The following is a 42,361-nucleotide window of genomic DNA, read 5'->3' as shown; positions in this document are numbered from 1 at the left end:
GAGATTCGTGCTAGTCAGTGAGATTCGTGCTAGGTAATCACGACTCTACTGAAACCGCCACCGCACCGCGACAGCCACATGCCTCCCCAACCGACTGCGCTTCTCGGTCGTTTCACTCCCTGCGATGCTCATCCCTCGCGCGGTTTTGTCTCGACTTCTCGGAGGTGAACTCCTCAAAGTCTCGCCAGCGCGCGCCGTGTCGTTTGACTGACCTGCCGCATGGTTGCGCCAGCGCGTTCGCACGAGGGGTGAGCGAAGCGAACACCGAGTGCATTTCCGCGCTGGCGGGGAAGAGTGGGGAGACTGCGGTGGCGATCCCTGCTGGATGAAGGGCGAACGACCGGAGTGAGTGAGGGCTTCGTTTGGAGTCGGGAGTAGTTAGCGACAATGGTGATTCAAAACCATCAGTTACAGGCGAAACAGCAATACCAAAAACACCAATTCCACAGCAAAGAACTCTCTACCGGAGTAGTCCACGTCGTAGAAGGTTTTGCGAGAGCCTGTTTATTGGCCCGTTTGAGGTTTTTGCGAGGGAAGAGCGCTCCGATGCGGTCTTCCTGCACTCTGTTATGAGTGCGAGGGAAGGGATTTGAACCCTTGGACCTCTACAGGAGCGGATCTTGAGTCCGCCGCCGTTGGCCGAGCTTGGCTACCCTCGCACGCAGTTTTTACTCCACGCTGGGTGACTTAAAACGTTCCGAATCTGAACCCGGCGCACCGAACCCTGCGATGAATCCGTCACACCGAAAACGACACTCCTTTTCCATCTCACCACACCTCTCACAGCATGACCGATGCGAACGCGCGACTCGAACTCGCAGAACGCGCTGCCACCGCGGGAAGCGAAATCGCAGCAGAGGGCTTTCGGAACAACATCGCGGTAGAAACGAAATCGAACAAAACCGACGTGGTGACGGAGGCAGACCGCCAGAGCCAACGCCGCGTTATCGAAGTCATTCACGACGAATACCCCGACGACGCAATCGTCGGCGAGGAAGACGACGAACTGAAAGAAGTCCCGGAAGCGGGCGACGTTTGGATAATCGACCCAATCGACGGGACGAACAACTTCGTCCGCGGGATTCCGATTTGGACGACCAGCGTGGCCGCGGTGCGCGACGGTGAGACGGTTGCCGCCGCCAACGTCTGTCCTGCACTGGGCGACGTGTACACCGTAGACTCCGAGGGAACGTATCTGAACGGCGAGCGGGTGTCGGTCAGCGACCGCACCGACCCGGAGACGTTCACAGTCTGTCCGACGATTTGGTGGGATTTCGACCGGCGGGACGAGTACGCCGCGACGACGCGCGGCATCGTGGAGCGATTCGGCGACATGCGGCGGTTCGGCTGTGCGCAAATCGTCCTCGGGATGGTCGCCAGCGGCGCACTGGATGGAACGATTACGAACATCGCGCCGAACCCGTGGGACTCCGTCGCGGGCGTCCACATGGTTCGGCAGGCGGGCGGACAGGTGACCGACATTCACGGCGAACCGTGGACGACCGAGAGCAGAGGGCTGGTGGCGTCAAACGGCGAGGCGCACGCCGAGGTGCTGGCCGCGGCCCGTGAGGCCGAAGCGCATTGTGGAAAGTAGGACGGGAGTCAGTTCCAGTTCGGAATACTGCAATCACACTACGGCGAGTGGTACAAATATTTATTAGTGGGGCATTTCGGTAGCGATATGAAGCTGGATGATACGGACCGCGCTATTCTCAAAGCACTCCAAAACGACGCACGAACGCCGTTCAGCGAAATCGCCCGCCAAATCGACATGTCCAGTGCGACAGTTCACGACCGAGTCAACCGGATGGAAGAAGCAGGCGTAATCACCGGCTATCACGCCAACGTAAACCCGAAGGAAATCTCGCTCGGCATCTCTGCCTTCATCGGCCTTCGCGTCGAACAGGGTCGAGAAAAAGACACCCTGAAAAAGCTCGAAAACATCGACGGGATTCAGGAAGTGCATCTCACGACAGGGTCGTGGGACGTGATGGCGCGCGTGTACGCCGAAAACGCGGATAGTCTTCGCGAACTGATGTTCGACAGAATCGCCCAGATGGACGGCTTTTCGCGTTCCCAGACGATGGTCGTCCTCGGGTCGCCGTTCGAAAGCGAAGAACTGCCGCTTTCAATCGACAACGAAGAGTAACGATATCGGAACTGTAAAACCCACTCGCTCCGGTTCGTGCGATATGGATACCGCAAGCGAAGGAATCGACAACGAACGGACGTGGGCGGGTGCCATCGCCGCCGCCATCGTCGCACTGGTCGGTGGTGCGCTCGCGTTCCCGAAACAGGTGTACGACGGCTTTATTTGGCACTACTTTTGGGGGCCGGTGGTCGCCGACGCGAAAAACGCACCGTGTGCAGTCCGCGAAGATGGAACGACGAGACTCGTCTCCGACGCCGGAACCTGCGCGACACTTCCGGAACCAGTTGCGGAACCGGGCTACACCCTCGTCTCCGAAATCGGCTATGCCGTGACGCTCATCGTCGCACTGGTCGGACTCGTGTTCCTCCTCCGCCGACTCGGCATCGGACGGGACAAGAGTCTCTTCTATGCCCTCTTTCCTTTCATGCTGTTCGGCGGGGCACTCCGAGTCGTCGAGGACGCCGACAACGCACTCCAGCAGGTCGGCGGCGGTGCGATTCCGTTCCCGTGGAACACGCTCATCATCAGCCCGATAATCTACTTCACCGTCTTCGCTATCACGCTCCTTGCCGTCGTCGTGAGCGTCACAGCGGCCCGCAAGGGAATTCTCGACGGGTACGAATATTCCCTCGCTGGAATCGGGACGGTGGTGCTCGCGGCCACGATTGGCTATCTGTTCTATCTCACCGTCACGACCGAGGTGGTCGGCTTCTATCCACAAATTCTCACCGTCGTCCTCGTCGGTGCGACGGTGGTCACCGCGCTTACGTGGTTGGCAATCGAGCGATTCGAACCCGGTATCAACGCCGGAACCGGGGCTATCGGCGCGGTCATCATCTGGGGTCACGCCGTTGACGGCGTGGCCAACGTCGCCGTCCTCGACTGGGCGCTTGAACTCGGACTCGCGGGCGAGTACACCGCGAAACACCCGGTTAATCAGGGAATCGTGGACATCACGTCGTCAGTTCTCCCGAGTTCGATAACGTCGGTTATCGGCACCGCGTGGCCGTTCTTGCTCGTGAAAATCGTCGCCGCGGTCGCCGTTGTCTGGGTGTTCGACGAGCAAATCTTCGAAGAAAGTCCACGCTATGCGATTCTCTTGCTCATTGCAATTCTGGCAGTCGGTCTGGGTCCCGGCACGCGCGACATGCTCCGGGCGGCGTTCGGAATCTAGCGTCGTCTTCGGAGTCTAACGAAGTCGTTCGAGCGTCGATTCCGGGAAGTACTGGTCGCCGCAGTTTGCACACGCCGCGACATCGACCGACCCGACGTTGCGAAAGCCCAGTCGGTCAACTGAAACGCTCTTTTTCGACAGGGATGAACCACACGTCGCGCAGGTTAGGTCGAACTCCGTCGTCATACTATCACCAAATCCGACGTGTAACATATATTATGCATGATTAATAGTCCACCACTACGATAGCTACGACCACATCTAATATAAATCCTGTGTGTTTCGCTAGCATAGCGCAACTCATTCGAATCAACGAGAAACGAAGAACTACGGATACGGATGCGGTTTCCTGTCAAGTTTCGAATCGAAACCGAGTTCACCCGGCACGGTTCGAGCGCGTTCGCCGAAAAAAGAATCCCCGGTAAACAGCGGTTGTGCCTCGGGAGCGAGGACGCGAACCGCCTCGAAACCGAGCGATTCCACGTCTCGCGTCGTGAGACGAGCACCGTACACCGAGAATGCTTCGCTCGCCCGCGAAACGACCGCCTGTAGTTCGTCGGTTCCTGCGGGAACCGACTTCCCGACGCTTTCGCTCGGAATCGTCGTTTCCGGCGCGACGAACTCCCGAACCGGTTTCGGGAAGTCCGCGTAGTGGGCAATCGAACCCTCGGCGTTTTCAGCCTCGTCCGGCCCCATCAGGTGCAGTTCCGTCCAATTCTGGAGTGCCTCCGCGAGCGCAGACCGCGCCGCGGAATCCGGGTCGAGGTTCGCGCCCGACCCGAGTGCGAATTTCGGCCACTCGTCGTCACGATGTACGGCGACAGCGACGACTGGTACGTCCACGTCTTGAGTGACGAGCAGCGCAGTGACATCCAAATTCTCCGCACGCGTACGCTTCGTCAGTTCCTCGAAGCCCTTGTCCTCGACGTGCAGACCGAGCGGTTCGAACGAGGAGTACCATGCGAGCATGGTCGCATCGCGCTCGATTACCTCGTACAACCCGGACAGTAGGGCCTCCGTGGTCGAGTTACCCAACCCCAATCCAGTCGTTATGGCAGGCTTGAATCGCGCATTGGCCGGCGGAAAATGGACGAACTCCGCCGGGAGATGAACCGGATTGCCAGTTTCCAGATTTCGCCCTGGAACCCACGCGAGTTCGACATTTCCCGATTCCTCCCATCCAGCAGGGCGGACGAACTCCGCGGGCGAAATCGCGTCGTCGAGAACCGACGGACGAGCCACGCCGAACTCCGATTCGCGGTAGATGCCCGCGCAGTAACGTTCCATCCCCTCGCCCAGCGCCTTCATCAGCGCCTCGTCCCAGTCGCCCGCGACGCCCGCCGACTGCTCGGCGCACTGCGTGTCGCTGAATCCCGTCGTCTCACAGATGTTCGCCAGATAGTACGGCACCGGAAACGAGGACACCTCCCCGAGTGATTGGACGATGCCAACGCGCTCGTCCAGCGCAATTTCGGCGTGCGAAACCGCCTCGTCCAGCGTCCGCTCGGTGTGGTCGATACCGAGGGTTCGATTACGGTTCTCGCCACACGCGGGGCAGTTCGGCACCGGGAGCAATCGGCGTTGCGCGTGCGGGATTTCAACGACACCACCGAGAACCGGCGACTGCCCGCCGGAGCGAAGCGTTACCGCTTCGCGTCCGGCGAGCGCCCCGGCGAATCGAACCGTCGCAGTATCGATTTTTTCGTCCGTCTCGTCAGTTTCCTCCGCATTTGCTGCGGCGCGCGCACGAAGACAGTCGAAACACGCAGTGTCGGGCGCGAAGCTCGACACTGCGGCATCGACATCCGAGGCTGCGTGGCCACCGACTCCGCCAAGTTCCACGGCGAGCCACGGGGTTCCGGAACGATTTGCGCGTGCAAATCGTTTCGACCCGACTTCGCCGACGACCACAGCGAAATCGACGTCTGCTACTTCGTCTGCCTCGATTTCGGTAACGGTTCCATCCGTCTCGGAAAGCGCAGCGGTTACGGCGTCGGTCGCGGGGCCGGTTCCGACGACGCCCAGCAAGTTGCTCATGCGCGGGACGAGACGGGGAGATGGCAAAAACACGACGGATAGCTATCGCTGGCGACCGTGAAAAAACGGAAAAGTTTGGCAGCGGGAGTTAGTGCAGGATGCCCTGTGCGACGCTCGCGAGCTGGTCGGTGTCCGCCGTCTGAAGCTCGTCGTTGGCGAGTTTCAGTCGGAGGCGTGGGCGACCGACGTCGATTGGCACTTTCTCCGTGCCGATGAGGCCCATGTCTTCGAGCTTCGTCTTCGTGCGGGAGAACGTCGCTTTGCTTGCGATGCCGACGTCCTCGCCCCATTTGCTGATGTCGTAGAGCAGGGCTTCGTTTTTCGCCGCGACGAGGAGGCTGATGGTCACTTCGTCCAGACCGTCGCCATCTCCGCGGGCGGTTTCGAGCGAGGAGAGGACGCTGTTGAAGTCGTCTTCCGCCTCGGGGCTGATTTCGTCGCCGAGCGTCTCGCGGACGCGCGTGATTGGCGGCGTGCGGAGCGAGAAGTCGCTCGCGTCTTCCCAGTGCGACGTGTAGGTGCTGTAGGCCGCGTCGACGAACTCGTCGTCGTCGGAGGTCAGTCCGCCCACGCGGTCGCCCGCGGTGACGAGTGCGATGACGACATTGTCGGTGACGAGGAGCGAGTTCCCGGAGGAATCGTCCGTCGTGCGGAGGGTGAGCGCACCCTCGTCGATGAGGTCTGCGGCGTTGCTGGCGATGATGAAGTCTTCCATCACGTCTTTGAGCGTGCCCTCGTCCGCGAGCATGCGCATCTCGGGGAGGTCGCCGTCGTACTCGGTTGCGGCGTCGATGAGTTCTTCGATGGCGCTACCGGATGGGTTGACGACAACCATGACTTCTGGCCCTTCGTCGATGACGGCACGAAGGATTTCGTGGACGCTTTGGTTCAAGAGGTTCGATTTTGTTTCCATATTCGGAGGGACGAGATTCATCTATTTAATTTTAACGCTCAAAATCGACGGAAATCATAGGTTATATAGCATGAACAATTAGTCAATGCTGTAATTATAATCGTGTGATTCCAATAATACCACCCTGAAAACCAGAAACTCTTCGGAATTTTATAACTTCGGTAATCCGTTTGGAGAGGAGTGGAGACGGCGAAAAATTGAATTTTTCGTCACACACAGGCGTTGCTGAACGGCGCTCTTAAGATAAATACGGAGAGTAATCGCTAATTACCAATTACAGTCCCCATGAACAGTCCGAAAGAATGAAGTATGGATGTGAAGTATCAACATATGTCATGCGGGATAAAATTCGAGAGTGGTTTGTTCGACATCCAAAGACGATGAACGCGGCTTTCGGGTTGATGTTCAGTTATACCTACCTCCAAGGTACCGTCGTAGACCCGCTTGCAGGGGTTGGAAGCGGTCACGGGCCCTAACACAACCTAATTTGTTCAAGTAGTTCATCCTCTTCCGACCAGTACAGTTCTGCATTGTACAGAATCGGCATTTCACCTCGTTTGAGGAAAGACTGTAGTTCGTCTACAGTCAGAACAAACGAGGTATCGTTGCCGTATAAATACAACATCTCGTTTACATCTATGTACGGTTCATAGAAACCACCCGCCATTGAGATAGAGAGGGACTTGAACGTTAGACGGAACTGTTCCCCAACTCGTTCTACACTCCCTAGATATGGATGGGAATTTTCGGATTGAGCCAATGTGTGCGTCCCATCACCGACGACGGCGTAATCTTTGTTCATCATGATGCGCCGTCGCGCGAGCTGAAGCGCGTGTTGGATGCTGAACCCGTTAATCAGCAGTCGTGCGAACGAAACCCCGACTTTTGCCGCCTGCTTATTCAGCACTTTGTTGAACGTAACCGCCCCCGCAACACTTCCTTTTCTAATTAGTTCCATTCCCTCGTAGTACGACCCGCAGGCGTTGAGGAAGAACGTCTGCACCTTGCTTTCCTCGATGTTCTCGACCGAGAGATTGCCATCCGTGCATCGAAGTCCGTCTTCTTCGCAGTGACCGATGTAGTGGACGTAGTCGGACGGCGTCTCCAACAACTCGGCGAGTTCGTCGCGCGTCAAATCCTCGTGGATGGTGACTTCCATAGAAAGGTCTTCCGCGCGGTCGAGATAGATGTCTGTGGCGTCTTCGTGTTCGTCGCCCATGTCCTCGTCGTTCAGTACAAGTATCACTTCGATGTCGTCGCTCGCGCGGTCGAAATATTCGAACCGATTTTCGTAGGCGGCCGGGTTGGCTTTGAATACGTCAATCGGAACGCCCTCGGCGAGCCATCCGTGAACTCGACCGCGATGCAGCGTCGGATTGATTCGCTCAACGGAGTTGACGTCTTCCGCCCGCGGTGCTCGGTACGAACCCCCGCCAGCAGTCGCGCGCTGGGAGGCATTGGATTTGTTCGGCGCGTTGCGATAGAAGTCGCCGAGCGAGGCATCCAACAGTTCGTTTCGATTGAGATTCGATGAGTTTGGAAGGTAGATGAGACTGAGGTTTGCAAGCAGGTAGGGGAGCGACGAGACGTTCTCTACCGACGGTTCGACGTACATCGAGAGGTGCCAATCCGGCAGTTCGTCGTCGATTCGCTCGAACTCACAGAGGTCGTAGGCGACGAGCTGTTGGGCAGGTGCCGAGTCGTAAATCGTGTCCGGGTCGATTTCAAGGCCATCCAGAAGCGAGATTTCCGAGAGATTCCAATGATATGGTCCTGCGTTGCGGACGAGACAGTCGAGGAAAAACACCTGCCGGAGCATCTCCGCGACTTCGTGCTGATAGTCCGGGAGTGGACTGAACGTGTACGTGAAATTGACGGACGGTGCCTTGAGAACCGGTGCGGTTCGGTTTTCGACGATGACCTCCGCTTGTAGGTAGTACGCTAGCGGCGCAGTGACGAACAGGGTTCGAAAGTCATCGGGAACCCGGAGTTCGATACCCGCATCTTTTTTGTTTTCACGAACCGGTTCCGGAATTTGCAGTTCATTACCTAGTTCGAACCGCGGTGGATGTCCTCGAAGCGTCGGGAATGAACGGTTTGGCCCAGTTACTTTGTGTGACGAGGAAGCGTACGAAATTGCCGTCGCCAACCCCTCCGTCGTCGGGGGAATCGTTATCGTATCGACTGGGATTTCATGATGGCTCCGAAACCCGAGCGTTACTGGAATCCTGTCGTGGAAAGAGACAATTAACGCATCGAAATCACACGTTTTCTGAATCGTGGTTGGCCCGGAAAATCGGAGATACGTCTTTACGTTTCCGTGGATGTTCGCTAAATATTCTCCGTCGGGAAGATTGAGAATCTCGGTATCGCTTCCGTGATGATGTCGCTCGCCCGATTCAACATCGGTAATCGTCGCTATATTCGGCGGAAACCGGAGTTCTGAGGCGTATCCGGAGACGGTTTCGTCGATTGGTCTATCGATGTCCCATCCCTCCCCGCCACTCTGCCAGTCGGGCGCACCTACCGAAATCTCCGTTTTCGTCCGATCGAACGCCCGAAGGCCGGTATCCGTTTCCTCCCACTCAATCATACCGGTAATAGAAGCGTTATCTCACTGTTAGTTTATATTTCTGTCGGGGATTCGTCCCCTACTCAGCGAAAGGTAAATTTATACGCCGTGGTGTCGCGGGATTGCACATGGAGTACGACCACGTTCGGGCGGTCGACCCGGCAGTCGCGGACGCTCTCGAAGCGGAAGTCGAACGCGAGCGCGACACGCTGGAAATGATTGCCAGCGAGAATTTCGTTAGCAAAGCAGTGCTGGAAGCACAGGGAAGCACCTTGACGAACAAGTACGCGGAAGGGTATCCCGGCGAACGATATTACGGCGGTTGTGAACACATCGACACCGTCGAATCGCTCGCAATCGAACGCGCGAAAGAACTCTGGGGTGCAGAACACGTCAACGTCCAACCGCACAGCGGGTCGCAGGCGAACATGGGCGTCTATCTCGCCGTTCTCGACCCCGGCGACAAAATCCTCTCGCTCGACCTGACCCACGGTGGTCATCTGAGCCACGGCCACCACGTCAACTTCGCCGGAAAACTGTACGAGGTCGAACAGTACAAAGTCGATGCCGAGACGGGGTATCTCGACTACGACGCGCTGTACGACCACGCCGTCGAGTTCGAACCCGACATCATCGTTTCGGGCTACTCGGCTTACCCCCGCGAAGTCGAATGGGGACGGATTCAGGAGGCCGCGGACGAAGTCGGCGCGTACCACCTCGCGGACATCGCCCACATCACCGGCCTCGTCGCGGCGGGCGAACATCCCTCGCCGGTCGGCGTCGCGGACTTCGTAACGGGTTCGACGCACAAGACGATTCGTTCGGGACGCGGCGGCATCATCATGTGCAACGAGGAGTACGCCGACGCCGTCGATTCGGCGGTCATCCCCGGTATGCAGGGCGGCCCACTCATGCACAACGTCGCTGGCAAAGCGGTCGGATTCAAAGAAGCCCTCGAACCCGAGTTCGCAGAGTACGCCGCACGAACCGTCGAGAACGCGGAAGTCCTCGGCGAAACGCTCCAAGATCACGGCTTCGGCCTCGTCTCGGGCGGCACCGACACACACCTCGTGCTCGTTGACTTGCGCGAATCCCACGAGGACGTAACCGGAAAAGACGCCGAAGAGGCGCTCGAAGAAGTCGGAATCGTCCTGAACGCGAACACCGTTCCGGGTGAGACGCGTTCCCCCTTCGTTGCAAGCGGCATCCGCGCGGGAACGCCCGCGCTCACAACTCGCGGATTCGACGCTGAGGATATCGAACGCGTCGGTGACCTCATCGCGCGCGTAGTAAACAATATAGATGACAAGGACGTCAAGGCAGAAGTCGCGGAAGAAGTGCAGGCGCTCTGCGACGCGAACCCGCTGTACGAGTAATCCGAAATCCGCAGATTCGCCTATTTTCTATGCATTCGACTTAACTACGCACACGGTGAGTCTCATGCATGTCAGAACAGTTAGCCGGGTTCAAAAGCGCGGACATCGTTTTCACGGACGGAAAATCGCTTGCGGACGTGACTGTTGCCATCTATCCGGGATGGATACGAATCCAGACCGAATCCACGAATCAGTTCCATCCCCGCGAGCAGGTGGACAGGATTCAGTCGCATCGGTGAGAAGTCAGTAGTTACGACAGTGACAAACGTTTTTCGTCCACATCAATAAACAGGATTGTGTATATATTGTGGTCTTTGAGACCAAAAATACGCACGAACCCGAATGTTGAAGGAGCTTCGTACCGGATGATTTGCCAATGACGGACATCATCGACGGGAATTTAGTTGCCGAACAGATTCGAGGCGACCTCGGCGCGAGTATCGACGCGCTGAAAGACGAAGGAGTTACACCCGGACTTGCGACGGTTCTCATGAGCGACGACCCCGCAAGCGAAACCTACGTTTCGATGAAACAGCGCGACTGCGAGGAGGTCGGCATCAACGGCATTCACGTCGAAATCGACCCCGACGCGCCGGCCGAAGAACTGTACGACACCATCGAAGAGTTGAACGACGACCCCGAAGTTCACGGGATGCTTGTCCAGATGCCCGTCCCCGACCACGTCGATTCCCGGCAGGTCATTCGGTCAATCGACCCGGCCAAGGACGTGGACGGCTTCCACCCCGAAAACGTCGGCATGCTGGTCGCGGGACATCCGCGATTCAAACCCTGTACGCCCCACGGCGTCCAGAAACTCCTCGAATCGGCGGGGATTGACACCGAGGGTGAGGACGTCGTCATCGTCGGTCGGTCGAACATCGTCGGCAAACCGCTCGCCAATCTACTCATTCAGAAGGCCGACGGCGGCAACGCGACGGTGACGGTCTGTCACTCCCGCACCGACGATTTGGCCGTAAAAACGCGGAATGCGGACGTAGTCGTCGCGGCCTGTGGCGTCCCGGAACTCATCGACGGGTCGATGCTTTCTGACGGCGTGACCGTCATCGACGTGGGCGTGAACAGGGTCGATGCAGAGACAGAGAAGGGGTACGAACTCGTCGGCGACGTGGATTTCGACAGCGCGAAAGAGAAGGTGGGCGCGATTACGCCGGTTCCGGGCGGCGTCGGCCCGATGACCCGTGCGATGTTGCTCTACAACACGGTCAAAGCCGCCGGTCAGCAGGCGGGCATCGACGTCGAACTGCCCTAAATCCCGTCCGAAAAAGAATTTTACCCGGACGACCGCCAGTTTTGCTTAGTTGCCGGTGTCCACGAGCGCCTGCCACGTGTTCGGCCCGACGATGCCGTCAACGGCGATTCCCGCGCTGGATTGGAAGCTCTCGATGGCCCCCTCGGTTTCCGACCCGTAGACGCCGTCCACGGCGATGTTGTAGCCTTCGTCGTTGTTCAGGTGATGCTGCACGGCGTAGGTCGGCCAGTAGGCGCTTCCGCTCTGAACCGTGGCGATGAGCGCGCTCCACGTGTTCGGCCCGACGACACCGTCAACCGCGAGTCCCTGCGACGACTGGAAGCTTTCGATGGTGCTCGTGACTTCCGAGCCATAAATTCCGTCGTGGTACTGGAGGTTGTAGCCGTGGTGTTCGAGGAGGTATTGGATGGAGTACACCGCCTCGCCTTGGTCGCCGTTCGAGTAAATCGGCCAACTGTAGTTGCCGCCGCCGGGGTCGTCGCCGCCACCGAAGTCGATGTGGTCTGCGAGCGAGTTCATCACGTCGCGGATGCCCTCCGCCCAACTGATGTCGGTCGCGTAATCCTGATTCATGCCCCGCAGGGTCGGGCCGTAGGACGAGTAATAATGGTCACCGCCGGGCGTCAGATACTCGTCTCGAATGACGGGCATGACCGCTTGGATGCATTCCGATTTGGTGGAGAACGATTCCGCACAGGAGTACGGACAATTATCGTAGGCTTTCCAGCCGTAGATGTTGTTTTTGTCCTGCGCGATGTTGCTGGTTCCCCAATCGGACTCCCATGCGGCGTGGGCGACCATGTAGACGGGGTTGATGCCTTCCTGATTGCCGACATCGACCCACGTACTTCCCAGTCCGATGAGTGGACTGTCGGAGCGAACCTGTTGAATGGCGTAGTCGAGGTCACTGCCGGTAATGTCCTCGGTGTTCGTCAGGTCGCTATCGACGGAGTACCGCGCCGCGGCACCCGTTCCCGAGAGAGCGCCGATACCGCCGACCGTTGCGATGCTTGCCGTCGCGCCTTTGAGGAACGTCCGTCGTGATTGTTTCATGCTTCGAAGAATCATCTGATTTTTCGAGTTTTAATCTTTATAATTCAGATGAGTAAAATATGTTATCAGATACTGTAGCATTGGATTCGAAGATCAAATCGGCAGTTCATATCTGATGAGGGAAAACAACCCAAATACTCGTTTACTCGATTCGCCCGAGGGTATCGCGTGTCCTGACCAGTGCGTCTTCGTCACCCTCGCGGAGGTAGCTCGCAAGTTCACACGTCGATGACACTAGTGCGTCCGCCGTGTCGATGTCCAGACCACCTTCAAGCGCACGAGCGCGACGAACGTGTTCGCCGAGGGTTTCGAGCGTATTTCTTCCCTCCCGTCCCACATCGTGTTCTCTCGCCCAATCGCTCATCTCGTCGTGATAATCCTGCAGCGCTTCTGCATCCGCGAGGCCGCGGACTTCGTGCAGTGAGTCCGGCACGTCCATCGTCGAGGGACGTTCCCCGTCGTCCGCCCCGCGAAGCAGGGAGAAAAAGTACAGTTCCTCGTCGTCACTGATTTCCAGCGCGCGGGAGAACACGTCCGCGATGTGCCTGAGTTCCTGCGCCACGAGATAGGTGTCGTCCAACGGTTGCAGTTCGCCACCGTTGATGAACCCGCGCTTTCTGGCGTACTCGCGCGTGGTGTCCGCGACGAGAGCAGAAACCTCGCGGAGCGGACGCTCATCGACCGCTTCGCGTGCCTCCGTCAAATTGAGGGTTACGGCGCTGTCAGTGTGCTGAACGCGGTCGTCTTCCAGTCCGACGCTCTGCATGCTCTCGCAGGTCGGACAGGCCACGCTTCCGGTGTCGTAATACGACCACTGCGTGCCGCAGTTTTGGCATTCGCGGGTGCCTCGAATCTTCATGCCTTCCCGTTCTCCTGCCGGGGTGAAAACTCTCACGCGGCCGCCCCGAACTGACAGAAGTTTAATTATATATGAAATGGAAACTAATTCATGAGCAAACACGAACGGCGAGAACCGCTGCTGAAACTTCGCGCGCCGATTTCCACAGACGTCTGGTCGGACTACGCGGCACCGCTTGCGCTCATGACCGTCGTTTTGCTCGCGTTGATGGTTGCGGGCGTGGAGGCGGTGTCGGTCGTCGCCGTCTTCGTCGGACTGTGTATGGGCGTGCTCGCCGCCGGATTGGTCGCCTACAACCTGCTGATGGCCGGCGTGGTTTGGTTCGACCGTCGGTGATTCGACTCGCCCCAGCAGCCTCCTCCTCGCAAATCTCCCCGTAGCTTTATCAGTCGTCTTCGACTATCTATTAGCACGATGTCGAGTGATACCCACTCGGAGGATAGAGTAAGTCGCCTCCCGGCGACTGGTCGAGAAATTCTCGGCCACGGATAGCACGCGCACAGCAGATTCTACCGATGTCTGCAATTCCGGTGAGACACCGGTTTCCGCTACAGACACCGAAAACGGTGTTTCTGTCACAAGCACCGAAAACGGCGTTTCGGTGCTGGTTCGCGGCGAACGCCATGAACTCTCCAGGTGCGAGGCAGACCGCCTACGCGAAGCACTCGGACGGGCGCTGACCCGACGAACCGAGTTTTTCAACACTGTCGGCGAACACCGCGACGACGGAAGCTACGTCGTTTCGCGTAGAGGCGCGGATTCGTCCGGCCATCGAAAGGTGTTTCAGAACTTCGACGCGCTGGCAGAACTGTACGACCGACTGCCGCCGGAGTTCACTGCTGAAGATACCGGGAACGCCGGAAGCGCCGGAGAACGCGGATTGACCGGCGGGCGGAGACACATGCTCGTTCACCACTTCGCGGAACATCCCGAGTTCGACTGCGAACTCGTTTCGCGCCAACCGCTCACCGCGAGAAAGGAGAACGGTTTGAAATAGATATCCTCGCGGTCGTTTCCGCAGGGTCAACGCTTTTCGGGATTGCCTGCATCCTCCCGCGTATGCCACGACCATCGACGTTTTCCATCGTCGCGCGCGACCCCGAACGGGACGCGGTCGGTGTCGCAGTCCAATCGAAGTTCGTCGGCGTCGGGGCCGTCGTCCCCTTCGTCAACGCCGACGCAGGCGCGGTCGCCACACAGAGCTACGCCAACGTCGCCTACGGGCCGGACGGACTCGACCTGCTTCGGGACGGACGCCCCGCCGACGAAGTCGTGATGGAACTCACCGGGGCCGACCCCGACTTCGAATCCCGGCAGGTCGGCATCGTCGGACAGGACGGCTCGGTTTCCGCCTTCACGGGCGACGACTGTTTCGACTACGCGGGGGACATTCAGGGCGAGGACTACACGGTGCAGGGGAACATTTTGGAGAACCGCGAGACGCTCGAAGCCATGGCCGAGACGTTCGAGGAAACCGAGGGCGGCCTCCCGGAGCGACTCATCGCCGCGCTCCACGCGGGCAACGACGCGGGTGGCGACAAGCGCGGCGAGCAGAGCGCGGCGCTTTACGTCGCCAAACCGGAAGGCGGGTACGACGGGCGAAACGACCGCTGGGTTGACGTGCGCGTGGACGACCACGAGGCCCCAATCGACGAACTGGAGCGCGTGTTCAAAATCTACGACGTGACCTTGCTGGAACGCGCGGAACCCGACGAAACGCGTGAGCTGTCGGAGAACACCGCGAGCGAAGTCGCCGAAACGCTCGGCGAACTCGGTTTTTTCGAAGGGACGCCCACGGAGGAGTTCGGGGATAAAGAGCGGGACGCCCTCGAAGAGTTTCGCGGGATGAACAACTTCGAGAATCATTCGCTTGCCGTGTTGGAGGACGCACTCGCCCGCGGATGGGACGATTCTTCGGGGGAGGGAGAAGAGAAAATGGTTGACGCGATTTGGCACGGACTCTCGCGTTTAGAGCGGAAGTGACTCGGTTGTTAGTTGGTGAAAAATCATTTCCGATGAGTCGTTTGTTGGTTGGTGGGTATTTCGAACTAGGCGGTTACAAATCACGACTACAATCGAACCGCCACCGCCCACATCCTCCCCACTCGACTCCTTCACTCGCTTCGCTCGTTTAGTCGCCTTCGCGCGCCATGTTGTATTGTCAATTGCCAAAAATCTGTATGACCACTATGGCGCGTGCCTCGGCAGTCCTTTGGATGTAAAGTCCTCAGGACTGCCCGAGTTCGCGCGAGGTCTTCGTGAGCGAAGCGAGCGAACGGCTCATCAGAGCGTGCCTTTGATGGTGGATGACCGAAACGAGCGCAAGCGAATGAGGGAGTCGGGTGGGGAGGTGTGTGGCTGTCGCGGTGCGGGGCGGTTGCGGTTTGATTGCAGTCGTGACTTGTAATCGACTCGTTTGAAACAGTTCTTCATCGACGGTCGATTTTCTTGTGATGGTGGTTTCATTGCCGAGGTGCTACCTGTCGGCACGAAGGAATAAATAGAAAAACACAGGAGTGGCATTCCACGAAATGTCGTTTACCACGCAAAAAACAGTAACCAACACCGACGACAACGTAACCAGCAACTCGTTGGCGATGCCGATACTGCTAACCGGCTGAAACACGAAATCCCGCCCACGCATGAGGGACGAAGACGAAATCCGAGAGCAGTACGAATACCTCGCAGAACAACTCGACAGCGAGGAGATGAACCACGAAGGCGTTCGACAGATGTTCACCTACTACAAGCGCGCTATCGGCTGGGTTCTCGAAGAAGAGCATATCTGACTTTTTTTCTACATCGGTGCAGGAGTTATCTAAATCGTTACCTTTAAGTCATTACACCGTCTTGTTGCAGTTGACGCTTCGCTTTGGAGGGCCGAAGCGTCAGCGGGGACCAATTCAGGGCGGCAAGCGGTACGCGGGGTGTTTTCATCCCCGCGTGTTCCGCTTTCCTTTCGAAGCTACCTACCAAGCGACAGCACTGTTCTGCCACGAATATCGATGAATACCGATACTGTACTACGCGAACCGATAGCGTTCGGTATTGTCGCCGTTTTGATGGTCAAAAAGCGGATTTTGCGGATTTTTATCGAGAGGTCACTTACTCGATTTCCAGCGACCCACCACTGCCGTTGCCACCGCTGTCGCCCTCTTTCCATTCGAGTTCGAACTCGACGCTGAGCTCGCTCGAACCGGACGACGAGGTTTCGCGCTCGGCTTTCACTTCGAAGACGGGGTTGGTCGGCGGGTCGAGCGTGACGGACTGATTACCCGCGTTCAGCGTAATCGAACCGCCGCCGTCGAGTTTGTCGGCGACAGTGCGAAGGTACTGGGCGATTTCGGTTCGGCTCTGTGTGTTCTCAGTTTCGAACAGGACTTCTTCTGGCATATCTCCCCAAAGGTGGCACACGAAGATAAAGACACTCCCGTTTGAGAAGTGCGGGAACCGTTATATTTATGCTATGCAGACATAAATAGGCAATATTGACGATGCACGAACTAACGGGGTTTCAGCGCGATATCCTGTACGTAATCGCCGGAAACGGCGAACCGCACGGGTTGGCCATCCAAGAGGATTTAGAGCAGTACTACGATACGGAAGTCCACCACGGACGGTTGTATCCGAACCTCGACACGCTCGTCGAAAAAGACCTCGTGGAGAAAGGAAAACGCGACGAACGGACGAACTACTACGCGCTCACCGCCCACGGAAAGAGCCACATCGACGAACGAAAGGAGTGGGAACGGCAGTTCGTTGACCGCTAAGGCGGGTCGCAGTTACTCCGCCGATACGTCTGCGGTGGGCGGTACTACTGTTCTGGAGACGGCTTTTCGTCGTTTTCCCTTTGGGTTTCGATGCCGTGGTCGCCCGCTTCGTCGCCGGTACCCGCACTGCCGTCACCGACCATATCGGCGCTGACCGCCTCTTCGGGGTCGCGCGGCGGTTGCGGAAGCGGTTCGTCGCCGCGGATGTACGTCGGGTCAACTGCCCACGGCTGAATCGGTCTGCCAGCGATGAGTTCCGGCAGGACGACCTCCACGAAGTGGACGACGAGGACGAGAATCATCGGCCCGAGGAAGATACCGTACCAACCGAACAGCAGCGGGCCGAAGATGTACGCGAACATCACCATGCCGACGTGGAGGTTCCGCCCCGACACGTAGGGTCGCAAAACGAGGTCGGGGATGGTGTCCACGATGACGAAAGAGACGAGGGCGAACACGGCAGGGAACCACAGCACGTCCGGCCCACCGTCCATTAGCGCATTCGCGCCGATGACCACGGTCACGGGGAAGTAGACGAGTTTCATGCCGACGACGGGAATCAGACTGGCGACCCCGGTCAGCAGTCCCACCACGGTCGGATACGGGATTGCCAATCCGGCGGGCGCGGCCATGTTCAGCACGTTGTACGAAATCGCGCCAATCGTCCCGGTCATGAAGGCGTTCAGGATGTTGCCGAAGAAGATGCTGTTGAAGTCGGTGTCAACCCGCTCGATGTACGTTTCGAGGACGCCTTCGCTGTCGGAGAACGCCCGGCGGAACCACCGCGAAAGCTTGTGGTCGTCGCGGAGTAGGTAGAACGCGATGGCTATCATCACGAACAGATGTAAGGCACCGTTTCCGATGAACGTGAGGTACCTGAGCGTCGAACCGAACGCCTGCTCTATGAGTCGTGAGTTGTTTCCGTTGGTGATGAACTGCTCCGGATGCTGGGCGATTTCGGAGACGTTCGCGTACTGACGAACCGGTTCCGGAAGCGACGCGATGTTCGTCGTCTGCGCGACGGCGGTGAGTTCCTGCACCGCGATGGCGAGCGTGTAGACGATGAGCAAAATCGCCGGGAGCGCGAGCGCCAACAGCGCGACGCCAGCGGCAAGGCTCGGCGGCCGGATACGGCGTTTCAGCCGCCGATACACCGGACGCGTCGCGTAGTAGAGAAACAGACCGAAGACGAAAGTCCCGATAAACGAGTAGACGGCGAACAGCGTCGCCAGTCCGAGTACCGCGCCTATCAACCACCACGCGGCACGAGATTTGTCAATATTCCATCCGCTGACCATACGAGGGAAGTTTGTTGCCAGAACATAAAGATTTCGCGCAAAAAACGAAGATGGCAGTAATTCTTTTATATGTACGTCTATATAGTCTATAGAGTGACCGGATTAGAAGCCGTTTTCGCGTCGGCTACGTTGGAAAGCGATGTCGTTCGCATCGCCATCGCTGGAGCGTTGGGTCTGTTCCTCGGCCTCGAACGCGAATGGTCGCAAAAATCTGCGGGAATCCGAACGTTCACGCTCATCAGTCTCCTCGGTGCGGCGTTCACCATCGTCGATAAAGATATTCTCCTCGCGCTTGGGGGCCTCCTCGTCATCGTGCAGGGGATTCTCCTCGCGGTACAGGGATTGATGGACGACGAGGAGGATACGGGATTGTCCCTAACGACCTCCGTCTCGATGCTCGTCACCTTCGGCGTCGGCGTCCTCGTCGCGGAGGGATTCATCCTCGTCGGCGTCACCGTCGCCGTCGTGTCCTCGCTCCTCCTCGTGCTGAAGCGGGAACTCCACAGTTTCGCGTGGGGAATGTCGCGCCAAGAACTCAGGTCTGCAGGGGAGTTCGCTATCCTCGCGTTCGTCATCTACCCACTGCTCCCGCCGGGAGAAATCGAGATGGGGAGCGTCATGGTCAGCCCTCGCCTCGTCTGGTTGATGGTCGTCACCGTGGCCGGTATCGGCATCGCCAACTACGCCATCGTCGAAACCTACGGCGGGCGGGGCATCGCCGTCACGGGCTTTTTCGGCGGCCTCGCATCCTCGACTGCCGTGGTCGGGACGATGTTAGACCACGTTCGACAACGACCGGAAGCGGCCTCCTACGGCGTGGCCGCGATTTTGCTCGCCGACGCCGCGATGGCCCTTCGCAACCTCGTCATCGCGCTGGCGTTCACTATCGGCACCCCCGGTAAAACGCTGTACGGCGCGATTATCCCGCTTGGAACGATTATCATCGGTAGCGTCGCCATCGCCGCCTACTCGGCGGACTGGTCGCAGAAGATGGACATCGACCTCGAAAGTCCGTTCTCGCTCCGCAACGTCCTCGGATTCGGCCTTATCTTTCTGTTCGTCGTGGTCGGCGGCGCGCTGGCGAAAAGTCAGTTCGGGGAAGCCGGATTTTACATCACGGCCCTGCTATCCGGCCTCGTTTCGAGCGCGGGCGTCACCGCCTCCGCGGTGACGCTTTACAGCGGTGGCAATCTCGACCAGCAGACCGCCGTGTTCGGCATTCTGTTGGCTACTGCATCGAGCATCGTCGTCAAAGCGGCGCTGACGATTTCCGCACCGAATCGTCAGTTCGCCTACAAAGTTGCGGTGTGGAGCAGCGTCCTCCTCATCGGAACGGCGGCGACTGCAATCGTCGCCGTGGTTTGAACACACATAGCTAACTTTCGAACTTTTTAAACGGGGGCCTTTCGTAGCGGGTACATGGACCGGGAAACAGCCGAGCCACAGGTCCGGGAGATGCCCGGAAAGAAAGCGAAACAGTGGTCTGACTACCATCACCAGTTTGCCGCCCCGACGACATACGTCTACGACTTCGTCTGGGACATTACGGAAGACGCAGCTGGCCCCTTCTGTACCGACGTTGACGGCAACGTTCTTCTCGATTTTACCAGCCACGTCGCCGCCGCCCCACTCGGGTACAACAGCCCGAAGATTATGGATAAAATCGACGAGTTCGACCTGCCCGACCCGACGAAAATCGCGGGTCAGGACTTCTACGCCGCGGGTGGCTGGCCGCCGGAAGACCCCGAGTTCCCCGGCCCGACGCAGTTGATGGAGCGACTGGTCGATGCGACGAGCCACTACGACATGGACACCGTGTTCCTTTCTAACTCCGGCGCGGAAGCCGTCGAGAACGCTATCAAAATCAGCTACAACCGCGGCGGTCACCGCGCGTTCACCTTCGACGGTGCGTTCCACGGACGGACGCTCGGCGCGCTCTCGCTCAACCGCTCGAAAGTCGCCCACCGAAAGGACTACCCCGAAGTTCCGGGCGTCGTGAGCGTTCCGTACTGTTCCTGTACGGGTGCGTGTGACTGCGGCTGGAAGACGAACGGCCCGGGCGGCAACGTCATCGCCGATAAACTCGACCCCGCACAGGGCGTCATCGACCCCGAGGAAGTTTCCTACGTCATCCTCGAACCCGTGCAGGGAGAAGGCGGCTACCGCGTTCCGAACGACGAGTTCATCGCGGACATCGCCGAGATTCAGAAAACCTACGACGTCAACATCATCGCCGACGAAATCCAGTCCGGTCTGGGCCGAACCGGCGAGATGTGGGCGGTTGACCACCTCGAACTCGAACCGGACGTAATCACGAGCGCGAAGGGACTCCGCGTCGGCGCGACCGTCTCGCGTTCGGACGTATTCCCCGAAGAAAAAGGCCGACTCTCCTCGACGTGGGGTGCAGGGGACGTGCTTTCGTCGCTTCAGGGCGTTCTCACCATGGACGCAATTTACGAATACGACCTGCTCTCGAACGTCGAAGCACGCGGCCAGCAGACCCGCGAACTCATCGAGGACGCGAATCCCGCGAACGTCATCGACGTCCGCGGTCGCGGTCTGATGCTGGCCATCGAGTTCGACACGAAAGACCGCAGAGAGGCAGTCGTAGACGGCGCGCTCTCCCGCGGCCTGCTCACCCTTGGCTGTGGCTACAAAACGCTCCGTCTCCTTCCGCCGCTCGACGTGAGCGAACGCGAAATCGAAATCGGCGTCGATCTCCTTCTCGACGCCATCGAAGACGCGGCGTAACCTCCTTCCCGACGCCCGCGAAGACGCGGCGCGTCTTTGCGGGCGTCAAGGCGGAATCCTCGCGCGCTTACACGCGAGGATGCGTAACCCCACACAAGGCTATGTTCTCTCGCGGCGTCTCTTTCGTATGAGCGTCACGGCCGACCTCTCGATTCTTGGCGAACAGTTCCTCCTCGGAACTGCCCTCCTCACCGACACGGACGTTCACGTCGAACTGGAACGAGTGGTTCCGGCATCGCGGCAGGTGCTTCCGTTTTTCTGGGCCATCGGCACGGATTTCGACGCCTTCGAACGAGACGTGCAGTCGAACCCGAACGTCGAACATCTCGTCTCGCTGGATAGAGTGGGAAACCGCGTGCTCTACCGAGTCGAGTGGAGCAAGGCAGTCGAAAGTCTCATCTACGGCATCGCGGAAGTCGGCGCGACCATCCTTGAAGCGCACGGCGACGACCTCTGGCGATTTCGACTTCGGTTCAACGACCACGAATCGCTTTCGGAATTTCAAACGTACTGCGACGAACACGACATCGACTTTCATCTCGACCGCGTTGCGACGGAAACCGAAACCGAACAAAACGAGTTCGGGCTAACACCGGAACAACGGGAAGCACTCCTGTTGGCCGTCGAACGCGGCTACTTCGATGTCCCACGCGGTGTCACGCTGGGAGAACTCGCCGACGAAATCGGCGTCTCACAGCAATCCGTCTCCGAGCGCGTGCGGCGCGGTGCGGGCGGCGTGCTGGAATCCGTCCTCTTCGAGACGAACGCGAATCGGGCATGACCCGATTAAAGTGGGCTGTTATAACAGGCAGTGACCCTATTCTCGCTACGCCACTGGTTTTCGACTACGATGGCCGAAACACGAGATAATCGACGGAACGACCGAACCGATGTTCGCCGCCGAACTGGGATTACGTCCTCGCTCCGGCGGGCGATACAGACGCTCGGATTGAACGCGCTCCTTCGTCTTCCTCCGGAGATGTACGACGCGCTGTCCTCGGAGCATCGACGCACCGTCGTCAGCTACTTGCACGAAAACGACGGCAAAGCGACGACGGCGGAACTGGCGACCCACCTCGTAACCGCCGGTGTCGAATCGGACGAAAAACGGGCGCGGACGGCACTTCGGCACATTCACCTTCCGAAACTCACCGAAGGAGGATTGGTGGAGTGGGCACCCCACCGCGAAACAGTCGTCTTCGGGGGCCTGATGGGACGATGAAAATCCGTCAGAACTGATACCGGCGTTCGTCGTCGCGCTGGGGATACTGGCTCGCGCCGGTCATCTCCTCGAACGTCATTCCCGAAAGATACTCGTCGTAGGTTACGTCGTAGGCGTTTCGCAGATGGAAGTCCAGCTTGCCGGTTTCGACGGTCGATTGGAACAGCAGGTGAACCGCACGACGAACCAGTTCGTCTTCGTCCTCCGGGTCGAGGGACGCAGAAAGCATCGAGAGTTCGTTGCGAGTTTCCCTGTCGAGTGACACGGAGAGTTCGGAATCGAGGTCGGAGTAGGCGGCTTTCACGTCGTCGTTCAGGTCGTCCAGACTCATGGCCGGGTTGTGGGCCGGGCGTGGGATACGGTTTTCGTTCTCGATTCGGTTAAAATTCCTCGTCGCAGTAGCGACAGACGTTCCGGCTTGCGAAATTGCGGGTCGCACAGTGCGGACAGACGATGTAATGGTGAGATTGCGGGCTCGACTGGCGTGCCGACCGTTTTCCGCGGCCTCGGTGGAGCGCCGTTCCGACTCCGGCGAGCATGAACGTCCCTCCCAGCGCAATCCACGCGGTCGGACTCCGGAAAAAGACGAACGGCGAAACCGGGACGACGATGATTCCGACGCCGATGAGAAACAGTGTGGAGGGCCGAACACGCATTTTCCGGAGATTGCAACGAACGGGCAATAAGCCTTCAGGTTGTCCGATTGTGTGTGCTGTGCGGTGGCATACATCAACTCGATTGCTCGGGAACGGTCTTCGGAAACCGCTACCGGTAAACCGAACCCACACAAAGCCTCCACAATGACCGACACGTCGTGGTCGCTCCCGGACAACGGAGAGGCGGTGCGCGATGCCCTCGTTTCGTGGTACGAGGACGACCACCGAAGTTTCCCATGGCGTGAGACGGACGACCCCTACGCTATCCTCGTCTCCGAGGTGATGAGCCAGCAGACCCAACTCGGGCGCGTCGTGACGGCGTGGGAGGCGTTTCTCGACCGCTGGCCGACCGCGGACGCCCTCGCAGAGGCAGACCGCTCGGACGTGGTCGGCTTCTGGACAAGTCACAGCCTCGGCTACAACAACCGGGCGAAATACCTCCACGAGTCGGCAAAACAGGTCACCACGGAGTACGACGGAGAATTCCCAAAGACGCCCGAAGAACTCCAAAATTTGCAGGGCGTCGGCCCATACACCGCCAACGCAGTCGCCTCATTCGCCTTCAACAACGGAAACGCGGTGGTCGATACGAACGTCAAGCGCGTTCTGTACCGAGCATTCGACATACCGGACGACGACACCGCGTTCGAGGAATCCGCCAGCGAACTCATGCCGGACGGGGAATCCCGCGTCTGGAACAACGCCATCATGGAACTCGGCGGGGTCGCCTGCGAAAAGACGCCCTCCTGTGATTCGGCGGGATGCCCGTGGCGCGAGTGGTGTCACGCCTACGAAATCGGGGATTTCACGGCCCCCGACGTACCCACGCAACCGAAATTCGACGGCTCGCGTCGGCAGTTCCGCGGGCGCGTCATCTCGATTCTGAAGGAGTACGACGAACTCCCGCTGTCGAAACTCGGCCCTCGCGTCCGAGTCGATTACGGCGGAGAATATGGCGAAGCGTGGCTTCGTGAGTTGTGTTCGGATTTGGAAGACGATGGGTTGGTGGAACTGGAAACGGCGGGAGACGATGAAGGTGAACAGTGGATTGCACGACTCAGACAGTAGACGATTTTCAAACGGACTGAGTACGCTTTTCGATAACTTCTCGAAGCACGGACTCGACTTCTCGAAACGTCGTCTCGTCTTCGAACCGCAACTGCTCAGGCGGGTTGTAGACCAGCGACATTGCGCCCATCAATACTCGACCGACAGCGCCCGAAGTTGGGTCGGGTTTCCACTGTAGTGAAATTGTTTGTGTAGCCTCATCCACACGCACGGCTTCGAGATTCGAGAGACCGTAGCATCCGCGGGTTCGGAACCCGCCACCGCCGACACAGAGGGACGTGCCCGAAATGGTGTATTCGCGGCCATCCTGTTCCCACTCGACCTGCGTTCCCCCCGGAAGGACGCAGGCCCGCTGGTCGGAAAGGACTGCGTCAACCTCATCCACGAACCCCTCTTCCGAGTCGTGAAGCCAACAGTAGTTGTGATGTGGAACCGCGTAGAACAGCCACTCGTCTCCGTCGTAGAGCGTGATTTGGTTGACGAAGTGGATTCCACAGATACCGTCCGTAAGCGACCACAGTCGCCGAAACTCTTCCGCGGTGGCGGGAAGTTCGCCGCGATACCACGCGCCGCGCTGGACGTCGTCCGTCCACGAAAACGAATCCCGAACTGCTTTCCACGTTTTCCGACAGCGCGGCGTGTCTTCGAACGTCGCCTCCAACTCGTCGTGTTCGATTCTGACGAAGCCAGTCGTTGCGCGGTCGAGAACGATTCAAAATTTCAGCCGTCGCCTCGTAATACTCGGTGGACTTCACCAGCAAATCGTGAGTACGCGAAGTCGCATCGAAATCGGGTGCAGTCACTACCTCTGATTTCTCGTGACTGATACTTAGCTATATTCGCTTTCACACCCAGAGGACAGCATGGCCAACCAACCACACATCGTTGCGATTTGCGGCAGTCTCCGGGACGAAAGCGCGACGCGCGTCGCGCTTTCCGGCGCACTCTCCGGCGTCGAGGACGCGGGTGGAACCGGCGAATTCCTCGATTTGCGCGAGTTCGACCTGCCGTTGTACGACGCGGGCGACCGATTGGCGGGCGATGCCGAAGAATTGAAACGTCGCGTGCGCGAGGCCGACGCGGTCATCCTCGGGACACCGATGTACCACGGGTCGTACTCCTCGCCGCTGAAGACGGCCCTCGACTACTGTGGCTTCGACGAGTTCGAACAGAAGACGGTCGGTCTGTTGGCGGTCGCGGGCGGTCGATTCCCGATCACCGCGATGGATCATCTTCGGTCTGTTTGCCGGTCGCTCGACGCGTGGGTGTTGCCCTACGAGGCCGCCGTGCCGCGGGCACACAGTGCGGTACGGAACGGGAAATTTACGGACGACGAGCTGGCAGAGCGGGTGGCAACGCTCGGTGAGCAGGTCGTTCGGTACTGCAAAATCGAACCGTGTCCGGCGAGTTTCGAGAGCGAAGAAAATATCGGCGCGGTCGATTGAATGAGCAACCGCGGTCGAAACTACTCTTTTCGCGTGATGTTCAGTACTATCCGATAGTTGATTCCATCGAACGAAAGGTCACGTCCACCTGTACCGTTCACCGTGTGACGACCTTCGTAGAGGTTTGGAGTTCCATACGGAATGGAATACGTTCTCTCGAGCGATTCGTCCGGTTCGAGCGTGGTCTGCCGACCGACCTCGTCTACTCCGACGACCATTTCATCCTCGACCTGCACGTACTGACTCCGCTCGTACGCATCGGTCCAAAGCAGTATTCGTTCGGTATCGCGGTATCCGTATAGGACGCCGAACGGGGCGGGAACACCACTTTCAATCGGAGTCGGTGAGCTACCGGCATTGTGTAGACGGAACGAAATCCGTGCCGGACTGGTCGGTGTTATGTCGGAATCAAGCGTTCGTACTGATAACTGCAGCTCCGAATCCGAACTCGGTCGAACGGTAGTCGAAACGGTGTAGTGAACGTCTTCCATCGGTCGGTCTTGTGGTGAGTTTTGACGTGCGTCGGTGACGCATCCGGTGAGCGAAGCGAGGGCCAGAACGAACGAGCGGCGTCGAAGGGAGGGCATAGGTTATTAGTCGCTGAAGTTGTACTTAAGTTTTGACATCTGGCCAATCAGTAGAGCGTCATACCGATGGCATCGAGCAGTTCGGTGCCGACCATTCCACGGCAGTGCTCCCCGTCCCAGTTGGTGAAGTAGCCTTGGTGCATGCAGATGAGTTTCCCATCGTAATCCACCCACGGGCCACCCGAGTCCCCACCAGTGGTGGGGTGGTCTGAGAACTCGGCTTGATAATCGACGCGGGCGTTTCGTTCGGTGTCATAGCAGGAACTGTAGGCGTAGCATGTCTTTCGTCCACCATAGTAGCCACCGACGGTCGCTCCCCAAGCGACCGCATCCGTGAGACCGCTGAAGTCCCACGTTCCCGTTATCTCTTTGAGATTCGGTTCGAGCGTATCCCGAACATCCACCGCGTCCGTCGCTCGGTACTTCGCAGCGTCCATCCCGGTATCCATACCCGAGAAAACACCGACCTTCCGGCCGTTCTGATAGAGATATTTGTCGATTTTCTCGTCCGCGACGTGCCAGCACGTGAGAATCATCGGGTCGTTCGTATCGGCATCGTATCCCGCCAAACAGGCGGTACCAGTGGCGATGTATCCGTCCGGAATCCGGACGTAGATGCCAGCACACCCCTCAACGGGGTCGACGGTCTGATTGTCCCGGCTTCCGCCGTCGCAATCGCCCTCCAAAACCAATTCACCCTCCTGTTCGGTAGTCGTGATCGGTGTTTGTTGAATCCGGTTCGGGAGCGCGGACTGGGCACGAAGCGTGTTCTTTTTGCCATCGAGTCGGAGTTGAATCGCGAGGTCGGTTTCGTCCTTGGATTGCTGTTCGATACCGACGCCGCGAATGACCGGGTGCTTGTCTAGTAGCCCCGCAATGTCCATCTTTTCGTACACTTTGAGACGGCGATACCGTTCCTTCGGAACGATACGAACCGTTTCCGGGTTTCCGTGAACGTCGCGTGTGAACGAGTGGCACGCAGTCCGGCGTTTTTCCGTGTGCAGATTCGACGGCATGCCGAAGTCCCGTGACGCCCGTCCCGAGCGCGGCGAACGATTTCAAAACGGTACGTCGGGAATGGTTTTTCCCAGAAAGATCAACAACTGTTCCCTCAGATATTTTATCTGCCATCATATGAAACATATTTTTGTATCGTAATATAGTCTTGGATTATACATTCGATGAAACGAACAAACGAAGTTCTGGAATCTCCGGAGACGAAATGAGCAATCCTTTTGCCGTCGGATTGAGCGCAGTTCGGATATGCACAAAATCACGAACAGCGGGTGGGTCGAGGTAATCACCGGCTGCATGTTCTCCGGGAAAACCGAGGAACTGCTCCGTCGGCTTCGTCGCGCGGAAATCGCGGGCCAAGAAGTCGCCGTGTTCAAACCGGCGCTGGACGACCGATACGGCGACGATACTGTCGGCTCACACGACGGCGCGTCGTGGGACGCGACAGTTGTCGAACCGGACGACGAAGGTGTCTGGGAAATACCCGAGAAACTGAACGGCGAGAAAGTCGTCGCCATCGACGAAGCGAACTTCTTTTCCGCGGAACTCGTCTCCGTCTGCGAACAGTTGGCCGAGGACGAACGTCGCGTCGTCATCAGCGGAACCGACCAAACGTTCCGGGCCGAACCGTTCGACCCGCTTCCGCAACTCATCTCGGTGTCGGAGTACGTCGAAAAGTTACAGGCAATCTGTGCGAAATGCGGCGAACCAGCGACGCGGAATCAGCGACTCATCGACGGCGAACCGGCACACGTAGACGACCCGACGATTTTGGTGGGAGCACAGGAGTCCTACGAAGCGCGGTGTCGGAACTGTCATACCCTCCGAACTGACTAAGAGAAACTGTGACTCAGTGGGTCGAAAATCCGGCGGGCGGGCGTGACCGAGGGCTGCAGGCAATCGTCCGTGCGTGGGCCGAGGTGATGGTACGACCGAAACGGTTCTTCAACGTCGGTGTCGCCCCCGGCGACCAAGCGCCGGGACTGGTGTTCGGCGTCCTCGTCACGCTCATCGAGGTTTCCTCTCGGATAGCGTTCGGCGGGGTGTCCGTCGGCGACTCCCTTCTCTCGAAACTGTTCGCGCTAATCGTGGTCGGCCTATTCATCGCGCCTGCTGCCCTCCATCTGACGGCGGCGCTTCAGACGGTCATTCTGATGGCGTTCGTTCCCGCCCGGGGCGGAATCAGCGAAACTGTGCAGGTCATCGGCTACGCAGTTGCACCCTGCCTGCTCGCCGGGCTACCATTCCCGAAGGTACGGGCGGCTTGCACGCTGTACGGAGCGATACTGCTTGCCGTCGGAACGAGCGAGGTCCATAGTACCTCGCTCGTCCGTGCGGCCATCGTCACCGCGATTCCGTCGGCGCTCGTGTTCGGCTATGGGTTTCGTGGGTTCGATGCCTTCGCAACCGTCTTTCCCTCCCTCGCAGCCGTCGTCCCGTGGTAATTAAGCCAAGGAGGGCGTATCGAAAGTATGCTCAACCTGCGTATGGACAATTTCATGGTCGAGTTGAAGGATGGGTCGCTGAAAAACGTCGGGCCGACGAACAAAAAAGGGACGGCGAAACTGTTCAACGTCGAATCGGCAGAAGCGCGCGAGTTCGGCGACAAGCGCGTCAAACTCGTGTTCGAGGACGAGGACGGTAACGAGGTGCAGGTCGCCCTGTTTCCCGACCACGTCCGGAAAATCGCGGACGAGATTGAAACCCTCGAAGAAGACAGTCCTGTTTTCGAATAAGCAGCGAAAGCGATTCGCTATTTTGAAACGCGGTCTTGTTGCAACCCTTTCGAAGGGTTAGCGACTCAATAATAATATTGTGGTATGTTGTAGCACGATGTGGCGAGCATGTCAACGATTACCGACCCGGAGACGAAAACTGTCCGGACGAGCGACGAGGAAGCGAAGTCGTCCGACTACTCGCTTTCGACCCCGATTCAGCGTATCGGTTTTTGGACGGCCGTCGCACTTCCGTTTCTGTACGTGCCCCTGCTGGCAACCGGCCTCGACACGCCCGGCCAGTTGCAGACGTTTCTCATACTGGTTGCGATAAATCTGACTGCACTCCTCATCGGTCATCGACACCGAGCGAAGGCTTAACAGGTCACTAATCAGAACGTTGGATGTTAGCATGAACCACATCAATTATATTAGTGAGAGTATAACTATGCCGTTTCGTCTCGCATGAAATGGTATGTCCCAGTCAGCCATGTCCGTCGGGTGCCCGCACTGCGGAACGGCATCCGCGGTCGAACTAGCGACCACCGATGGGGCCGAACGCCCGGACGAAGAACGCCTCAAAGGAAGACGAGTGGACTGTCAGCACTGCGGCGACGACTTCTCGTTTTACTACTATTGACCCCCGCTCGTCCGAAACAGATGGAGACGAATGTTCGTCGGGATTTCGACAACCGTTTTAGGCCGGGACTATTTTGTCCCAGTATAAATGGGTAACTGCGTCATTTGCGGAACGTCTGTCGACGGCCCAATTTGTTCGAGCCACGAGCAGGACGTTCTATTCGAATTCGAAGGAAACCACCCGCAGCAACTCTCTGTGGGTCGATACTACAAAGGTACGGTCGATGGCTTCGCCGACTTCGGCGTCTTCATCGATGTCGGTAAAAACGTCACCGGCCTCCTCCACAAAAGCGAACTAAACCAGCGACTCGAAAGTATCGACTGGAACTCCGGCGACACCGTGTTCATCCAAGTTCTCGGCGTCCGTGACAACGGCAACGTCGACCTCGGATCGTCCATCCGCCAGTCGGAACGCGAGTTCCGCGGCAAGCTGATTCAGAACGCCGAAAACACGTATCTCCCCGACGAATCCGAAACCGAACGAACGGAACAGTCCGACTCAGAGCAGTCGAGCCAGCAGTCACGAACCGAAGCGAACGAAACGAAAGAGCAGGAAGAAAGCGAAGCACCCGAACCCTCCCCAACCACTGACGGGTCGGGAAACGCGGTCGGTAGCGCGACAGTCTCCGAACACAAAGAACCGCTGGAGCGCGTCCCCATCGACAGTTTGAGCGACCGAGTCGGCGAACGCGTCCGAATCGAGGGCGAAATCGTCGGCGCGAGTCAGACCAGCGGCCCGACCGTCTTCGAACTGCGCGACGAAACCGCAGTCGTGGACTGTGCCGCCTTCAAAGAGGCTGGCGTCCGCGCATACCCCGAAGTTGATACGGGCGACGTCGTCCGACTCGTCGGCGAAGTCGAACTCCGTAACAACGAACTGCAAGTCGAAACCGAACAACTCGACGCGCTCAGCGACGAGGAAGAGGACGCCGTCGTCACTCGGCTCGCCGAAGCACTGGAAAACGAAGCACGCCCGGCGGACGTTGACTTGCTCGCCGAGGACTCCGTCGTCTCCGCGATTCACGACGACATCACGGACGCCGCCGGAGCGATTCGCCGCGCCGTCATCGAGTCCCGTCCGGTCATCGTTCGACACAACGCGAGCGCCGAAGGCTACGTGGCCGGTGCCGCGCTCGAACGTGCAGTCCTCCCGCTGGTGCGCGAAGAACACGCACGAAGCGACGCCCAGTACCACTACTTCGACCGCCGACCGCTCGAAGACGGTTTGTACGACATGCAAGACGCGACGAAGGACGCGACGAACATGCTCGACAACCGAGAGCGCCACGACGAGAAACTCCCCCTCTTCGTTCTCGTGGACGCCGGAAGTACGGTCGAATCCGGCGACGGACTCGACCTGCTCGACATCTACGGCGCACCGCACGTCGTCATCGACACCCAGTATCCCGACGACGACGTGGCGGAGACGGCGGAAGTCGTCGTCAACTCACACCTCGGCGATTCGGACGAGGATGTCGCGGCAGGCGTCCTCGGTGCAAACGTCGCGGCTCACATCAACGACGACGTGCGCGAAGACGTCTCTCACCTCCCAGCAGTGAGTTACTGGGAAGATACACCGTCCGAGTACGTCGAACTCGCAACGGAAGCGGGCTACGACGAAGACCACGTCACGGCCCTGCGCGAGGCAGTCGCGCTGGAAGCCTACTACCAGTCCTACGAGGACAAGCGCGAACTCATCACCGACCTGCTCTTCGAGCACGCAAAACGCGACCTCGCCGAGCACGTCAGCGAGCAGTTCCGCACGAAACTCGAAAACGAACTGGACACCGCCGAACCGAACCTCTCGGTTCGCGGCGCGAACGGCGTAACCTTCACCGTCCTCGATACGGACGCCTACACGCACCGATTCGACTTCCCATCGACGGCCGTTCTCTTGGACGCGCTTCACCGCCACGACATCACGGGTCGTCCCGGCGGCCAGAACGTCACCCTTGGCCTCGCGGACGACGAAATCCACATCCGAAGCGACGTTGGCGTCAACGTCCGCGACATCGAAGACGAAGTCCGCGAGCGAGCACCTAACGCCGGAATCGTCGCTGTCGGCACCCGCGACGGCAAGTTCGAGTTCCTCCGCGGCGAGCGCGAGGCGGCACTCGACGCCGTCATCGAGTCGGTTAGCGAACACCTGAACTAGGCGCAAACGATTGTCTTTGTTATTTTGAAGCCATTCTGAATACATTCTTTCTACAGAGTCATTTTGGTGGTGAGGCAGTCTGCAGTCGCTAGGCGCAGGCCACGCCCTCACTCGGTCAGTCACTCGTGGCACAGCCACACGCTCCCTCCCGCACTCGCCCGTTGCCACTAGGTACGGCAGGCGGGCGAGTGCGACACACTCGCCCGCCAAGTGACTGGACGGGGTGCCACCGTGTGTCGGAAAACGAATTTATGAATGAAACGGCAGGACGAATTTCCGAAAAACGGTTGATCAACTTTGGATTGGGCGGGCAGGCCATCGGCCTGCCCGCCCTGCAGTTCTTGGAGGTAACGGGCGAAACGAGGAGCGAACGACTGCAAGGAGTGAACGACGAGTGAGGGCGTGGCCTATAGCCAGCACCAGCAACCATCTCATCGATAACACCGATTCACGTGCATATAGAAAGCCAAACAGAACCTCCTACTCACATTCCCAATGCTAGTCGTAGACGACACGCTTATCCGGGGCAAACGACCAAATACCACGTAATGAGTACCGAGACGCCGGACGCCACGGAGACGGAGGCGTTCGAGCAGGTCTGCGAGGCGCTCGTAGAGCGCATCCTCGCGGGCGACATCGAGCGCGACGACGTGGAGAGTGCAAAACTCCAAGCCTGCTCTGAGTTCTCCGCCGCGAAAGTGCCGAAGAACTCGGAGATTCTGGACTACGCGCCGAACGACCAGCGCGGGGAGCTAGAAGCAGTGCTGCAGCGCAAACCCGTCAGAACCGCGTCCGGTGTCTCCCCGGTTGCGATTATGACGAGTCCGCACCAGTGTCCACACGGGAAATGTCTTTACTGTCCCGGCGGCCCGTCCTCGGAGTTCTCCTCTTCGCAGAGCTACACGGGTCACGAACCCGCCGCGGCGCGCGGCGTGCAGAACGATTACGACCCCTACGGCCAAGTCACTCTGCGATTGGAGCAGATGCGCGAAATCGGCCACCCCGTCGATAAAGTCGAACTCATCCTGATGGGTGGCACGATGACCGCCCGGAGCCACGACTATCAGGAGTGGTTCGTAAAGCGCGCGCTGGAGGCGATGAACGACTACGACGTGGACAAGGAACCCGAACCGGCGGAAGGCGTGAGCTTTGCGCAGGATTTCGACGAGTACGAATTTTCGTATCTGGAGGACGTCATCGCCGAAAACGAGACGAACGACGTGCGCAACATCGGCACGACGTTCGAGACGAAACCCGACTGGTGTGACCCCGAGCAAATCGACCGCATGCTCGATTTGGGCGGCACGAAAGTCGAAGTCGGCGTCCAGACCACCTACGAGCGAATCAACCGCGAGATGCACCGCGGCCACGGCGCACAGGCGTCAATCGACGCGAACCAGCGACTCCGCGACTCGGCGTTCAAAGTCGGCTTCCACATGATGCCCGGGCAACCCGGCATGTCCAAAGAGATGTGCGTCGAGGACTTCCGGCGCATCTTCGAGGACGAGAAATGGAAACCGGACTACCTCAAAATCTACCCCACGCTGGTCGTCCGCGGAACCGCGACCTACGACTGGTGGCACAGGGACGAATACGAACCCCTTCGAAACGAGGAAGCCGCGGAAATCGTCGCGGAAATCAAGTCGATGATTCCGCGCTACGTCCGCCTCCAGCGCGTTCAGCGCGACATCCCCGCGGATTTCATCGACGCCGGAGTGTGGAAGTCCAATCTTCGCCAACTCGCCCGGAAGAAGATGGACGAACACGGCTGGACGTGTGACTGCATCCGATGCCGTGAGGTCGGCATGAACGACGAGGAACCCGAGAACGTCGAGATGGACGTGCTGACCTACGAGGCGGGCGGCGGCACGGAACATTTCATCAGTTTCGAGGATTTCGACAAAGACCTGCTCGTCGGCTTCTGTCGTCTCAGATTCCCCGGCGACCCGGTTCGTCGGGAACTCGACAATGCCGCACTCATCCGCGAACTCCACGTCTACGGAAGCGAAGTGTCCGTCGGGTCGGAAAGCGAAGACAGCCAGCACCAACACCGCGGCTACGGGAGACGGCTAATGGAGAAGGCCGAAGACCTCGCGGCGGACGCTGGCTACGAGAAACTCAGCGTCATCTCCGGAATTGGTGCGCGCGAATACTACCGGAACAAACTGGGTTATCATCAGGATGGCCCCTACGTAAGTAAGCTAATCTGAGGGCTACTTTCGTTCTAGTTTCTATTCTACCAAACAATCTCGACACATCACCTCACGAACATCGCGTCTCGGGTTGCACAGATTTATAAGTGAGAAGCAAAAAGTTGGGAATGCCGATACGCGACGCTTTTCTCGTCGTCTGTCGGCATATCGGGACTGTGCGCCTCGTCGCGTGGGCACACTGGTCGGAACCCACCGGCTTCCGGAAGCCACACCCCAACCCCCTCGTCTCCAGTCGTCTTCCACTCTTCGCGAACCAAAACTGAAACACCATCTTCGAGAGTAGCTCTGCCCACTTTTTCGAATCGTCGATTGCAGTCAGACGAGACAGCTCAGTTCGAAGCGCGAAGAAACGACCTGACGAAAATCAGAACCGCGAAGACGACGAATGCGAGCGAAATCATGACGCTGGTTCCGAGTCCACCGAACACGACGACAAGATAGCTAACGGTGGCCCCGACAAGTGCTAGCGCGAACGTGAACAGGATATTTCGATTCATACGTTCGCATCAAACCGCCACGCTACTAAAACCGGGAGAACCGCGATCCAAAAGTTTGGGAAAGCGACTGTGTGTCTCAGTTCGAAGCGCGAAGATACGATTTGAAGAAAATGAAAATGCCGAATATGACGAACGCGAGAATGAACATCAAACTATCATCTACTGCCCCTCTCCCAATGAGGAGAAATGTTATTACTGCAGCGACGAGCGCCAACGCAAAGATAACGACGTCATCTCTGTTCATGGTTGATCCATTTTTTAGAACGATAAATGCTTTCTCGTCAAAATAAATCGGTCTTACGCGCATTCTGTAAAAACGAGAACGGAGTTCCCTCACGTTCGGCGAAACAAAAAAGCGCCTTGTTACACTCGGCGTTTCTTACTTTTCTTCTTCAGTCTTGATATCCGCCGACAGACCCTGTGCCATCTGGATGTCCTTCGAATTGTTGATGGTCCACGCCGTGCGCTCTGTGACCGCCTCGATGGCTTCGCGGGCGCTCGGGTAGCCGTTGCCGGACTTTTTCACGCCGCCGAACGGCAGTTGAACCTCTGCACCGATGCACGGGAGGTTGCCGTAGGCGAGGCCGATTTCCGCGTTGTCGCGGAAGTAGTTGACTTGGCGGTAGTCCTCGCTGATGATTGCGCCAGCCAGTCCGTATGGCGTGTCGTTGTGGATTTCGACCGCGTCCTCGATGTCGCCCGAGTAGCTCATGAGGGCGACGTGCGGGCCGAACACTTCTTCGTGGATACAGCGCAGGTCGGGGCTGTAATCGACTTCATAGACGAACGGGCCGACCCAGTAGCCGTCCTCGTGGCCGTCCGGAATCTCCTCTGCGTCGAGTTCCTCGCGGTCAACGAGGACTTCTGCGCCTTCGTCTTTAGCGAGTTGGTTGTACTTGCCGAACTTCTCGACCTGTTCTTCGTTGACCATCGGCCCCATGAAGGTGTCTTCCTCCAGCGGGTTGCCGACGGAGACGTTCTTTGCGAGTTCGACGTAGCGCTCTTTGAACTCGTCGTACACGTCTTCGTGGACGATGAGGCGCTCGCTGGAAACACAGCGCTGGCCCGTCGTCTTGAACGAGGACATGATGGCGCTGTGAACCGCGATGTCGAGGTCTGCGTTCTCGGTGATGACGATGCCGTTTTTGCCGCCCATCTCACAGGCCGCGAGTTTGCCGGGTTCGCCGCCGACCTTGCCCGCGATTTTGTGACCGACTTCCGAGGAACCGGTGAACAGGACGGTGTCCACGCGCTCGTCCTCGACGATGGCGTTTCCGGCGTCGCCGAAGCCTTGCACCATGTTGAACACGCCTTCCGGAACTCCGGCGTCCTCGAACATCTCTGCGATGATTTGGCCACACCACGGCGTCTGCTCTGCTGGCTTCCAGACGACGGTGTTCCCTTCGACCAGCGCGAGTGCCATGTGCCAGAACGGGATGGCGACCGGGAAGTTCCACGGAGTGATACAACCGATGATGCCTCGTGGCTTCCGGCGCATGTAGGCGTCTTTCGCGCCGATTTCGCTCGGTACCACGTCACCGTGCGGGTGGCGGGCGTTGCCTGCGGCCCATTCGACCATATGCGCCGCCTCGACCACATCGGCTTTGCCTTCGGAGATTTCCTTACCGCACTCCTTCGTGATGACTTCGCCGAGTTCGTCGGTTCGCTCTTTCAGTTCGTGGTAGATGTCCCAGAGGTGTTCCGCGCGGTCGATGTACGAAAGGCTTGCCCAGTCGTCTTCGGCCTCCGCTGCGGCGGAAAGCGCGGCGTCGATGTCCGCGGGCGTACCGCGCTGGAACTCGCCGAGCGACTCCTTCGTCGCCGGATTGACGCTCTCGAACGTCTCGTCGCCCTCGCCCTCTGTCCACTCGCCACCGATGTAGTGGCTGTAAACCTGTTCGCTAGCTTGTTGACTCATGTCTTCGGACGAAAGTCGAACGGGTACATTAAAAAAGACTCCCAATTCATAGCGACCGTTTTCCTATTTTTTCTCCCCCTCGCCTACTTTTCATCTCCGTGACAGTAATCCACTTCAGCATCCAGCGGGAAATAACCGCTCAGGGTTCGTCCTTCGTGGTCACCCGGCGCTGACCCCGCGAACACGCCGATTTTCCCCGAGTCGGGATACACCGACACGTCCGGCTCGCGCATGGTCGAAAAACAGAGGTAGCGAAGTTCATCATCGGAATCGTTGATGACCCGCCGGGCGTACTCTTCGCCGACCGGGAGCGCGACGTAGTCGCCCGCTTCAAGAGCCTTCCCGTCGTCTTCGATTCGAAGCGTTCCCGACCCGTCGAGGACGAAAATCGCCTCCTCGTTTCCGGTGTGGTAGTGGTAGGGCCACGATTTCTTGCCCGGCGGGAGTTCGTAGAGGCTACAGCCCAACTGCTCGCCGCCGGATTCCGTCCCCAACTGCTTGCGCCGAATCTGAAATTCGTCTCCGTGCGATTCTTCGTTCCAATCGAGATTCGATTCGTTGACGACTCGCGGTCGCTCGTCGTTCATACGTCTCCGTCACCGACTGCGAAAAAGAGCGTTTCGACGGCGAAAAGGCCGGTTCGAACCAGTAGTCAGCCGATTTCTTTGTCTTCTGCGTCGGCTAGCTTTTCGATTTCCCCTTTCACCGTGGCGGCGTCGAAATCGTGGTCGGGGCGCATGTTCACGAAGTCGAGGAAATTCCGGGCGGCGAGCAGTTCTTCGGCGGAATAATGCTCACGGGCGGCCATCACGGCGTCACGAGCACCGATGAGGGGAGTAAGCGATGCCAGCGCGCAGGCGAGGTCATACGACCTCGCCTCGTCGATTCGTTCTTCTTTGACGCTCGTCGCGTCAATGAAGTAGATTTCGTCGTTCGCGACGAGCACGTTTTCACCCCGCAAATCTCCGTGTGCGAGGTTGTTGTCGTGCATGCGCGAGAGATAGTGGAATAGTGCCGGGGCATGTTCGTGCATCCGCTCGTCCGTCATCTGCTCGAACGTTTCGAACTCCGGCAGGTACTCCATCACCAACACGCCGAGTCCGTCGTATTCGAATGCCTCAATCGGGGCAGGAACGTTCAGCCCGATTTCGCGCATCTTCTTCGTCGCTTCGAGTTCGTGGTCGGCCATCTCGTCCGGCCCGGCGAAATGCTCGAAAAAGCCCTCGGTGCCGCTCGAAAACGCACCCAAATTTCGGGCGCTGGTAAAGAGCGCGTGGACGAGCGAGTTCTGGTCGGACGTAATTTTGACGAACCACTGGTCGTCCACGACACAAGGGGTCGAAAGCCAGTTGTCGGCGTCGATGAACTCGACCCGAACCTCGTCGCGGTCGTATCGCTCCGCTATTTCGCGGATGACCGCTTCGATGCGAGGCCACTCTATCGTGCCACGTACCAGTCGCCGGATACCCATCAGTGGTTGGTTGGTCCCCATGATTGATAAACTCTCTCGCCGCAAGATTCCAGATATTCGGGAGCAATTTCTGTGGCTTCCGTAAATGAAAGCAGATTCTTTGTTTTGGTGTTCTCACGAGCGAAGCGAGTGAGGGCTCGAAGGAGGTTCCCCTCCTTCGGTGTCTTCGGGAGAGAAACGACCGAATGCTCACCATGCCAGAGGCATGGCGGTGTCCTCGTGAACGAAGTGAGCGAGGACACGCAACATCGGAGATGTTGCGGTGTCTCCGCGAGCAACGCGATCGGAGGCCCGAAGCAGGTACCCTGCTTCGGTGTCTTTATACTCCAACCTGCGCAAAAATTGGGCATGGATTTCAACCTCCCCGACGAGCACAGGATGGTACGGGACACTGTCCGGGAGTTCTGCGACGAAGAAATCGAGCCGATTGCACAGGAAATCGAGAGCGAACACCGATTCCCTGACGAGATTTTCGACCAACTCGCCGACCTCGACATGATGGGCGTCCCCGTCAGCGAGGAGTACGGCGGACTCGGCGGCGACCAGTTGATGTACGCTCTCGTAACCGAGGAACTGGGCCGTGTCTCCGGTTCCATTGGCCTCTCTTACGCCGCCCACATCTCACTCGCTTCGAAACCAATCGAACTGTTCGGCACGGAAGAACAGAAAGAGCGCTGGCTTACACCGCTCGCGGAGGGGGACTACCTCGGTTCGTGGGCGCTCACCGAACCCGGTTCCGGGTCGGACGCCAGCGACATGGACACCACCGCCGAGAAGGACGGCGACGAGTGGGTGCTCAACGGAACGAAGCAGTTCATCACCAACGCAAACGTCGCGGGAAGCGTCCTCGTGAAGGCCGTCACGGACTCCGACGCGGGCTACGACGGCATCTCGACGTTCATCGTTGACCCCGAGGAGGACGACGGCTTCGAAGTCACAACGGTCTGGGACAAGATGGGACTCAACGCTTCGCCGACCTGTGAAATTCAGCTTTCTGACGTGCGACTCTCCGAAGACCGCTTGCTCGGCGGAGAGGGCGAAGGCTGGGAGCAGACGAAAAAGACGCTCGACGGCGGCCGAATCTCCATCGCCGCGCTCTCGACCGGTATCGCACAGGGTGCGTTCGAGGCGGCTCACGAATACAGCCAAGAGCGCGAACAGTTCGGCAAGCCGATTTCGAAGTTCGACGCCATCCGGAACAAGGTCGTGGACATGGACAGGAAAATCGAACGCTCGCGCCTGCTGACCCACAAGGCCGCGTGCAAGTACGACGAAGGCTACTCCGTCTCCCACGAAAGCGCGCTGGCGAAACTCGACGCCAGCGAATCGGCCCGCAAAGTGTCCGAGGACGCGGTGCAGGTTCTCGGCGGGTACGGCTACACCGAGGACTTCGCCCCACAGCGATTCCTGCGCGATGCGAAGCTGATGGAAATCGGTGAGGGAACGAGCGAGATTCAGCACTTGGTTATCGGGCGAGAACTGGGACTGTAAGCAGTAGCAAATCTGTTTTACGATTAAAACTAATTTTAGTACGTCGGACTTTCCTCTCGCTCCTCATCTCGCTTGTTCACCACGCGCGCGAGGATGAACAAGGCATCCGACAGCCGATTCAGATAGGTCACGGCATCTTCGTTGATGTCCTCTTCACTCGCCAGCGCAACTGCTCGGCGCTCGGCGCGCCGACAGACTGCGCGAGCATGATGCAGATTCGCGCCGGATTCGCTTCCGCCGGGGAGGATAAAGGAGGTGAGCGGTTCTAACTCCTCGTCGTGGGCGTCCATCCACGATTCGAGCAGGTCGGCGTGTTCCGCACCGACCTGCGGGTCGTCCTCGTCGGGTTCCGGGTTGGCGAAGTCAGCCTGCACGATGTGGAGGTGGTTCTGGATTTCGCGGAGTTGTTCGTCCACGTCGTCGTGGCCCGTGGGTCGGCATCGTCCGATGAGGGCGTTTACCTCGTCCACCGTGCCGTAGGCCTCGATTCGCGGACTGGCTTTCGAGACGCGGGACATGTTTTGCAGGTCGGTCTGGCCCGCGTCGCCGCGCCCGGTGTAGATTTTCATGCGAGCGACTGCTCCACGTATTCCACGATTTTCTCACTTTCTGCCATCGTGACGCCCGAATCCTCGTTGACGAGGACGGGAACGCCGCGCTGGCCGCTGACGCGTTTTACCTCGTTTCGCTTCGAGTGGAGAGCTTCGACCCATTCGGTTTCGTACTCGATTCCCTCGTCGTCGAGCGCATCGTGGACTTTCTCGCAGTACGGACAGCCGTCGAGCGAGTACAGCGTTATCGAAGGCATGGAAAGGACATGGGGCGCGAGGGTAAAGTAAGCTCCCGTCCCGGCTGATACTCCCGTCGGTTTGATGATTACCTGTACAGTATTTCGCCACTCGGGTCGTACCCGATTCCATGGGGAGGGATGGAGAAACCGAAACGAACGAAAATCGGAATAGCGAGCCACAACGAACCCGACCGACCACCGAGGAAAGTTACGGAATCCCCGACCACGAAGATAGCCTGCTTTCATGGGCGTTCGTTCGGGAGAAGATGGCGGACGACGAAACCTACTGGGTGACGACCACGCTCCCGAACGGTCGCCCGCACGCCCGTCCAGTTTGGGGTGTCTGGGTAGACGACACGTTTCACTGCGGCGGCGGGGAGAAAACCCGTTGGGTGCGGAATCTGGTGGTAAATCCCGAAATCGTCGTCCACCGAGAAAGTGGCACGGAAGTCGTCATCATCGAAGGTGTCGCGGAGCGAATCGAGGAACCGAACTCCGAACTCGCGGAACGACTGGATTCGGCATACGAGGGAAAATACGGGATTCAGCACGGAACGCCCTTCTTCGCGGTTCGTCCCGAGACGGTGTTGGCGTGGAACGACTATCCGGAGGATGCGACTCGATGGCGGTTCGACTGATGCAACATATTTTGTATATCGATATATGATTTATTTTCCCACTTTGACGCCGATATCCAGCCACGGGTTGATATTTTCTCGGAGCGAACAGCTAGCATGACCCGCGCGCAGGAGTTGGCGGAGTACCTCGCGGGAACTGAATCGTTGGCAATCATTTGCCACGACAATCCGGATCCGGACTGCATCGCCAGTGCGCTCGCACTTTCGGCAATCGCCGAGTGGTGTGGGGTAGCGGACACGGAGCTGTTTTACGGGGGAATGATTTCCCATCAACAAAATCGCGCGTTCGTCAACTTGCTCCATCTGAATTTAGCGCACACAGAGGAGTTCGTTCGAGACGACTTCGACAAAATTGCGTTCGTAGACCACGCGACACCCGCGGGACACACGGAACTCGAATCCGTCGAGCCGGACATCGTCATCGACCATCATTCGACCGAGGCACCGGAGTGTGACTTCGTTGACCTCCGTGATGAGTACGGTGCAACGGCTTCTATCCTCGTGGAGTATCTCCGTGAACTCGGCACCAAAATGAACGTCCAGTTGGGGTCTGCACTGCTGTTTGCCCTCCATCGTGAACGAATCGACTACATTCGCGGGCCGACGACACACGAATACGAGGCTGCGCTGTACGTCTACGGCCACGCAGACCTCGAACTGCTCGAACGACTGTACGGTGCCGCATTCTCTCCATCGACGGTGGACGCGATTAGCGAAGCCATTCGAAACCGAGTACAACGCGGGGCGACCCTCGCCACTTCGGCCGGTCGAACCACCGAACGGGACGCGCTCGCACAGGCCGCAGACTACCTGTTGAACGTCGAAGGCGTGGATACAGTGCTCGTGTTCGGTGTCGTAGACAGCGCAGTCGAGATGAGTGCGCGTTCCATCGACCCCCGCGTACACGCGGGAAACGTCCTCCAACAGGCGTTCGATGACGTGGGGAGTGCGGGAGGACACGCCGATATGGCTGGCGCACAGATTCCGCTCGGTCTGTTCGCCGATTCGGACGCCGACGACGAGGAACTCGTGGATTTCGCTTCCCGACGAGTCGTCCACCGGTTTTTCGACGCGCTCCACCTCGAACGCGGCGAGGAGTAGACGGTCGAAACCAGTATCTTAAACTGCGCCAATCACGGAGAGGGGAACATGAGCCTCGAAATTCAACACGACTGTCCCGAATGCGAGGGCGAACAGACGTTCTGGCGCAGTGCGAGTACGACTCTCCATCTCGGCGAGAAAACGAAATGGCGCTGTTCGGAATGTGATTTCGGCATCGTTCGCATCAACGGCGATATCGACTCCGCATCGGCGTAACGACGACCACTCGGGTTTCGACTTTCCGATTTTCACGACCACTGACGGTGAGTAACGACGCTTTTTCGGTTCCAGTTCGATCTGTGACCGAACTGGATAAACTGTATAGTGATATAGCAAATCGCTCGTTTGCGAGAAGATGGGCGCTCACTGTCGGTCACGTCCCGTCAGAATCCTACTTGACGGGAGAAAGGTCGAACCGAAACTTTGTATCACGGAATCGAAAATTTATCGAACGAGACCATCGACCGTACTACTTCGAATCGAGCGCTACCCCGGAATAAATCACTACTCGCAGCC

At 58.5% G+C, this 42,361-nt stretch carries 49 protein-coding genes and 1 tRNA gene (1 of these 50 cut by a window edge); 29 read left to right on the top strand and 21 right to left on the bottom strand.

Going from position 1 to position 42,361, the window contains the following annotated elements; genetic code table 11:
* Nucleotides 1-574: 574 nt before the first annotated feature.
* Nucleotides 575-659: transfer RNA gene (locus HL45_RS05185), tRNA-Leu, on the bottom strand.
* A gap of 128 nt (nt 660-787) precedes the next feature.
* On the opposite strand from HL45_RS05185, the gene HL45_RS05180 reads away from it, so the two are divergent.
* The 3 genes from HL45_RS05180 to HL45_RS05170 all read left to right on the top strand — a co-directional run bounded on the left by HL45_RS05180 (nt 788) and on the right by HL45_RS05170 (nt 3,326).
* Nucleotides 788-1,594 carry an inositol monophosphatase family protein gene (locus HL45_RS05180; RefSeq protein ID WP_049970019.1) on the top strand — a complete coding sequence of 269 codons (807 nt, stop codon included), beginning with the start codon at nt 788-790 and terminating at the stop codon, nt 1,592-1,594.
* 87 nt (nt 1,595-1,681) lie between these two features.
* Nucleotides 1,682-2,149 (top strand): Lrp/AsnC family transcriptional regulator, encoded by a 468-nt coding sequence (locus HL45_RS05175; RefSeq protein WP_049970018.1) that lies wholly within the window; start codon nt 1,682-1,684, stop codon nt 2,147-2,149.
* A 43-nt stretch (nt 2,150-2,192) separates the two neighbouring features.
* Nucleotides 2,193-3,326: a DUF63 family protein gene (locus HL45_RS05170; RefSeq protein WP_049970017.1), complete on the top strand. Its 1,134-nt coding sequence runs from the start codon at nt 2,193-2,195 to the stop codon at nt 3,324-3,326.
* Between the two features lie 15 nt (nt 3,327-3,341).
* Here HL45_RS05170 and HL45_RS21115 read toward each other — a convergent pair whose 3' ends face one another.
* From HL45_RS21115 to HL45_RS05155, 4 genes are all read right to left on the bottom strand, one after another.
* Nucleotides 3,342-3,512: a hypothetical protein gene (locus tag HL45_RS21115; protein ID WP_162833848.1), complete on the bottom strand. Its 171-nt coding sequence runs from the start codon at nt 3,510-3,512 to the stop codon at nt 3,342-3,344.
* A 141-nt stretch (nt 3,513-3,653) separates the two neighbouring features.
* Nucleotides 3,654-5,363, bottom strand: coding sequence for a YcaO-like family protein (locus HL45_RS05165; RefSeq protein WP_049970016.1), 1,710 nt, complete (start codon nt 5,361-5,363; stop codon nt 3,654-3,656).
* Between the two features lie 88 nt (nt 5,364-5,451).
* Entirely contained in the window at nt 5,452-6,276 is an 825-nt protein-coding gene (tbsP, locus tag HL45_RS05160) for a transcriptional regulator TbsP (protein ID WP_049970093.1), read from the bottom strand.
* A 472-nt stretch (nt 6,277-6,748) separates the two neighbouring features.
* Nucleotides 6,749-8,869 (bottom strand): hypothetical protein, encoded by a 2,121-nt coding sequence (locus tag HL45_RS05155; RefSeq protein ID WP_049970015.1) that lies wholly within the window; start codon nt 8,867-8,869, stop codon nt 6,749-6,751.
* Between the two features lie 107 nt (nt 8,870-8,976).
* Between HL45_RS05155 and glyA the strand changes: the two genes are divergently transcribed.
* The 3 genes from glyA to HL45_RS05145 all read left to right on the top strand — a co-directional run bounded on the left by glyA (nt 8,977) and on the right by HL45_RS05145 (nt 11,494).
* Nucleotides 8,977-10,224 carry a serine hydroxymethyltransferase gene (gene glyA, locus HL45_RS05150; RefSeq protein ID WP_049970014.1) on the top strand — a complete coding sequence of 416 codons (1,248 nt, stop codon included), beginning with the start codon at nt 8,977-8,979 and terminating at the stop codon, nt 10,222-10,224.
* 68 nt (nt 10,225-10,292) lie between these two features.
* The gene (locus HL45_RS21110) at nt 10,293-10,463 is read left to right on the top strand and encodes a hypothetical protein (protein ID WP_162833847.1); all 171 of its coding nucleotides are present in this window, start codon (nt 10,293-10,295) and stop codon (nt 10,461-10,463) included.
* Nucleotides 10,464-10,600: 137 nt separating this feature from the next.
* Nucleotides 10,601-11,494 carry a bifunctional methylenetetrahydrofolate dehydrogenase/methenyltetrahydrofolate cyclohydrolase gene (locus HL45_RS05145; RefSeq protein ID WP_049970013.1) on the top strand — a complete coding sequence of 298 codons (894 nt, stop codon included), beginning with the start codon at nt 10,601-10,603 and terminating at the stop codon, nt 11,492-11,494.
* 45 nt (nt 11,495-11,539) lie between these two features.
* Here HL45_RS05145 and HL45_RS05140 read toward each other — a convergent pair whose 3' ends face one another.
* Both HL45_RS05140 and HL45_RS05135 read right to left on the bottom strand, forming a co-directional pair.
* Entirely contained in the window at nt 11,540-12,547 is a 1,008-nt protein-coding gene (locus tag HL45_RS05140; RefSeq protein WP_158413663.1) for a peptidoglycan hydrolase, read from the bottom strand.
* 142 nt (nt 12,548-12,689) lie between these two features.
* A complete protein-coding gene (locus HL45_RS05135) occupies nt 12,690-13,406 on the bottom strand; it encodes a DUF7117 family protein (RefSeq protein ID WP_049970011.1) in 717 nt (238 codons plus the stop codon).
* Nucleotides 13,407-13,496: 90 nt separating this feature from the next.
* Here HL45_RS05135 and HL45_RS05130 point away from each other — a divergent pair, with 90 nt between their 5' ends.
* The 4 genes from HL45_RS05130 to HL45_RS21105 all read left to right on the top strand — a co-directional run bounded on the left by HL45_RS05130 (nt 13,497) and on the right by HL45_RS21105 (nt 16,195).
* The gene (locus tag HL45_RS05130) at nt 13,497-13,742 is read left to right on the top strand and encodes a hypothetical protein (protein WP_049970010.1); all 246 of its coding nucleotides are present in this window, start codon (nt 13,497-13,499) and stop codon (nt 13,740-13,742) included.
* A 265-nt stretch (nt 13,743-14,007) separates the two neighbouring features.
* The gene (locus tag HL45_RS05125) at nt 14,008-14,403 is read left to right on the top strand and encodes a DUF7528 family protein (protein WP_049970009.1); all 396 of its coding nucleotides are present in this window, start codon (nt 14,008-14,010) and stop codon (nt 14,401-14,403) included.
* Between the two features lie 62 nt (nt 14,404-14,465).
* On the top strand, nt 14,466-15,389 hold the full coding sequence (locus tag HL45_RS05120) for a DUF1028 domain-containing protein (RefSeq protein WP_049970008.1): 924 nt from the start codon (nt 14,466-14,468) through the stop codon (nt 15,387-15,389).
* Between the two features lie 659 nt (nt 15,390-16,048).
* The gene (locus HL45_RS21105) at nt 16,049-16,195 is read left to right on the top strand and encodes a hypothetical protein (RefSeq protein WP_162833846.1); all 147 of its coding nucleotides are present in this window, start codon (nt 16,049-16,051) and stop codon (nt 16,193-16,195) included.
* A 316-nt stretch (nt 16,196-16,511) separates the two neighbouring features.
* Here HL45_RS21105 and HL45_RS05115 read toward each other — a convergent pair whose 3' ends face one another.
* Complete coding sequence (locus tag HL45_RS05115; RefSeq protein ID WP_049970007.1) at nt 16,512-16,799, bottom strand: amphi-Trp domain-containing protein; 288 nt, start codon at nt 16,797-16,799, stop codon at nt 16,512-16,514.
* Between the two features lie 101 nt (nt 16,800-16,900).
* Between HL45_RS05115 and HL45_RS05110 the strand changes: the two genes are divergently transcribed.
* On the top strand, nt 16,901-17,176 hold the full coding sequence (locus HL45_RS05110) for a PadR family transcriptional regulator (RefSeq protein WP_049970006.1): 276 nt from the start codon (nt 16,901-16,903) through the stop codon (nt 17,174-17,176).
* Nucleotides 17,177-17,220: 44 nt separating this feature from the next.
* Here HL45_RS05110 and HL45_RS05105 read toward each other — a convergent pair whose 3' ends face one another.
* A complete protein-coding gene (locus HL45_RS05105; protein WP_049970005.1) occupies nt 17,221-18,474 on the bottom strand; it encodes an AI-2E family transporter in 1,254 nt (417 codons plus the stop codon).
* A gap of 93 nt (nt 18,475-18,567) precedes the next feature.
* Between HL45_RS05105 and HL45_RS05100 the strand changes: the two genes are divergently transcribed.
* From HL45_RS05100 to HL45_RS05085, 4 genes are all read left to right on the top strand, one after another.
* A complete protein-coding gene (locus HL45_RS05100) occupies nt 18,568-19,839 on the top strand; it encodes an MgtC/SapB family protein (RefSeq protein WP_049970004.1) in 1,272 nt (423 codons plus the stop codon).
* Between the two features lie 54 nt (nt 19,840-19,893).
* Complete coding sequence (locus HL45_RS05095; protein ID WP_049970003.1) at nt 19,894-21,225, top strand: class-III pyridoxal-phosphate-dependent aminotransferase; 1,332 nt, start codon at nt 19,894-19,896, stop codon at nt 21,223-21,225.
* A gap of 127 nt (nt 21,226-21,352) precedes the next feature.
* Nucleotides 21,353-22,006 carry a helix-turn-helix domain-containing protein gene (locus HL45_RS05090; protein ID WP_049970002.1) on the top strand — a complete coding sequence of 218 codons (654 nt, stop codon included), beginning with the start codon at nt 21,353-21,355 and terminating at the stop codon, nt 22,004-22,006.
* Nucleotides 22,007-22,075: 69 nt separating this feature from the next.
* Nucleotides 22,076-22,447, top strand: a complete 372-nt coding sequence (locus HL45_RS05085) for a DUF7344 domain-containing protein (RefSeq protein ID WP_049970001.1) — start codon at nt 22,076-22,078, stop codon at nt 22,445-22,447.
* Between the two features lie 7 nt (nt 22,448-22,454).
* On the opposite strand, the gene HL45_RS05080 is transcribed toward HL45_RS05085, so the two are convergent.
* Both HL45_RS05080 and HL45_RS05075 read right to left on the bottom strand, forming a co-directional pair.
* A complete protein-coding gene (locus tag HL45_RS05080; RefSeq protein WP_049970000.1) occupies nt 22,455-22,778 on the bottom strand; it encodes a hypothetical protein in 324 nt (107 codons plus the stop codon).
* Nucleotides 22,779-22,827: 49 nt separating this feature from the next.
* Nucleotides 22,828-23,103 carry a hypothetical protein gene (locus HL45_RS05075; RefSeq protein WP_049969999.1) on the bottom strand — a complete coding sequence of 92 codons (276 nt, stop codon included), beginning with the start codon at nt 23,101-23,103 and terminating at the stop codon, nt 22,828-22,830.
* Between the two features lie 144 nt (nt 23,104-23,247).
* On the opposite strand from HL45_RS05075, the gene HL45_RS05070 reads away from it, so the two are divergent.
* Nucleotides 23,248-24,171, top strand: coding sequence for an HhH-GPD family protein (locus HL45_RS05070; protein ID WP_049969998.1), 924 nt, complete (start codon nt 23,248-23,250; stop codon nt 24,169-24,171).
* A gap of 7 nt (nt 24,172-24,178) precedes the next feature.
* On the opposite strand, the gene HL45_RS05065 is transcribed toward HL45_RS05070, so the two are convergent.
* On the bottom strand, nt 24,179-24,832 hold the full coding sequence (locus HL45_RS05065; RefSeq protein WP_049969997.1) for a hypothetical protein: 654 nt from the start codon (nt 24,830-24,832) through the stop codon (nt 24,179-24,181).
* A 202-nt stretch (nt 24,833-25,034) separates the two neighbouring features.
* Between HL45_RS05065 and HL45_RS05060 the strand changes: the two genes are divergently transcribed.
* Nucleotides 25,035-25,616 (top strand): NADPH-dependent FMN reductase, encoded by a 582-nt coding sequence (locus HL45_RS05060; RefSeq protein ID WP_049969996.1) that lies wholly within the window; start codon nt 25,035-25,037, stop codon nt 25,614-25,616.
* Between the two features lie 20 nt (nt 25,617-25,636).
* On the opposite strand, the gene HL45_RS05055 is transcribed toward HL45_RS05060, so the two are convergent.
* Nucleotides 25,637-26,203 carry a hypothetical protein gene (locus tag HL45_RS05055; RefSeq protein WP_049969995.1) on the bottom strand — a complete coding sequence of 189 codons (567 nt, stop codon included), beginning with the start codon at nt 26,201-26,203 and terminating at the stop codon, nt 25,637-25,639.
* 47 nt (nt 26,204-26,250) lie between these two features.
* Complete coding sequence (locus HL45_RS05050; protein WP_049969994.1) at nt 26,251-27,219, bottom strand: serine protease family protein; 969 nt, start codon at nt 27,217-27,219, stop codon at nt 26,251-26,253.
* A gap of 247 nt (nt 27,220-27,466) precedes the next feature.
* On the opposite strand from HL45_RS05050, the gene HL45_RS05045 reads away from it, so the two are divergent.
* The 8 genes from HL45_RS05045 to HL45_RS05015 all read left to right on the top strand — a co-directional run bounded on the left by HL45_RS05045 (nt 27,467) and on the right by HL45_RS05015 (nt 33,936).
* Nucleotides 27,467-28,054: a thymidine kinase gene (locus HL45_RS05045; RefSeq protein WP_049969993.1), complete on the top strand. Its 588-nt coding sequence runs from the start codon at nt 27,467-27,469 to the stop codon at nt 28,052-28,054.
* An 8-nt stretch (nt 28,055-28,062) separates the two neighbouring features.
* The gene (locus tag HL45_RS05040; protein ID WP_049969992.1) at nt 28,063-28,662 is read left to right on the top strand and encodes a YIP1 family protein; all 600 of its coding nucleotides are present in this window, start codon (nt 28,063-28,065) and stop codon (nt 28,660-28,662) included.
* Between the two features lie 27 nt (nt 28,663-28,689).
* On the top strand, nt 28,690-28,953 hold the full coding sequence (locus HL45_RS05035) for a hypothetical protein (RefSeq protein ID WP_049969991.1): 264 nt from the start codon (nt 28,690-28,692) through the stop codon (nt 28,951-28,953).
* Nucleotides 28,954-29,061: 108 nt separating this feature from the next.
* Complete coding sequence (locus HL45_RS05030; RefSeq protein WP_049969990.1) at nt 29,062-29,313, top strand: hypothetical protein; 252 nt, start codon at nt 29,062-29,064, stop codon at nt 29,311-29,313.
* Between the two features lie 94 nt (nt 29,314-29,407).
* On the top strand, nt 29,408-29,572 hold the full coding sequence (locus tag HL45_RS05025; RefSeq protein WP_233274685.1) for a hypothetical protein: 165 nt from the start codon (nt 29,408-29,410) through the stop codon (nt 29,570-29,572).
* 87 nt (nt 29,573-29,659) lie between these two features.
* A complete protein-coding gene (locus HL45_RS05020) occupies nt 29,660-31,726 on the top strand; it encodes a DHH family phosphoesterase (protein ID WP_049969989.1) in 2,067 nt (688 codons plus the stop codon).
* A 251-nt stretch (nt 31,727-31,977) separates the two neighbouring features.
* A complete protein-coding gene (locus HL45_RS20740) occupies nt 31,978-32,124 on the top strand; it encodes a hypothetical protein (protein WP_158413662.1) in 147 nt (48 codons plus the stop codon).
* Between the two features lie 150 nt (nt 32,125-32,274).
* Entirely contained in the window at nt 32,275-33,936 is a 1,662-nt protein-coding gene (locus HL45_RS05015; protein WP_049969988.1) for a tRNA uridine(34) 5-carboxymethylaminomethyl modification radical SAM/GNAT enzyme Elp3, read from the top strand.
* A gap of 332 nt (nt 33,937-34,268) precedes the next feature.
* On the opposite strand, the gene HL45_RS20735 is transcribed toward HL45_RS05015, so the two are convergent.
* From HL45_RS20735 to HL45_RS04995, 4 genes are all read right to left on the bottom strand, one after another.
* The gene (locus HL45_RS20735) at nt 34,269-34,436 is read right to left on the bottom strand and encodes a hypothetical protein (protein WP_158413661.1); all 168 of its coding nucleotides are present in this window, start codon (nt 34,434-34,436) and stop codon (nt 34,269-34,271) included.
* 379 nt (nt 34,437-34,815) lie between these two features.
* Nucleotides 34,816-36,354 (bottom strand): aldehyde dehydrogenase family protein, encoded by a 1,539-nt coding sequence (locus HL45_RS05005; protein ID WP_049969986.1) that lies wholly within the window; start codon nt 36,352-36,354, stop codon nt 34,816-34,818.
* A gap of 83 nt (nt 36,355-36,437) precedes the next feature.
* Nucleotides 36,438-36,941, bottom strand: a complete 504-nt coding sequence (locus HL45_RS05000) for a cupin domain-containing protein (protein WP_049969985.1) — start codon at nt 36,939-36,941, stop codon at nt 36,438-36,440.
* Nucleotides 36,942-37,006: 65 nt separating this feature from the next.
* Entirely contained in the window at nt 37,007-37,825 is an 819-nt protein-coding gene (locus tag HL45_RS04995) for an RIO1 family regulatory kinase/ATPase domain-containing protein (RefSeq protein WP_049969984.1), read from the bottom strand.
* Between the two features lie 348 nt (nt 37,826-38,173).
* Between HL45_RS04995 and HL45_RS04990 the strand changes: the two genes are divergently transcribed.
* Entirely contained in the window at nt 38,174-39,316 is a 1,143-nt protein-coding gene (locus HL45_RS04990) for an acyl-CoA dehydrogenase family protein (protein WP_049969983.1), read from the top strand.
* A 35-nt stretch (nt 39,317-39,351) separates the two neighbouring features.
* Here HL45_RS04990 and HL45_RS04985 read toward each other — a convergent pair whose 3' ends face one another.
* Together HL45_RS04985 and HL45_RS04980 are read right to left on the bottom strand one after the other, a co-directional pair.
* Nucleotides 39,352-39,885, bottom strand: a complete 534-nt coding sequence (locus tag HL45_RS04985; protein WP_049969982.1) for a cob(I)yrinic acid a,c-diamide adenosyltransferase — start codon at nt 39,883-39,885, stop codon at nt 39,352-39,354.
* Entirely contained in the window at nt 39,882-40,124 is a 243-nt protein-coding gene (locus tag HL45_RS04980; protein WP_049969981.1) for a glutaredoxin family protein, read from the bottom strand. The genes HL45_RS04985 and HL45_RS04980 overlap by 4 nt, the downstream gene beginning before the upstream one ends.
* A gap of 110 nt (nt 40,125-40,234) precedes the next feature.
* Between HL45_RS04980 and HL45_RS04975 the strand changes: the two genes are divergently transcribed.
* From HL45_RS04975 to HL45_RS21100, 3 genes are all read left to right on the top strand, one after another.
* The gene (locus HL45_RS04975) at nt 40,235-40,744 is read left to right on the top strand and encodes a pyridoxamine 5'-phosphate oxidase family protein (RefSeq protein WP_049969980.1); all 510 of its coding nucleotides are present in this window, start codon (nt 40,235-40,237) and stop codon (nt 40,742-40,744) included.
* A 96-nt stretch (nt 40,745-40,840) separates the two neighbouring features.
* Nucleotides 40,841-41,845: a DHH family phosphoesterase gene (locus HL45_RS04970; RefSeq protein WP_049969979.1), complete on the top strand. Its 1,005-nt coding sequence runs from the start codon at nt 40,841-40,843 to the stop codon at nt 41,843-41,845.
* Nucleotides 41,846-41,893: 48 nt separating this feature from the next.
* A complete protein-coding gene (locus HL45_RS21100) occupies nt 41,894-42,061 on the top strand; it encodes a DUF7838 family putative zinc beta-ribbon protein (RefSeq protein WP_162833845.1) in 168 nt (55 codons plus the stop codon).
* Between the two features lie 288 nt (nt 42,062-42,349).
* Here HL45_RS21100 and HL45_RS04965 read toward each other — a convergent pair whose 3' ends face one another.
* On the bottom strand, nt 42,350-42,361 hold the 3' portion of the coding sequence (locus HL45_RS04965) for a hypothetical protein (RefSeq protein ID WP_144240003.1). It continues 348 nt past the right edge of the window; only the last 12 of its 360 coding nucleotides appear in the window; the start codon falls outside the window, past its right edge; the stop codon is at nt 42,350-42,352.

Source organism: Haladaptatus cibarius D43 (genome assembly GCF_000710615.1).
In the GTDB taxonomy this organism is placed as follows: Archaea; Halobacteriota; Halobacteria; order Halobacteriales; family Haladaptataceae; genus Haladaptatus; species Haladaptatus cibarius.
Note: the sequence above shows the minus strand (reverse complement) of the source record. Positions and strands in the feature narration are given on the sequence as shown.

Coding starts and splice junctions, on each gene's coding strand:
- HL45_RS05085 (WP_049970001.1), top strand. CDS start 22,076: ATGGCCGAAACACGAGATAATCGACGGAACGACCGAACCGATGTTCGC.
- HL45_RS05070 (WP_049969998.1), top strand. CDS start 23,248: ATGACCGACACGTCGTGGTCGCTCCCGGACAACGGAGAGGCGGTGCGC.
- HL45_RS05050 (WP_049969994.1), bottom strand. CDS start 27,219: ATGCCGTCGAATCTGCACACGGAAAAACGCCGGACTGCGTGCCACTCG.
- HL45_RS05165 (WP_049970016.1), bottom strand. CDS start 5,363: ATGAGCAACTTGCTGGGCGTCGTCGGAACCGGCCCCGCGACCGACGCC.
- HL45_RS05080 (WP_049970000.1), bottom strand. CDS start 22,778: ATGAGTCTGGACGACCTGAACGACGACGTGAAAGCCGCCTACTCCGAC.
- HL45_RS05135 (WP_049970011.1), bottom strand. CDS start 13,406: ATGAAGATTCGAGGCACCCGCGAATGCCAAAACTGCGGCACGCAGTGG.
- HL45_RS05155 (WP_049970015.1), bottom strand. CDS start 8,869: ATGATTGAGTGGGAGGAAACGGATACCGGCCTTCGGGCGTTCGATCGG.
- HL45_RS20740 (WP_158413662.1), top strand. CDS start 31,978: ATGAATGAAACGGCAGGACGAATTTCCGAAAAACGGTTGATCAACTTT.
- HL45_RS05015 (WP_049969988.1), top strand. CDS start 32,275: ATGAGTACCGAGACGCCGGACGCCACGGAGACGGAGGCGTTCGAGCAG.
- HL45_RS05075 (WP_049969999.1), bottom strand. CDS start 23,103: ATGCGTGTTCGGCCCTCCACACTGTTTCTCATCGGCGTCGGAATCATC.
- HL45_RS21110 (WP_162833847.1), top strand. CDS start 10,293: ATGTCAGAACAGTTAGCCGGGTTCAAAAGCGCGGACATCGTTTTCACG.
- HL45_RS21115 (WP_162833848.1), bottom strand. CDS start 3,512: ATGACGACGGAGTTCGACCTAACCTGCGCGACGTGTGGTTCATCCCTG.
- HL45_RS05145 (WP_049970013.1), top strand. CDS start 10,601: ATGACGGACATCATCGACGGGAATTTAGTTGCCGAACAGATTCGAGGC.
- HL45_RS04980 (WP_049969981.1), bottom strand. CDS start 40,124: ATGCCTTCGATAACGCTGTACTCGCTCGACGGCTGTCCGTACTGCGAG.
- HL45_RS05120 (WP_049970008.1), top strand. CDS start 14,466: ATGCCACGACCATCGACGTTTTCCATCGTCGCGCGCGACCCCGAACGG.
- HL45_RS05035 (WP_049969991.1), top strand. CDS start 28,690: ATGCTCAACCTGCGTATGGACAATTTCATGGTCGAGTTGAAGGATGGG.
- HL45_RS05045 (WP_049969993.1), top strand. CDS start 27,467: ATGCACAAAATCACGAACAGCGGGTGGGTCGAGGTAATCACCGGCTGC.
- HL45_RS05095 (WP_049970003.1), top strand. CDS start 19,894: ATGGACCGGGAAACAGCCGAGCCACAGGTCCGGGAGATGCCCGGAAAG.
- HL45_RS04975 (WP_049969980.1), top strand. CDS start 40,235: ATGGGGAGGGATGGAGAAACCGAAACGAACGAAAATCGGAATAGCGAG.
- HL45_RS05130 (WP_049970010.1), top strand. CDS start 13,497: ATGAGCAAACACGAACGGCGAGAACCGCTGCTGAAACTTCGCGCGCCG.
- HL45_RS05005 (WP_049969986.1), bottom strand. CDS start 36,354: ATGAGTCAACAAGCTAGCGAACAGGTTTACAGCCACTACATCGGTGGC.
- HL45_RS05000 (WP_049969985.1), bottom strand. CDS start 36,941: ATGAACGACGAGCGACCGCGAGTCGTCAACGAATCGAATCTCGATTGG.
- HL45_RS05030 (WP_049969990.1), top strand. CDS start 29,062: ATGTCAACGATTACCGACCCGGAGACGAAAACTGTCCGGACGAGCGAC.
- HL45_RS21100 (WP_162833845.1), top strand. CDS start 41,894: ATGAGCCTCGAAATTCAACACGACTGTCCCGAATGCGAGGGCGAACAG.
- HL45_RS05060 (WP_049969996.1), top strand. CDS start 25,035: ATGGCCAACCAACCACACATCGTTGCGATTTGCGGCAGTCTCCGGGAC.
- HL45_RS04985 (WP_049969982.1), bottom strand. CDS start 39,885: ATGAAAATCTACACCGGGCGCGGCGACGCGGGCCAGACCGACCTGCAA.
- HL45_RS05140 (WP_158413663.1), bottom strand. CDS start 12,547: ATGAAACAATCACGACGGACGTTCCTCAAAGGCGCGACGGCAAGCATC.
- HL45_RS05110 (WP_049970006.1), top strand. CDS start 16,901: ATGCACGAACTAACGGGGTTTCAGCGCGATATCCTGTACGTAATCGCC.
- HL45_RS05115 (WP_049970007.1), bottom strand. CDS start 16,799: ATGCCAGAAGAAGTCCTGTTCGAAACTGAGAACACACAGAGCCGAACC.
- HL45_RS05180 (WP_049970019.1), top strand. CDS start 788: ATGACCGATGCGAACGCGCGACTCGAACTCGCAGAACGCGCTGCCACC.
- HL45_RS04990 (WP_049969983.1), top strand. CDS start 38,174: ATGGATTTCAACCTCCCCGACGAGCACAGGATGGTACGGGACACTGTC.
- HL45_RS04995 (WP_049969984.1), bottom strand. CDS start 37,825: ATGGGTATCCGGCGACTGGTACGTGGCACGATAGAGTGGCCTCGCATC.
- HL45_RS05170 (WP_049970017.1), top strand. CDS start 2,193: ATGGATACCGCAAGCGAAGGAATCGACAACGAACGGACGTGGGCGGGT.
- HL45_RS04970 (WP_049969979.1), top strand. CDS start 40,841: ATGACCCGCGCGCAGGAGTTGGCGGAGTACCTCGCGGGAACTGAATCG.
- glyA (WP_049970014.1), top strand. CDS start 8,977: ATGGAGTACGACCACGTTCGGGCGGTCGACCCGGCAGTCGCGGACGCT.
- HL45_RS05175 (WP_049970018.1), top strand. CDS start 1,682: ATGAAGCTGGATGATACGGACCGCGCTATTCTCAAAGCACTCCAAAAC.
- HL45_RS05090 (WP_049970002.1), top strand. CDS start 21,353: ATGAGCGTCACGGCCGACCTCTCGATTCTTGGCGAACAGTTCCTCCTC.
- HL45_RS21105 (WP_162833846.1), top strand. CDS start 16,049: ATGAGGGACGAAGACGAAATCCGAGAGCAGTACGAATACCTCGCAGAA.
- tbsP (WP_049970093.1), bottom strand. CDS start 6,276: ATGGAAACAAAATCGAACCTCTTGAACCAAAGCGTCCACGAAATCCTT.
- HL45_RS05105 (WP_049970005.1), bottom strand. CDS start 18,474: ATGGTCAGCGGATGGAATATTGACAAATCTCGTGCCGCGTGGTGGTTG.
- HL45_RS05055 (WP_049969995.1), bottom strand. CDS start 26,203: ATGCCCTCCCTTCGACGCCGCTCGTTCGTTCTGGCCCTCGCTTCGCTC.
- HL45_RS05020 (WP_049969989.1), top strand. CDS start 29,660: ATGGGTAACTGCGTCATTTGCGGAACGTCTGTCGACGGCCCAATTTGT.
- HL45_RS20735 (WP_158413661.1), bottom strand. CDS start 34,436: ATGAATCGAAATATCCTGTTCACGTTCGCGCTAGCACTTGTCGGGGCC.
- HL45_RS05025 (WP_233274685.1), top strand. CDS start 29,408: ATGTCCCAGTCAGCCATGTCCGTCGGGTGCCCGCACTGCGGAACGGCA.